Genomic DNA, 57,671 nt, shown 5'->3' with positions numbered 1-57,671 from the left:
TCACTCATAACAACCCTACCACCGGGTAGTTATAGTGATATACATCACATTTATTCCTTGTATAAAAAATACAAAACCAATGTAAGCTGACAAAACAGGCCAAAAATATGATCTTAATCACATATCAAGTTCTCAGCTTTGTTTGAAAAATGTGATATTTATCACAATTTATTTTACATACGGCCACCGGACCGTGGCGTGAAAGGCGGATATTCCCTGCGAGCACTCATCGAGCCGGGAAACCACCAATCACATTGCGATCGGTGAAAGAAAGCAACATTTTCATTCACAACCATTAAGGTTATTTACTGGAAGTGTAGTACAGAAGTATCAAGGAAGAGGGCAGGCCAGCGGCTGAAAATTCCGCCTTAATCCGCAAAGCGACGGTGGATAGAACCGAGCCGCTGCCGTTCGGCCCAAGGAAACCGTGGATCTCGCCCCAGCCTATTTGCAACGAGAAATCTTTCACTACGTGCCGTGTGCCAAAGTGCCTATTCAAGCCCCGTCACATCAATACAGAGCTTACTCATCGGCTACAACCTCGACATCCACCGGCTGACCAATTCGCAACCCCCCAGCACATAGCCAGAAAATGCACGCTCCTGCACATCATCGCAGTCGCCCAATCCAATGAAAAATAACAGAATAAAAAATTTATTTTTGATAAAGTCCATGGCAAAGACTTCCTGCCACCTCACGGGTCAATAGTTGCTGCAACCTGAAGCCAAAACCGCAATAACATGCCATTCACCCATGATTCGGCTCCGCCATCGCTTTAGCGATATAGTGCATGTAGTAGGCTTTTTTCAGGCTGGCTATCTCGCTGAGACTTAAGCCGACAACAGAGTTGAACGTATTATCATCCCTGAATCCAAGCAACGTGGAGCCGCCATAATTAAACCAGCGTGCCATCTGTTTATATGGCCACGGCAGTGCGCAACCCAGTTCGCGCAGCGAGTTATTAAGCTTTTTCCAGTCCTGTTCAAAATCATTACCGGCATAAAAGTCGCAGATCCGAGGGTCTTGCACCTGATAAGGTGCCAAAGAAACGTCTAACAACGAGGAACCGGAAAAATAAAGCTGATAAAAACTGACAATCAGCGCCTGCGCATAGGTTGGAAAAGAATTGGGAATGGTTAATACGCCCAGCAGATATTTATACTCAGGATATTTTATGACAAAACAGAAAATCCCTTTCCACAACGCATCGAGAGCATGGGTTTTCTGATACCGCTCCTGAATGAAGCCACGCCCTATTTCGAAACTCGCCTGAAGGGTGGCAAGGCAGCTTTCGTCAAAATGAAAAAGTTCATGGCTATACAGACCCTCAACCCCTTTTTTGGCGATTTGTTCCCCTGCCGGGGTAATGCGATACGCCCCCACGACTTCCAACTCGCAGGGATCCCAGAGGATCACATGGTGGTAATCATGATCGTAGCCGTCATTATCCCTTCTTTTCCCGCTGCCTGCGCCAATGGCACGGAAAGCAATTTCTCTCAGCCGCCCCAGTTCCTGAAGTATCGGCGCATAGGGCTCCCCCTGATAACGATAGTGAAATAACACCTTGCCATCACCGAGCGTTTTCAGGATCCGACATTGGCTGAATGCGTTGATGAGCAGACTCTTTTGCTCTGGTCTGGCTAACGGCAGTTCTGTCGCCACCCCCCCAGGTTTACCCTTGCCGACCCGTAACAGGTGGCGCTGTACTTCGTCCGCGATCTTATCGTCAGCGATACTCTGCTGGTGCAGTCTGGGCAGCGCAATCTGCGGGCAGATCCTCATACGCAACCGACCGCCCTGGTGCCCGGCAATTTCACGGAGAAACATCAAATTGGACAACGGGCGCCAGAGCGTGGCGGCCAGGTAATAATATGGACTGTTCACTCCGGAAATATGCACCGGCAACAGCGCCGCCTGATATTTGGTAGCCAACCGGATAAACCCCGGCTGCCAGCGTGACTCCCGTATGCCGGTCAAAGAGATGCTGGCAAGGCGCCCGGCCGGGCAGATGATTAACACTCCGCCCTGTCTTAGGTGGTCATTCATTTCCTTGAACTGGCGATGGCCCATTTTCCCATGCATATTACTAATGCCGATAGAAATGGCTTTGATCTGCGGAAAGATGGCAGTCAACACCTGGTTGGCGACAATTTTGACGTCCTTCCTCACCATGGCAATAGTGTTGATCAGCGCCAGACCATCAACTACGGTAGGATGATTGGCAATGACAATTACCGGGCCGTGACTGGGGATATTATCGTAGTCGCCACTATGTACCTCGCAACGCAGCTCGAGTGATTCAACAATAGACTCGACCCATTCCAGCCCCTGCTTGCCAGAAGCTGCCTGCAATAATGGCGCAATTTTATGTTCTGCAAACACCCACTCAATCAAGCGGCGTTTTCGATAAGAAACCTGCTTGCCCGGGTAAAACTCACCAATGACTTTATTTATCACGCCCACGCAAATCACCTTTTTTCTATTGCCGTGTTAATTCAATCAAAGATCGGCGAGGAAGCCCCGGATACCGTAATCAGACCATTCTCTGCACCGCAAAAAAATAACGCCCCGGAGATCCCCATAGTTATAAGCCCCCCAGCGTATTGCCGTATGCATTGTCAAATTCAGCGATCTTCGTTATTCGCATTCTGCACCTTGGCGTTGATCTATTTTTATATCGAAGTATCAATTAATGTGCCACACAAAAAAGAATAATGAGTATTTTCCGGAGTTGGTATACTCAAGAAATTAAATCTGGGAAACTTAATTCTTAATTACTTTAACGAAGCCCTGAAATAAATCAATATAAAAATAGATAAAATGGCATTATTTACTAACATCCTTACAGATAAATCAGAAAGTTCTCACCGCTTGGCCGGTTTTATATTTTCTCTTTTATTGAATTAATAGAAAGCATCATGATAAACAATCATGATTAATACCCAGGTATGCACGGAAACCTCCTGCAAATCTATTGCATTTGACTCTTTCATTATCACTCCTGCGTTACATAGATTGATAGGTGTATTAAACCATAAAAAAGGAAAAATTAAACACATAACCTATCCCTTTCGATGACCACTCTGACTGAGTGACAATAAAAAGCAATATAAAAAAAGCACCCCTGATTTTTACGATGACTATCAAAAATATCATAGGGGGATTTTAATATCATGATAAATTAGACAAGTCCGTTATTATAACAATAGAGAATGATTATATTGGTTAATTAATAAAAAATGCATTGCTATGAATTCAGCTTAAAATTCAGCACTTCATCAACTGAATAAATGAGTGGTCGAATGATTAAGCCAAGTGCGTGCTTACCGTACCTGAACTATCACTATCGTGCGAAAGGGAAGGCGGTACACCTGCCTCAGATTGATGACCAAGAGGCAATGTTGCTGGATAGGCAGGGGTCGGCCCTAACCAACCTATTGATTTACCGATGGGTTGGGTTGCAGCAGGCAGCGCCCCTGCGTAGTGGGCCAGGTGAAGGATTGTCAGCAGTCTCAGGGGGGGGACAACCCCCACCTGAATAAGGGTTACTGCATCACACTTTGCACCGTTTTCTGTGCGTTCAGCAAGTCCTGCTGCTTGGCCACCAGATTGGACATCATGGTGTTGTACTGCGTCGCCTGCTGCTGGGTGCGGAACTGCACGCCGCCGTTGTTGAAGCTGACCTGATTGCCCTGAGCCTGCAGGAAATCCCCTACCTGTACCAGGTCTTGGACAAAACCGGCGGTAGTTGGGATCGCTGGCATCAGCGCATTGGCCGGTGCGGTGACAATCTTGTCATACACCTGGTTGTATACCGCTTTCAGATCGTCCGGCTGTTTCAGCGCTGTACGAGCGGTATCCGCCTGTGCCTTGGCGGTCTGGATCTGCTGACCCAGCAGGTTTAACGCGCCGATCGACTGTTGCAGGCTATCGCGCTTGCTCATGTAGTCCTGCGCGGTGCGGATCTGATTAACCTGCTCCAGCGCCGGGGTCAGGCTGGCGTCCACCGACTTCGTCAACTGCTGGGAAAAGCCCACCAGAATGGCGTAATCGCCGGTATAAGCACCGAATTTCTGTTTCTGATCTTCGCTCAACGTCGGGATATGTACGCCACTGCGCATGACCGTATTCTGTAAGTAATCAACGAATGCCTTGCGCTGCTCCGGCTCTTTATCGCCGCAGGCGGTCAGTTGCATAACCACCAACAATGCCAACACCGGTGCCAGCCAACGCGCGAAACTTCTGCTCTGGATCCCTACCGCCATGTGACATAACTCCTGTTATAAACGTGTCTTGTATCAGATTCCATGCCGTCTGCCGCCCTCCGTGCGTCTACAAGAATAGATCAACTGCCAGCGATACGAAATGCGATTGTGCGAGGTTCGCAGAATAACGCACCGTTTCGCGGCCGCCATCAGAGATGAAAAAGCGCCCGCAGGCGCTTTTTCTTGGGCTTTACACCGTTATTGCAGCACGGAGATATCCGCCACCTGCAGGAACAGCTCACGCAGCTTGCTCAACAGCGTCAGGCGGTTCACGCGCACCGCTTCATCTTCTGCCATCACCATCACACCGTCGAAGAACGCATCCACGGTTTCACGCAGTGCGGCCAGTTCAACCAGCGCTTCCTGGTAGCGGCCTTCGGCGAAGAACGGCTCCAGCTTATCGCGCAGCACCACCAAGTGGGTTGCCAGCTTCAGCTCGGCCGGTTCTTTCAATACCGAAGCGTGGACGTGGTCCAGCAGCGTATCGTTGGATTTGGCCAGGATATTGGAAACACGCTTGTTGGCAGCGGCCAATGCGCCAGCGGCTTCCAGCGTACGGAAATGTGTCACCGCTTTTACCCGAGCGTCGAAATCGGCAGGCTTGGTTGGACGGCGTGCCAATACGGCCTGGATGGTATCTACCGCGTGGCCTTCTTCCTGATACCAGGCGCGGAAACGGCCCAGCATAAAGTCGACAACCTCGTCGACCACCTTGGCGTTGGTCAGCTTGTCACCATACAGGCGGACAGCCTCTTCGGTCAGGGTTTGCAGATCCAGCGGCAGGTTTTTCTCAACGATAATACGCAGCACGCCCAGCGCAGCACGGCGCAGTGCGAACGGGTCTTTATCGCCTTTTGGATGTTGCCCGATGCCGAAGATCCCGGCCAGGGTGTCCATCTTGTCGGCAATCGCCAACGAGCAGGCCACCAACGATTGCGGCAGTTCATCACCGGCAAAACGTGGTTGATACTGTTCGTTCAACGCCACCGCCACGTCTTCGGCTTCACCGTCGTGGCGCGCATAGTGCATGCCCATGACGCCTTGGGTGTCGGTGAATTCGAATACCATGTTGGTCATCAGATCGCACTTCGACAGCAGCCCCGCACGCGTTGCGTGGTTGACGTCGGCCCCGATCTGGCCGGCGATCCAGCCCGCCATGGCCTGGATACGGTCGGTCTTGGCGCGCAGGGTGCCCAGTTGCTGTTGGAACAGCACGGTTTCCAGACGCGGCAGGTTGTCTTCCAGGCGTTGTTTGCGATCGGTATTAAAGAAGAATTCGGCATCCGCCAGACGTGGGCGCACCACCTTCTCGTTACCGGAGATGATTTGCTGCGGATCTTTCGACTCGATATTGGCGACGAAGATAAAGTTCGGCAGCAGTTTGCCCGCGGCGTCATACACCGGGAAATACTTCTGATCGCCCTTCATGGTGTACACCAGCGCTTCCGCCGGCACCGCCAGGAATTTCTCTTCGAACTTGGCGGTCAGCACCACTGGCCATTCGACCAACGAAGTAACCTCTTCCAGCAGGCTCTCGCTCAGATCGGCTTTACCACCAATCTGTTGTGCAGCCAGCTCGGCATCGCGCTTGATCAAGGCCTTGCGGGTTTGATAATCCGCCACCACTTTGCCGCGCTCCAACAGGATCTGCGGGTATTGATCGGCGTTATCGATGGTGAACTCGGCTTCACCCATAAAGCGGTGGCCGCGAATAGTGCGTGCTGAGTCAATGCCCAGCACGGTGCCAGGGATCAGTTCTGCACCCAGCAGCATGGTCACGGTATGCACCGGACGGACGAACTGGGTTTCTTTATCACCCCAGCGCATCAGTTTCGGGATTGGCAGCTTGGACAGCGCGGTGCTCACCATTCCTGCCAGCAGTTGCTGGGCAGATTGGCCTGGCACATGAGCGCGATACAGCAGCCATTCGCCTTTATCGGTCACCAGACGCTCGGCCTGATCGACGGTAATACCGCAGCCACGCGCCCAACCTTCGGCCGCTTTGCTCGGTTTGCCTTCGGCGTCAAACGCCTGGGCAATCGCTGGACCGCGTTTTTCAACTTCACGATCGGCTTGCGCTGCACGCAGATCCGCCACTTTCAACGCCAGGCGGCGCGGAGCGGCAAACCACTTCACTTCGCCATGTTCCAGGCCAGCGTTGTCCAGTTCAGCGGTAAAGTTGGCGGCAAAGGCTTCTGCCAGTGAGCGAAGAGCCTTCGGCGGCAGCTCTTCCGTGCCGATTTCCACCAGGAAAGTCTGTTGTGTCATAGCTGCCTCTACTTCTTGTTACACATTGGGAAGCCCAGCGCTTCGCGGGAAGCGTAGTAGGCCTCGGCAACGGCTTTGGTCAGCGTGCGAATACGCAGAATATAGCGCTGACGCTCGGTAACCGAGATCGCCTTGCGTGCATCCAACAGGTTGAAGGTATGAGCAGCCTTGAGGATACGTTCATAAGCCGGCAGCGGCAGCGGTTTCTCCAGTGCCAGCAGCGTTTGTGCTTCCTTCTCATACTGCTCGAAGCAGGAGAACAGGAAATCGACATCGGCGTATTCGAAGTTATAGGTGGACTGCTCCACTTCGTTCTGATGGAACACGTCGCCGTAGGTGGTAACGCCCAACGGGCCGTTGCTCCACACCAGATCGTAGACGCTGTCCACGCCCTGGATGTACATCGCCAGGCGTTCCAGTCCGTAGGTGATCTCGCCGGTGACCGGTTTGCACTCCATACCGCCAACCTGCTGGAAATAGGTAAACTGCGTGACTTCCATGCCGTTTAACCACACTTCCCAACCCAGGCCCCAGGCACCGAGCGTCGGGTTTTCCCAGTTGTCTTCCACAAAGCGGATATCGTGGATGGTCGGATCCAGACCCAGCTCCTTCAAGGACCCCAGGTAGAGTTCCTGAATGTTTTCTGGCGATGGCTTAATCACCACCTGGAATTGGTAGTAATGCTGCAGGCGGTTCGGGTTTTCCCCGTAACGGCCATCGGTTGGGCGACGTGAAGGTTGCACATAGGCGGTGGCCATTGGCTCCGGGCCCAGTGCACGCAGGCAGGTCATAGGGTGGGATGTCCCCGCGCCAACTTCCATGTCCAGCGGTTGCACGATGGTGCAGCCCTGGCGCGCCCAATAGTCCTGTAGTGTCAGGATCAGACCCTGAAAGGTCTTGGTATCAAACTTTTGCATGTTGATTTCGCACGCGATACAAGTGGATTTAACAGAATGGGTCAGTATACCCGTTGACCGTAAGATATACAGCCAGAATCCCACAGCAAGTGTCAATCTTCGTGAAAAAAGCGTGCTTTGCGGCCACTTGAGGCAAGATCGGGTTGATAGACGCCTGCAGGCAACGTTGAGCTCTTGGCCACTCTCATTTCCGATCGGCAAACACCGGCCTGATGAGCTTCAGTTCGACGCCAAGCCTGATAGCATGTTTGGCATTGGTAACGCCTAATTTTTTGACCACGTTGCCGATATGATATTTTACTGTGGTGAGCTTGATCCCCAAAATCAGCGCGATTTCCTGATAGGACTTCCCCATGCTTGCCCAGTAGATAACCTCATTCTCGCGCTTGGAGAACAGCTCTTTTGGGTCGACCTTGTCATAATCGCTGGTGTTATTCAGTTCGTGATAGAGTGCGGTCAATTTATCATGCACGGTGATCAACAGCATTTGCAGTTTATGTTGGTTCTCTTTGATAATCTCTTCTATATTTTCGTCGCAGGTGTCATCCATAATAAGAGACAGTACCACCAGATTATTGTTATGATCGTGCAACACAAACGTATAGCCATTGATGACATTATAGTGTTTGGCCATATCAAAAATATTGGGGTAACTTAACCCAGTGCCAACCGTAATATTTTCATCCCAAGAGAAAGGAGTCACTCGGCGGGATGTGGTAATCAATACCGGATCGATAAACTGATAGTTATTTGCGGTATAAAACTCAAACCATTCTGTTTTATTGGATATTATAGCGAAATTGGCAGGATTTATTTTACTCATAATGGCATAAGCGTATTTTATGCTGTTATACTCTTGCAAGTTCATTTCCAAATAACTCTTTATGACTGAGTTAATAAATTCATTATTAAAGAATAAACTCGGCACGCAAAATCCCCTTATAGAAATCCCCATTACAAATTTCACAGCACAAGCACAGCATGGAAGTCATATTTTATCATAAAAAAACAGAAAACTAACAGTGAGTAAAAGAATCTGTGATCTATTTAATAAATAGCACCATGATAATTTTAATGCTTGATATATTTAATGAAATGACTGTGTGATTTTTAACCACCACAAGCCTAAGGCATCACCGTCTGACTTTTTCATTCCATTAATAAAGGGATTGCGAAAACCCACGTGGTAAATTTTTAGTTGCTGAGGTGTTTTTTGCTGGGTGTTTTTTTGCCAAAAAATGTTAACACTCTGCAAAAGAACACTACATAACACCTGCTACTCACTGACTTTATGATATTAATACCGGGTTAAAGCCAAAAAACTAATGATAGATGCAGCGATTGATACGTTTTTTATATATTTCAGGCACGCAAAAGCGCTCCCACTCGTTGATTAGCGAGCGAGAGAACAATTGACAGACAACTTATTATTTATAATAATGACAACAAAATTTCCCTGGTGTTGGCCAAATTGGCTCCTGATCCTTTAAACGGGATCAGTTTTTTTTTGTATTTAAATTCTTTTCTCTTATGCCGCAACAATAAAGTCTTTTAGGGGCAAATGATAGTTATACTAAAGTACAGTCAGGCACTGTACTTTTCGGTGAAGGGCTTGGGTAAAGCGATGGTAAACAGGGCTGACAGCCAGGTATATCGGGCTCTGTCCCGCAATTATAGTCAGCGCAGCCCCCCTATTTTTTCCCGGCACCAAACTGTCTGGCACCGGGCAATTAGGATTAAAGCCATCCTTCAAAACCGCGCGCTGACCCCCACGTTGTACATAAATTGCTCACCACTGCTCAAGCCGCTGGTTTGCGAAACCGTCGCAAACGCCGCCACCCGATCGCTCAATGGCATATTCGCTCCCAGGGTCACATCCATCCAGTTTTTGTCCTGGCTGGCGCTGTCGCGGGTGAATGAGGTCTGAGTCGATTTCAATCCACCGCCTGCCCGGTAAACACCATCACCGAACTGATGCTGATAACTCACCTCCGCATACGGATTCAGCACCCCGAGCTGGCTATCCAATCGCCACCCTATAGCGCCGATCTGCGAATGATAGGTCTGATCGTTGAAACGCATTGCCGTACTGTCGTCACCATTCTCGCTATAACCGGAGACGTTGCTGTAATCCCAGGCAAACTGGGCCATCGGCCCGGTGGTCAGGTACGAAGCGATCGGGAAGTCATACCCCGCAGTAACGCGTGCGCCCCACTGCTTACCATCGGTATCGCCGGTTTCTGTACGGGTTAGCGAACCCAACTGCATACTGCGGTTAATATCGTCGTAATTCACGCTGGCATAGTGCAAATCGGCATTGACCCATCCCTGCTCAAATAGCGTCACGGAGCTGAAGGCCGACAGCAGCACGCCCCGCGCCTTATAATCGTAACGGCTGGAAGGCTGTTGATTGTCGTTGGAAGCCGAGATCAGCGCACCTATCAGCCACTTATCAGTCAGTTGGTAATCCACACCCAGCGTTAGGTTATGCGTGGTGGCGTCGCCATCTCCGGCAACCGTATTGGCAGAATAATCATAACGTTGCCCGGCATAGCCGCCGAACACCCCCAACGCCCCCTGCGGATTGCTGCTGGTGCGTAACTGCTGAAAACGGCTGTCCAGGGTGGCACGGCTATCACGCGCGAAGGCGGCGGTTGCCTGATTGAGTGCCACCGCCTGCGTCGGGCCATCCAATACCGCCTGAATATAATCGGCGATCAGTTGGTGAGCCTGCGGGCTTGGGTGGAAATGATCGGCAAACAGATAAGCCTGCTCGCTGTTAAAGCCTGGCGTGGTTGAACGGCATACCGCCGAAGAAACGCCAGCTGGGCAGGCCATACCGGCAGTGTTGGTAAAACCAAACTGGCCCGGATTGGCGATCGCCTCACTGAACAGTTTGTTGACATCAACGCGCACGATATTACCGCCGCCCTGAGCCAACAGACGATCTTCGCTCTGGTTATAAAAATCGGTAAGTTGAGCGGCCTGGGCGCTGAAACTGTCAAACGCCGCGCTCAATTGGGCAGCAATGGCCTGCTGCACCTGTGGATTGCTGCTGGCCTGCTGTGCAGCGGCACCTAAAGCCTGGTGGATCGCCTGCTGGCGCGAAGCGTTATCCGGCGTGGCGATGGTATTAAGCTTGCCGTACGCCGCCAGTATGGCCGCCCCCTGCACCGGCCCCAGCGCCTGCTGGATAATCAGTTCCATCAATTGCGGGGTTGAGCCGATATTTGGTACCGTCGGCACAATCACCGTCCCGGCACCGGCGTTCAATAAAGCGTGCACCTGGGTCGCCGCGGCCAGGGCGCTGGTATAGGCCACCTCCGGTGCGGTTGCCACATTCATCGCCGCGGCGGCCAGATCGTTGCCGCCAATCCAGTGAATATACAGACCGTCACCGTCGGCCCTGCCGTTAACCCGGGCAAGGTAGCTTTGTAGCTGATCCTCGGTGTTGTCCAACGGGTTTAGCGCCGGTACGGCCACGCCACCACCGGCAGCGTAGTTGTAGCCACCGTTATCGGACGCCACCAGCGCGGCGCCGATACGTTGGCCCAGTAATTCGTCATACAGCTGATGTTGGTGGCTGTCATAGGTGAAACGGCCGTTATTGCCGGTATCACTCAGGCTGTCACCAAACACGTAAAGTTGATCATAAGCCTGTGCCGAAGCACTGAGGCAAAAAGCTAAAGTCACGGCAAGCACCGTTGGGGGGCGCTTACCTTGTATTTTCAGAGGCATAAATAGACTCCTGAGAGTCAGAAATAGAAGAAATCTGAGACTGCTGACAAACCACCACAGGCTTGCTAAACGGGCACATGCAGTGCACCTATGGTCGAACAGCTGCGAGCCCATACCCATTGAGCAATATCGCTACTTTGTCATCATCCTCAATCACTGTTCTTATCGTTGTCTAATCTCACCTTATTCCCTATGGATTTCAAGGGATTTCAAGCCTCAGCCTGAAAAAAGACGGGTATAGCCATGTAGTAAATATTGTGGGGATTCATCACATAACGTCAAGTTAACTGACGATAAATCGTGCAAAGGGTTGCCAAGAGGACAGCTTCCGGCGATGATTACCTGTAAATAAATACAGCATAAGGAATCCTAGTATGGCCAACGAACGTTGCGGTTGGGTTACCGCCGATCCGCTATATCTTGAGTATCATGACAAGGAATGGGGCGTACCCACCACCAACGCACGCGAGCTGTTCGAAATGCTGTGCCTGGAAGGCCAGCAGGCGGGTCTTTCCTGGATCACCGTGCTGAAAAAACGTGAAAACTATCGCCGCGCCTTCCACCATTTCGATCCGCAGCGCATCGCAGCCATGACCGAGCAAGACGTGGCAGCGCTAATGCAAGACAGCGGCATCATCCGCCATCGCGGCAAGATCGAGGCCATTATCAACAATGCCAAAGCCTATCTGGCAATGGAGACCGCCGGAGAAGATTTTGTCACCTTTATCTGGCAGTTCGTCACCGGCAAGCCGCTGCTCAATCACTGGCAGGCGCTAGGCGAAGTCCCCGCCAAAACCGAACAATCCGATGCCCTGTCCAAGGCATTGAAAAAGCGCGGCTTTAAATTTATCGGCTCAACCACCTGCTATGCCTTTATGCAGGCCAGTGGCCTGGTGAACGATCATCTTACCGGTTGCTTCTGCCACCCAAAGCAGCGCCAGGCATGATCCGCACCGCCAATCCGGCCGATATCGAGCCGCTGATGACACTGTGGCTGGCGAGCACCACCCAGGCCCATCCGTTTATCGCGGCCGATTATTGGCAGCAAACCGCCCAGTTGGTGCGTGAAAGCTATCTGCCGCGCGCCAAAACCTGGGTTTATCTGCACAACCAGCAGATCGTCGGTTTTATCAGCGTGCTGGACGAACGTTTCGTGGGTGCGCTGTTTGTCGATGAGCGCTTCCACGGCCAAGGCGTCGGTGTCGCGCTGATGGAGCACGTGCAACAACAGCACGGCTGGCTAAGCCTGGAGGTGTACGAGCAGAACCTGCGGGCCTGCGCCTTTTACCGCAAACTTGGGTTCAGTGAAGTACAACGCCAGCTCAATCAGGAGACCCTGGCCCATACGCTGATCATGAACTGGGCCACCGCCGAACTGCGCTACCCCTGAAGCAGCTGCGGGCGGGCTTTGTCATCCCAGCCCGCATCTGGCACTGTGGCTGCCAACGCGGAACGGATCATCTTTGTCGGCGCAGGAACATCCGTTGACCAAAGTATGATGAACGCGGATACCAACGGTGCTCGAAACATTTTAGCGGCAGGACATGCCGTGCTTGCCTGTGGAGGGATGGTGCAGTCAGGCCGCCCGTCGAAGCAGGAACCCGTCGAGGCGAGTCAGACTCTGGTCAGAACGCTGTAGGGATCTCCGCCCTTTAGGGCGGGGAGGATGTCAAATCGATGATCCTTATTCTCCAGCGATATGCATAGAAACACGGTCGCCATTATTTTATCGGTGTCTGGAGAAACGCCGGAAATTCTCAAGCTGACGAACCAATTTAGCCTGCATAACCGTAAGATCGCCAGCAATGGCGAAACGTTAGCTTAACCGCCTCTCCTCGGGGCGAAACTCTTCGCCCCTTTGTCCGAAAGATCCCTCATTCCGACATTAATTCAGTTTCTTCTGGTTCCCAAACGGCGATTTGGTGGCTACCTTCCTGCCTGGCTTACAGGTTCATAATTTGTCACGATTTTTCCCGGAACTGCTGGCCAAAAGGTACGTCATAGTTGCGCGGCCCGTTTGGGGTCCGCGGCTGAATGCCGATAATTTTGCGCCTCCAGCTTGGAGAAGCGCGCGCAGATATCCCTGCTATTAAAGGAACTAACAATGAAAAAACGCATTGCGATAATTGCTGGTGCGGTCGCCGTTGCCATGACGCTATCGGCTTGTACCACCAACCCTTACACTGGGGAGTCAGAAGCCGGAAAAGCCGGTATTGGCGCTGGCGTTGGCGCAGCCCTGGGGGCCGGTATCGGCATGATCTCTTCATCGAAAAAAGACCGTGGTAAAGGTGCGCTGATCGGCGCCGCAGCCGGTGCCGCATTGGGCGGTGGGGCCGGATACTACATGGACGTGCAGGAAGCCAAGCTGCGCGACAAAATGAGAGGCACCGGCGTTAGCGTCACCCGTCAGGGCGATAATATCGTGCTGAACATGCCGAACAACGTGACCTTCGATACCGACAGCAGCACGCTGAAACCGGCGGGTGCCAATACCCTGACCGGCGTGGCGATGGTGCTGAAAGAGTATGAAAAAACCGCCGTCAACGTGGTGGGGTACACCGACAGCACCGGGGCTCGTGCGCATAATATGACGCTGTCTCAGCAACGTGCGGACGGTGTGGCCAGCGCGCTGATCACCCAAGGGGTCGCCGCCAACCGCATCCGCTCAACCGGTGCCGGCCCGGATAACCCGATTGCCTCCAACGGCACCACCGCAGGCAAGGCGCAAAACCGCCGCGTTGAGATCACCCTCAGCCCGCTACAGTAATCCCGTGCGGGGCCGAAATAGGCCCCGCCGGCGTACTTTTCCTGCCACAGCCCGCATCCTGACATGGGTCATTCCCGGCTTTAGGCTTGGTGTGTTAGTCTCCTTGGCATTGAACCGCAGGGGAGATTGGCTGTGAGCAGTGATAAAGCAACGCGTGCCTCAGGGCGCGCCACCATCAGTGATGTGGCAAAACACGCCCAAACCGGCAAAACCAGCGTGTCGCGCTACCTCAATGGTGAACAGCACCTGCTCTCCAACGCCCTCAAACAACGGATCGACACCGCGATCCAGCAGCTCGACTATCGCCCAAGCCAGATGGCACGTAGCCTGAAGGGCGGGCAAACGCGGCTGATCGGCCTGATCATCGCTGATATCACCAATCCTTATTCCGTCGACGTGATGCGCGGTATCGAAGCCGCCTGCCGCCAGCATGGCTTTACCCTGCTGGTCTGTAACACCAATAACGAGATCAATCAGGAACAGCACTATCTCCAGTTGCTGAGCAGCTACCGGGTGGAAGGGATCGTGGTGAACGCCGTCGGGATGCGTGAAGACGCCCTCTCCATGCTGCAACAGTCGATGCTGCCAATGGTACTGATCGACCGTAAAATCCCCGATTTCGCCTGCGATGTGGTGGGCCTGAATAACCACGAGGCCACCGCCACCGCAACGGAACACCTGTTGCAACAGGGTTTCGAGGCGATCCTGTTCCTCAGTGAGCCGATTGGCACCGTGAATACCCGGCTTGAGCGTCTACACGCCTTTCGCCAGACCATGGCCAAACACCCCGATTTGTCCGCCGAACAGGCTGAAATCCCACTAAACGATGCCGAAAAGCTGACCACGGTATTACAAACCTTCAACACCCGCCATCGCGGCATGCGCAAAGCGGTGATCTCCGCCAACGGTGCCTTAACGCTGCAAGTTGCGCGCGCTATGCGCCACCTTGGCATGCAATGGGGCAACGACATCGGCCTGCTGGGGTTTGACGAACTGGATTGGGCCGAACTGGCCGGGGTGGGGATCACCACCCTGAAACAGCCCACCTACCAGATAGGACATGCCGCGTTGGAGCTGCTGGTGCAGCGTATCCAGGGCCTTGATGCTCCCGTTAGCGAGCAGCTATTCTCCGGTGAGCTGATCGTTCGTGGTTCCACCCAGCGCTGACCCCTCACCCTAACCCTCTCCCACAGGGAGAGGGAACCGATCGAGTTCATTGATTGCTTTGCGCATACCTTGCTTTCTTGTTTTTCCTCCCTACTTTCCGGAGTTGCACGGGCTAACGACTTACTCTGGACAGCTCCTACAGGGAACCGATCGAGTTCGTTGATTGCTTTGCGAATACCTTGCCTTTCTTGTTTTTCCTCCCTACTTTCCGGAGCTGTACGGGCTAACGACTTACTCTGGACAGCTCCTACGGACCGATCGAGTTCGTTGATTGCTTTGCGCATACCTTGCTTTCTTGTTTTTCCTCCCTACTTTCCGGAGCTGCACGGGCTAACGACTTACTCTGGACAGCTCCTACAGGGGACCGATCGAGTTCGTTGATTGCTTTGCGCATACCTTGCCTCTCTAGTGCTTACTCCCTACTTTTCGCAGTTGTACGGGCTAACGACTTACTCTGGACAGCTCCTACGGACCGATCGAGTTGGCCTGAAAGTACGGTGACTCATCATATGCATGTGTTGACTCTCCCTGGATAAATGGAAGCTCAAACTTTGCTGAGATTATCTCCGTTCCTTCATCAGAGCAGAGACTATCAGCTCCCTCTCCCTGTGGGAGAGGGTTGGGGTGAGGGGCCGTTTTTTAACCAACTCCGTGATTGCGATCATAGTTCTGCATGCTGCTACTTTTCAATGGAACCGGTTCCATTTACCGTTGCGACAACAGTAGCGGTGGTGATACGTCACCTCAGGAGCCAAAGATGAAGCAACAGATTATGGTAGTAACCAGCGCCTACGGCAACGACAGGGTGCAGCAGCTAGGTGGTCAGGCGGCGCTGTTACCCCTGATCGCACAAGCAGGTGCAGACGGCGTGGAAATCCGCCGTGAACTGCTTTCCCCGCAGGAGCTGGACGCTTTGCCAACCCTGGCACAGGCCCTGCAGCAACACCAACTGGCCACCGTGTATTCCGCTCCTGAATCACTGTTCACGCCACAGCATACCCTGAATCCGAACCTGCCCGCCTTTTTGGCGGAGGCGAAAATCCTGCAAGCCAGTCGTCTCAAGCTGGCTTTGGGTCACTACCAGCCGGGCTTTGATTTTACCGAGTTAAAAATCGCGCTGGGGCAATCCGCAACCCAACTGGTGGTCGAGAACGATCAAACGCCAGACTGCGGCATCCTGTCACTGATGAATGCCTTTTTCCAGGCGGTGGAAGCGAGCCAGTTGCCGGTCGGCATGACGTTCGACATGGCCAACTGGCATTGGGTAGGGCAGGACGCCCTGGCCGCCGCCACTCTGCTGACCGCACACGTCGGCTATATTCACGTTAAAGCCGCAACCCCAGGCCCACGTGGCTGGCGCGCCATTGCGCTGGATGACACCGACGGTAGCTGGCGCGAGGTGCTGGCCCGCTTGCCGCAAGATGTGCCACGCGGCATCGAGTTCCCGCTACAGGGCAGCGATCTGGAGGCGGTAACTCGCCATTACGTGGATGTATTACGTAGGGAGCAGGCATGATGAGCACGCAAAATCCTTTAGACGTCGTGACGCTGGGTGAAGCCATGGCGATGTTTGTCGCAGCGCAAACCGGCGATCTGGCCGAGGTTGAAAGCTTTACCAAACGCATCGCCGGTGCCGAGCTGAACGTAGCGATCGGGCTGGCCCGCCTGGGTCTGAACGTTGGCTGGGTCAGCCGGATAGGTAACGACTCCTTTGGCCGTTTTACCCTGCAACAGTTGGCGAAAGAAGGGGTTAACGCCCAGCGGGTCACCGTCGATGGTCGCTATCCAACCGGTTTTCAGTTGAAATCTAAAAATACCGATGGAACCGATCCCAACGTGGAGTATTTCCGCAAAGGCTCCGCCGCCAACCATCTGTCCAGCGCCGATTTTGATCGCGACTATTTCGCCGGGGCGCGCCACCTGCACCTGAGCGGGGTGGCCGCCGCCCTTTCTACCGAGTCGCTGGAGCTGTGCCATTTCGCCGCTGCCGAGATGCGTGCCCTGGGCAAAACCATCTCCTTCGACCCCAACCTGCGCCCGGTGCTGTGGTCTAGCCGGGAGTTGATGATCGAACAGCTCAACAAACTGGCCTGCGCAGCCGACTGGGTGCTACCAGGGTTAAAAGAGGGCCAGATCCTGACCGGGCAATCCACCGCAGAAGGCATCGCCGATTTCTATCTGGAACGCGGCGTACAGGCCGTCATCATCAAAACCGGGCCAGAGGGCGCCTGGTTTAAAACCGCCGCGGGTGATAAGGCTGCGGTACCAGCGATCAAAGTCACCAACGTGGTAGATACCGTCGGTGCCGGAGACGGCTTCGCGGTCGGGACGCTGAGCGCCCTGCTGGAAGGCAAAACGCTGCTACAGGCGGTGCAACGCGGCAACAAGATCGGTTCGCTGGCCATCCAGGCCATCGGCGACAGCGAAGGGCTGCCAACCCGCGCCGCACTGGCAGAATAATCATTTGCTCCAATAAGCGCCCACCTCTGTCCCTACAACCGAGGCACGCCGGGAGAGCACAAGCCCCAGCGGATGGCTGCAAGCCACCGCTGGTGAGAAGACTCCACTGAAGGGTTCTGCACATGACTAAAGCAACTATTGCGGCCAAACGCTGGTGGTACATCATGCCCATCGTGTTTATCACCTACAGCCTGGCCTATCTGGATCGCGCCAACTTTAGCTTTGCCTCTGCCGCCGGGATTAATGACGATCTTGGCATTACCAAAGGAATGTCATCCCTGCTGGGTGCCCTGTTTTTCCTCGGCTATTTCTTCTTCCAAATTCCCGGCGCCATCTACGCCGAACGCCGCAGCGTCAAGAAGCTGATTTTCTGGTGTTTGATCCTGTGGGGTGGCTGTGCCTCGCTGACCGGTATGGTCAGCAATATCCCGATGCTGGCGGCGATCCGCTTTATCCTCGGCGTGGTAGAAGCGGCGGTGATGCCCGCGATGCTGATTTACATCAGCAACTGGTTTACCAAGTCTGAACGCTCCCGCGCCAACACCTTCCTGATCCTCGGCAACCCGGTCACGGTGCTGTGGATGTCGGTGGTTTCCGGCTACCTGATCCACGCCTTTGGCTGGCGTGAGATGTTTATCATCGAAGGGGTTCCTGCGGTGATCTGGGCATTTTTCTGGTGGGTGCTGGTCAAAGACAAGCCATCACAGGTCGGCTGGCTGAGCGATCAGGAAAAGCAGGCGTTGCAACAGCAACTGGCCGAAGAGCAGAAAGGCATCAAGGCGGTGCGTAACTACGGCGAAGCCTTCCGCTCACGCAACGTGATCCTGCTGTGCATGCAATATTTTGCCTGGAGCATCGGCGTATATGGCTTCGTGCTGTGGCTACCTTCGATCCTGCGCAGCGGTATGCAGATGGGGATGGTTGAAGCGGGCTGGCTGTCATCGGTACCTTATCTGGCCGCCACCATTGCGATGATCGTGGTTTCCTGGGCGTCGGACAAGATGCAGAACCGTAAGCTGTTTGTCTGGCCGCTGCTGCTGATCGGCGCGCTGGCCTTCTTTGCCTCCTACGCCATTGGCCCGAACCACTTCTGGATCTCCTATGGCCTGCTGGTGGTCGCCGGTGCGGCCATGTATGCGCCTTACGGTCCGTTTTTCGCCATCATTCCGGAGATGCTGCCAAGAAACGTCGCCGGGGGTGCCATGGCGCTGATTAACAGTATGGGCGCGCTGGGCTCCTTCTTCGGCTCGTGGTTTGTCGGCTACCTCAACGGGGCGACTGGCAGCCCGGCAGCCTCCTATATGTTTATGGCTATCGCGCTGCTGGCCTCGGTGGGGCTGACGCTGATCGTCAAGCCGGCACGTAACGAAGCTCAGCCACAGATGGCCTAATCTTGCGAGTGAGGGGCTCAGCCCTTCACTCTCCTGCAATATGTTATGTTGAACATCTCGTTCGCCAGATGGAGATTTTTTGATGAAGCCTGCAATCTTGTTGTACAAAAGTATCCCTGCCGACCTGCGTGCCAAGCTGGACCAGCACTTTACCGTTCATGCCTTTGATGGTCTGCAACTGGACAACGCCGCCTTCGATCGGGCACTGCAACAGGCCGAAGGCATCCTCGGTTCCGGCGGTAAGATTGACGAAGCTTTTTTGCAACGCGCCCCCAAACTGCGTGCGGCATCCACCGTCTCCGTCGGTTACGACAACTTTGACGTCGCAGCGCTCAACGCCCACCGGGTGCTATTGATGCATACCCCAACCGTCCTGACCGAAACCGTGGCCGATACCATCATGAGCCTGGTGTTGGCCACCGCACGCCGGGTGGTCGAGGTGGCCGAACGGGTCAAGGCAGGGGAATGGCAGGGCAGCATCGGGCCTGACTGGTACGGCGTTGACGTGCATCATAAAACCATCGGCATCCTCGGCATGGGCCGCATCGGCCTGGCGCTGGCGCAGCGTGCGCACTTCGGCTTTGGTATGCCGGTGCTGTACAACGCGCGCCGTACACATGAAGAAGCAGAACAACGCTTCAATGCCCGCCGCTGCGATCTTGATACGCTGCTGGCCGAGTCGGACTTCCTGTGCATTACGCTGCCGCTCACCGAGCAAACCTTCCATCTGATTGGCCGCGAACAGCTGGCAAAGATGAAGCAGAGCGGGATTCTGATCAACGCGGGGCGTGGCCCGGTGGTGGATGAGCAAGCGCTGATTGAAGCCTTACGAGAGGGCACCATTCACGCCGCTGGGTTGGATGTGTTCGAGCAAGAGCCGGTCGCGGTCGATTCGCCGCTGCTGAAAATGGCCAACGTGGTCGCTTTGCCGCATATCGGTTCCGCCACCCATGAGACTCGCTACGGCATGGCCGAGTGCGCCGTGGATAACCTGATTGCTGCCTTGACCGGTACGGTCACAGAAAACTGCGTTAACCCGCAGTTGCTAGATGCCCCACATAAACCCGATGCTGGCTGATGACCCAACTGCACTGGCGGTGGCGTATGCCCCACCGCCGCATGCATTGATACACTCGCATAAAATAAGCACGTCTACGATGGGCTCAACCGGCCTCTTTCCTGGCCAACGTCACGCTAAACATGCCCCATGGATCCATTCTCTGCGTTATTTTCACAAAACCAGCCTGGTTTACCAACTGGTCAATTTCAAGCTGAGTCCGGCGGCGTAACAACCAGTACTCACCTTGCTTGTGACTCATTAACACACGGGCCATATAGTCTAGTTTGGGATTCCATAGTTTGGTCGTATAAATCAGATAGCCACCGTCCTGCGTCGCGTTAGCAATGCCTTCTAGCGATATCAACACTAAACTATTATCACTAAACAGTTCATAGAAACCGGATACAATGGTTAGCGTTCGATTCCGTGGAAGCGTAGCCATATCGCTTGAAGAAAAAGCATCGCCTTGCTCAAAAGTCACCGTCTGGGCTAATTTATGTTGCTGAATTAATGCATTTCCATCGTGGACATTTGACTCTACAAAGTCCCTCATCAGAACATGCTCTATAGGGTGAGCTATTTTCCCTATCGTATTAATTATATAGCTGCCATGACCGGCAGCGACATCAAGGATCCTGATTTTCTGCCGTTCTTCTGCTAACCGCTCGGTGGCAAGTAAAATCAACTCCTCTACGTGTACCTTCCTCATTCGGGTACAGTGCCAACCAATATTGGCTAAATAACATCGGTCAAGGTTTTTCCCTATCAGATTATCACCAGAAGGCTCATTTTTGTAGATGTAATCCAGAGAGATACCGGAGTCGAAACCTGTTGTCAGCCCGAGCTTAATTCCCGTAGACAGCCTACCCACATGTCTTAGGGCAAATTTATTGACGGCCCAATAAATCCTTCTGAACACATTGCTTTCCGGGAGTCGTAGTTTTTCATACTCATCTTTAGTAACACCTTTAATATGTGAGTCAAATAAGGAAGGTGTCAAATGCGTTTTTTGAAAGTGACCAGAAATAAAATCCCTTTCCCTACGCAATAGAACATTACTGGCATCTTTATGATATAAATCCGGCGGAATAAAAAGCTCTTTATCATCACTGCCAATATTGGCATAGAAAATCAACAGTGACCTGATAGCACCCATTTTCTTTCTGCTGGAGAGAATGATTTGAGTAGGCACGTGGTATGAGAATGAACTTCTAAAAATACGTTCACCAGTATATAAAAGATCGCGTCGTTGCTGTCGAGAAAGAGAGTCAGTAAATAACCCCTCATCTTTTAACGGGTGGTTATTATTCTGTCCAGACGACACCCTCACTGCCGTGCCAACTTGTTTAGGGAAATACTTGTTAATATTTTTATAAAGCCAATTTTTAAACGAAAAATATAATCCATCATACTTCTTTGATAGAAATAGCGGGGAGTAAAAAACAGCAGAACTTATGTTGGCAGCATAATCCACTATCCAGGTAGTGATAGTAATAGCACGATCGCTGTGCGAGATAATAGCAATATCGCTATCCCTGATACCATACTCCAATTTGACATGTTCAATGAACTGTTGAAAGTAGTCAGCCTGACGTGAAATATCCGATCCTTTTTGTCCTTTATCTACACGGATATCGCTGTCATCCATGTCTAACGATAAAATATTATAATCTGGAAAATCGAGTTTCTCAACGTAGCTTGCCGTCTCACAGGAGAAATCACTTTCCCGGTGAAACAGGATAACAAAGGGACGCGCTGAAACTTCGACAGCGGATCCAACGGGGAAACAACGGTACGCGATATTGTAACCATCACGGCTGATAAACGTTTTCTTCTGTTCTGTACGAGGCATGATTTTTCTGATTTAAGCTAGTTGATACCTAACGAAATGCTCGCTTAGGAGCAGCGTTGACGGACAACTCTGGTACACATTTAACGGATGCCGATGGATCTGTACCTAATAATGATACCGGAGGAAGTCATGCAGAACGCCGATACGCCGTGAACCCGCCCTGAAGCTAGTATCCCAGCGGTCGGCTAACCTGCAATGACAACCTCCTGCCTCAGGCTTGGGAAGTAGCGGCCCAAGTTATCCCTGGTTGATTTTTTGCTTTATCTTCTCAAGCAGTTTTGGTTCCCACTCATTATCCCAGCGGTTAACCAGATACTCTCTCTTCGCCAATACTTCGGGTTCACGTGCGTTAAACCCTTCTTTTATATATTTTTTACTAACCTGTGATTTATATTGAACACCAATACTATCGGTAATTTGCTTGATTGTAATATCGTGCCCCAACATTCTTGCCACATGTAGCGTTGCTGTTATAATTCGCCTGGCTGTTAGGCTGTTGTTGTTGGTGTTGTTTATATTCGAATCAACAAGCTCTTTCGTCCATAGTGTCTCTTGGTAAATGGTTTCAAACGCTTCGATTGAAATACTGCAGTGTTCCATCTCTTCAGCATAGTGATAGCCTAATAAATAAAGCACACCTAAATTACCTGACATGTTGGATATAATATCAAACCGACCATTATCAAACAGGTTATCGAAGAATGAAAAGCCAGTCATGCAGAGTTCACTTTCAAAAAGACCGATACTACGTATAGACTCTTTAAAAAACTGGCCGTCCGCCTTTTTACCGACAGCCTTATCTTGTTCAATACCAGCCAATATTGGCTCGGCAAATTCTTTATAAAGTCCGTACATAAAATCATAAACGCGTGGATGATATTTCTCCCTGGCAGGAGCAACTCTATCCTTGGTTATAAAGTTGTTAAGTTTTCGATGAGCGGCAGCATGGCGTTTCTCTTGATCGACAAAGACATGGAATCTTTCATCTTTCTGAACGGGATCGTCAATAAATTCATCATAATAATCCCCGATTTTCTGGCCATAAAACTCAAAAAACTCCAGGACGTAAGAACTCCCTAATCCAACCAGCGAGGATACCGGATCTGGATTCCAAAGATAATTGAAGTTTTCATTCAATTCCATTACGCTATAAACTTCACTTGGCACGGTTCTAAACTGCATTTCCATAATATCTTCCTTAATAGTTAAACTTCATGGTCAAATTGACAATCCGCCATCCACAACCAAGGTCTGCCCGGTAATGTGGCGCCCACCAGCCCCCAATAGGAATGCCGTCATCATGGCAATATCTTCAGGCTCACCTATTTTTCTTAGCGGCGTTAGCTTTATCAGTTGATCCATCGTTTTCTTGGGTATCGACGAAATCATGTCTGTCGCAACGGGACCAGGAGCAATACAGTTAACCCTAATGTTAAAGTTGCCTACTTCTCTGGCCAAACTCTTTGTCAAACCATACTGAGCAGATTTTGATGCCGAATAGTTGGTTTGGCCCACATTCCCTCTTAATCCTGCTATTGAGTTAATGTTGATAATACAGCCATCATTTTTGAGCAGCATAGCATTTAACAAATAGTGGTTTAAATAAAAGATAGAGTTCAAATTAGTGTTAATAACATCAATCCAGTCGTCAAGCTTCATATCAAAATGAAGAGTATCTTTTATTTTTCCCGCGTTATTTATAATTCCGTAGGGGACTCCATGCTGAGCAAGTAAAATTTCGCAAAGATCTTTTACCTCATTCACATTACCAGCGTCGCATGGGTAGCACCAGCAGACTTCACCATTAAGATTTAGAGAGATTGCCAACTTCTCGGCAATCTCTCTATTTTCCCTATAGGTAAATACCACGCGGTAGCCTTGTTGAACCAAATGTTTCACGATAGCCGCGCCTATACCGCGGCTACCTGCAGTTATTAATACTAATTTATTACCACCCACGCTACTACTCCTTATAGACGATCAGACAGTAAATGCCTTTGTCATGCATCCAATGGAGGATTGATAAATGATATTTTCACCTTCATTGGCATTAATAATGAAGGTGCTATAGGCTGAGTCATCATTGATGTAAATATCCTTCTCTTCAAACGAGTAAGAGAAACTGGAGAAATCGATCTCATCCTGAGTTAAAAGCCGTTCTGAAACAAATATGTTGTGCGCTACATGGTAAGTTGCAATGCTGCCAGCATGATCGCCTATTTTTTCAGCTTGCCGACGAAAGTAATCATCCTTACGAAGATTAAAACAGATACAAAACAACAAGGTATCCATTAATATCCAATTATCTACTATATGAGGATAATTTATTTTTAATAAATCAATATGAGTATCGACACTATCTTTGATAAATTCGGGGGTAAACGTGAACCGAGTGAGATCCTCTTTAATGTTAGATGTTTTTTGCGGTAACATGGTCGCAGTGATACAGGGCTCAGAGGGATTACCTAGCTCCGATACAGTTAAAAAACCCTTGCTACCACTCTCTTTAACACTGAACTCAATATCAGAATTAACTAAAATGGGACTTTTAAGATAAAAATTGATACTGGAGTCAGTCAAGATATAGGGAGAGATCATTAACTTGGCATCAAGTAAGACCAACATGCCTTGTACTATGATATCCTTTAGCCCATTCTCAAGCGCGATTTTTTTATCAAAATGAACGCTATTGCGATCTCCCGAGCACTCCGCCCACTTTTCTATATCATGAGGTGAATACTGCCTAATCAATTGGCGAACCTCTTTAATACCAAGCAGCTGTTTGCCCCACCAAAGCCATAGTTTATATTAAGAACATGGTTAAGGTTTTGCTCGTAGCGATGCTCATTTGGTACATAGTCAAGATCGCACTTCGGATCCGGGTTATTTAAATTAATCGTTGCAGGGATAAGCTGGTTTTCCATTCCTTTTAAACAAAAAATCGTTTCCATTCCGCCTGCTGCGGCAATGAGATGACCTGTATACGATTTGGTGCTTGAAACGGGGATTTTGTAGGCTCGTTCGCCAAAAACCTCTTTCAGCACTAGCGTTTCATTATAGTCATTCATCGGCGTAGAAGTGCCATGTGCACTGATATAATCAATATCATCATGCGTCACTTCCGCATACTCCATGGCTTTTTCAATGGTCGTTACCCGGCCTAACAAGTCGGGTGCCGGTGCCGTTAAGTTGATGAAGGCATCACTGTGATTAGCGTATCCAACGATTTCACCATAAATAGTCGCATTTCTTGCAAGCGCATCATCAAGGCGCTCTAAACAGACAACGGCAGCCCCTTCTGAAAGTATGAAACCGCTTCTGTCAAGACTGAAAGGGCAACACGCCTTTCTAAGATCTTCCCTCTCTTTTGAGAGCGCCCCTAATACATCTACCGACCATATGGTGAACGGATACATCAAGCTCTCCCCGCCACCAGCTATCATCATTCTCGCCTTACCGCTTTTAACGATCTCATAGGCATCACCGATAGCAATGTTACCCGTCGCACAGGCCGCAACGGGAGTATTCTGATAGCCCCTGAGCTTCCAGTTGACCGAAATAACAGAGGTTGCAATGCTAGGCATTGAATTAAAACAGCTATGCGGCGTTGCTGATGCAACCTCTGGGTCATCATAGGCCATGAAGTTGCTGATGGAGATATCGTATCCTGCCCATCCGGTACCAAAAATGACGCCACAGTCGACGGGATCATAATGTTCTGAAATTTGCTGTTCCTCACCAAACGCCATGGTGATGGCTTCATCGGTAGCGACCAAGCCCAAATCTGCAAAACGTGGGGTGTTTTTCAGGATCCGTTTGGTGAATTTACTGAGTTTTAACGGAAAGTTAATTCTGCCGAACACTCTTGCAGAGATATTTTTTCCAGGCTCATCCCAAACGCCATACCCCATTTTCTTATCAATTACAGCTTGCCAAATTTCTTCGGTGTTTTCACCGAGCGAACAAATACCACCATAACCTGTAATAACCACCCGATGTGACTGGCCAGCCATTTATTGCGTCTCCTTTGAATAATGCTCAACCAGATAATCCATCAACTGGCCAAAAGTCTCTATGTCAGCCTCAGCCATAGAATTTAAATCTATTTCAATGCCAAACTCTTTTTTTGCCTCTACTTTAATGGTGACAAAATCCAGGCTAACAAGCTCAAGTTCCTCCAATTTTGTCTCATCAGTAATGGAGTCAACATCAACATCGGTCAACCTATCGATTATATTCTTCAGAAATATACTTAGTTCTTTCCTCATATCCTATATCTATCCTTTGAAGTTTTTCCATGTGCGAATCGAATCGATAGAACACTGCCCTCAAAAATATAGCCAACGAGTTACAGTGAAGTCAATAAATTTAATTATTTTAAGATTAATTAACCCCAGCAAAAATCAAGAAAAAAGATAAGACAAAACTGATCAACTAGTATGTCTTTTCTTTTATTGAGCAATTTTAAAAGTTAAAAGTGTGTTTGTTTTATATTTTTTCAATAAAACCAAAAACACCCTTACCCATTGAATACACTTACTTTTGTCCACTCAAAAGATCATGTTTTACACCATGATGATATTTATCGTAGCCGAGGTGATTTTGAATAAGATGAAGTTCACACTTTGCTGCCAGGATGATTCCAACTTTAGCGGGTGGGCCAAGTTTGTTAGCCCCATCAACGCGCGGCGAGATTACCCGCCAGATAGACTCTACCGGATTAAAAGTCTTAGGTGAGGGTGAATGGGAGGTGAAAAAGCACGACTCCAGATCTCATACCTAGGCATATAGCGTCATGATTTTACGTATTGGTAATCTACCGGACTCATGGAATGAACAGCATAAAATCCATTTATTCAACAAAGCCAGTAATCGGGGATAAACAAAAAAGGAGAAAAAGATGTGGAAATTTTGCGATAATCGGTTATATCATTCAGCGAGGAATCTACCGTGTCATTTTGCATAGAAAATCCTTTTGGAGAGGGTTCTTGTTTATTGCTTAACGTCCTGTCATTCATCTAATGAAACGAGGGTTTAAGCTGTGGGTTTAAAGCTGGATCCTTGAGTAAAATACAGAAAAAATCACAAGAATAATCTTGGTGACTCTTTTTTATAGCCCGGGAATTATATGATAAACCCTAGCGTTATCGATATGTATTTATATTATTCAGGCGAAAAATATGTTGAATAAAATCGCTTCAAGCGTCCTCACTATACTGGTGATCGGCGGTATTGCTGCGGGTAGTGTTTATTACTACCAAACTCAACAAAAACAAGCACTGACGCTGTATGGCAATGTCGATATTCGTACCGTCAATCTGAGCTTCCGTGTTGGGGGGCGCTTGGCATCATTGAACGTAGATGAAGGCGATAGTATTGAACCTGGAGATATCCTGGGTAAGCTAGATTATGTTCCTTATATCAACGCGCAGAATGAGGCCGATGCTAACGTCGCGGCAGCCCAGGCGCAATTAGACTTATTACTGGCGGGTTACCGAGAAGAAGAAATTGCACAAGCTCGCTCCGAAGTCACCCAACAGCAGGCGGCGTTTAACTATGCCGATAGTTTCTACAAACGTCAGCAACGCCTGTGGGCCTCACTGTCGATTTCCGTCAATGATCTCGAAAACGCGAAGACCGCACGTCAACAGGCCCAGGCCGCTCTTCAATCTGCCAAAGATAAACTGAGTCAGTATCTGAGTGGTCACCGCATACAGCAAATTGAACAGGCGAAAGCCAGCGTGGCACAAGCTCAGGCCCACGCCGATCAGGCTGCACTTAATCTAACGGATACCCAACTGTATGCTCCCACTGCAGGCATCATTCTGACCCGCGCCGTAGAACCGGGAACCATGTTGTCCTCGGGGTCAACCGTCTTCAGTGTCTCGTTGACTCGCCCGGTTTGGATCCGGGCGTATATCGATGGAATTAATCTGCATCATGCTATTCCCGGTACTGAGGTGCAGATTTATACCGATGGACAGCCCAATAAACCTTATCTCGGCAAGATCGGTTTTGTTGCTTCCACGGCTGAATTTACCCCTAAAAGTGTGGAAACCCCAGAGTTACGCACCGATCTGGTTTACCGCCTGAGAATTATTGTCACTGACCCTGACGAGTCATTACGCCAAGGTATGCCGGTGACTCTGCGCTTTGCCCCTGCCAAGGGAGAGTAAACATGCCGGAAGCATCCTGCCGATGTGAAGTCGTGATTGAAAACGTGGAGAAGTGCTTTCCTGGTATGTCGGTGCCTGCGGTGTCTGGCATAAATGCCACCATACGTAGCGGTTTCGTGACGGGTTTGGTTGGCCCTGACGGTGCCGGAAAAACCACCCTGCTGCGTATGTTGGCTGGCCTGTTAATACCAAGCGCTGGCACGCTGCGTGTTAACGGGCTGGATCCTATGTTACAGGCTCGCCAGTTACGCGAAATTTTGGGTTATATGCCGCAAAAATTCGGTCTTTACGAAGATCTGACCGTGATGGAAAACCTGACGCTCTATGCCGAACTGCGCGATGTGGCCAATGGGGAGCGGCAACAAATGTTCAAGCGATTACTGATGTTTACTGACCTGACGGGTTTCACCGATCGACTGGCTGGCAAACTATCGGGTGGCATGAAACAAAAACTGGGATTGGCCTGTACCCTGCTTGGTCGGCCAAAAGTATTGTTGCTTGATGAACCCAGCGTTGGTGTCGATCCCATATCCCGGCGTGAACTCTGGCAAATGGTCAATGTGCTGGCAGATGACGGAATGCTGATCCTGTGGAGCACTTCTTATCTGGAGGAGGCGGAACATTGCAGAGAAGTCCTGCTCATGAACGAAGGGAAATTGCTTTACAGCGGTATGCCACGTGAACTCACGCAACGTATGGTTGGTCGTTCTGTTTTTCTCCGCACTGCCGGAGATGACAACCGCCAGTTGTTTCAACGCGCAATCTCTCTATCACAGGTGAGTGATGGAGCACTTCAGGGTAAATACATCCGCCTTATTCTGACAAAGGGGACCGATCGCGCCGAGTTACGCAACGCATTAGCCCAACCACAGGCGGAAATACTCGACGTACAGCCGCGTTTCGAAGACGCCTTTATCGATTTACTGGGCGGTAGTCCAAGTCAGTCGGCATTGGCAAAAATCTTATCCCAGAGACCCGTAAACCCGAACGAAACCGTTATTGAGGCACGCCACCTCACCAAAAAATTTGGCGACTTTGTCGCGACCGATAACGTTAACTTTCAGGTAAAAAGAGGCGAAATCTTTGGACTTTTGGGGCCTAACGGCGCCGGGAAGTCTACGACCTTCAAAATGATGTGTGGCCTGTTGGTTCCATCCAACGGTAAGGCACTGGTATTGGGCATGGATCTGAAAACGGATCGTGGCCATGCACGCCAATGCCTGGGTTACATGGCGCAGAAATTTTCTCTCTACGGTAACCTGACCGTTTTGCAGAACCTGAAGTTCTTTTCCGGTATCTATGGCCTGAGGGGGGAAAATCAGCGTGAAAAGATCAATAACATGGTCACCACATTTAATTTCACCTCAATCCTGCACCAAGCCGCGGATGTTTTGCCGCTTGGCTTCAAACAACGCTTGGCTCTGGCATGTACGCTGATGCATGAGCCAGATATTTTATTCCTTGATGAACCTACCTCTGGCGTAGATCCCCTTACACGGCGTGAATTCTGGCTTCACATTAACGGCATGGTAAATAAGGGAGTCACCGTAATGGTCACCACGCATTTTATGGATGAAGCGGAATATTGTGATCGTATCGGGCTGGTATACCGTGGGAAAATCATTGCCTCCGGGACTCCGGACGAATTAAAACACCAGGTAGCCAATGCGGGGTCGTCCGAGCTGACCATGGAGCAGACCTTCGTCAAATTAGTGCAAGACTATGACCGCCAACTTGGGAGCGGCCAATGAAATCCTCCGGCACACCAAGTACCTTTTTCTCCTGGCGCCGATTGCGAGCATTGTGCCGTAAGGAAATGGCCCAAATCCTGCGGGACCCGAGCAATGGTTTGATCGCGTTAGTCATTCCGATCATGCTGTTATTCATTTTCGGTTATGGTGTCAACCTTGATACCAATAATCTACGGGTCGGCATTTTATTGGAGCAACAGAGCGAGGAAGCCCGCGAACTGGTACAGGCTTATATCGGTTCCCCCTATCTAGAACCGTTCGTCAGCAGCGACCGCCGGGCATTGATTGACATGCTGCAAGCAGGGAAGATCCGTGGCATGATCGTCATCCCCATGAACTTTGCTCAACAATTGACGCGTCAGGCAGACAAAGCGCCCATTCAGGTTATTACCGACGGTAGTGAACCCAACACCGCCAATTTCGTGCAACAGTATGCGCTGGGAGTCTGGCAAACCTGGATGCAGCAACGCGCGGAAGATCGGGGGGAAGGCTTTGAGTCGTTGATTGAAGTTCAGCCACGTTACTGGTTCAACCCTGCCGCTAGTAGTCAGCACTTTATCATTCCCGGTGCCATCAGCATCATTATGACGGTCATCGGTGCCATTCTCACCTCTTTGGTTGTTGCCCGTGAATGGGAGCGCGGAACCATGGAGGCCATGCTCTCCACTCAGGTTACGCGGGCAGAACTGTTGCTGTCCAAACTGATCCCCTATTACTTGCTTGGCATGTGCGCTATGGCCGTCTGCATGGCCGTAGCGGTATTTATCATGCAGATCCCCTACCGTGGCTCGTTGTGGGTCCTGTTGGCATTAAGCAGCCTGTTTCTTACCAGCACGTTAGGCATGGGGTTGCTCATTTCCACCGTGACTCGCAATCAGTTTAATGCCGCATTGGTTGCTCTCAATGCAGCCTTTCTGCCTGCCATCATGCTATCCGGTTTTATCTTCGAGATAGCCAGTATGCCGTCCGTAGTACGGGCCGTGACTTATATCATCCCGGCTCGCTATTTCGTCAGCACGCTGCAAACCCTGTTTCTGGCTGGCAATGTCGGCAGTATCTTTTTAATTAATACCCTTTTTTTAGTGGTGGCGAGTATTTTCTTTATTGGGCTCACCGCCTGGAAAACCCGCATGCACCTTGAATAAGCAGGAGCTGGACGTGTTTTATCGAGTGCTAACATTGATAATGAAAGAGCTGCGGGCCTTGTTACGCGATCCGCAAACCCGCATGATCCTGCTGATGCCCGTCATCTTTCAGGTATTGCTGTTCCCTTTTGCCGCTACCCTGGAAGTGACTAATGCAACCATCGCCGTTTACAGCGAGGACAGCGGCCCCGCTTCCGTCGAACTGACTCAACGGTTTGCCAGGGCCAATGCGTTTTCTCGCCTGCTGCAACTGCAAAATCCCCAGGAGATTAGCTCGGTTATTGAAAACCAGAAGGCACTGTTACTGATACGTTTTCCCGCTGATTTTTCACGCAACCTGCTCAGTGGGAAAAAAAGCTTCGTACAGGTGATCCTGGACGGGCGCAACTCCAATAGCGCCCAGATCGCCGCCAACTATATTGAACAGATAGCCAATGATTATCAGCGGGAGCTGTTACAACAACCTCCACTACGCAACCATAGCGAACTGGTAGTGCGTAATTGGTATAACACTAATCTGGATTATAAATGGTTCGTCATTCCGTCGCTGATTGCCATGATTGCCACTATTGGCGTGCTAACCGTTACCTCGTTGTCGGTCGTCCGTGAGCGTGAACAGGGAACTCTGGATCAACTGCTGGTTTCACCGCTCAACACTTGGCCTATCTTTATTGGTAAAGCGGTGCCAGCATTGATTGTGGCGATATTTCAGGCCTCTTTAGTGCTATTAATTGGCATCTTCGGCTATCAGATCCCCTTTGCTGGCTCTCTGTTACTGTTTTACTTTGCCATGCTGATCTACGGGATGTCATTGGTGGGCATCGGTCTGCTGATTTCCTCGTTCTGTATGACTCAGCAGCAAGCCTTTATCGGCGTATTCGCTTTTCTGATGCCCGCTGTTTTGCTTTCCGGCTATGTCTCTCCGGTGGAAAACATGCCGGAATGGCTGCAGAAACTGACTTGGATTAACCCGATCAGGCATTTCACCGATATTTCTAAACAGCTCTACCTCAAAGATGCCGGATTTTTAACGGTCTGGGGCAGCCTATGGCCACAACTGCTGGTTACTGTGATAACGGGCGGAATGGCGTATTGGATGTTCAAGAAGAAGGTGGCTTGACGCTTTACATTGTGAACCTGCGTAGTTATCAGCCGTCTCCCCCTTCCCCCTCCACCTCGAAATTCCTGCCCTGGGATGAGGCGATTTTTTCTGCATAAAGCACACTAGGCTACCCTACGATAAAAACGCTTCCTGCCACGAGTAAGGAGAGCCATGAAACGCCTGACCCTTCCCCTGCTGATGCTGCTTTCACCCACAGCGCTGGCCAACTGGACGCTGCAAAGCTTCCCGGCCTTCAGCGAATCCACCAGCGGTTTATTTACCAGCCAGGCACCCCTGGCCAAAGGCCAACTGCCGCTGCGGTTGTATCAGAACCAACAGTGCTGGCAGCCCAGCGACACGGTTAAGCTGAACCAGACGTTGTCGCTGCAACCCTGTAGCGATAGCGAGCCGGTCAGTTGGCGGCTATTTCGCGATGGCGATTATCAGGTGCGGATCGACACCCGCAGCGGCACACCGACCTTACAGCTCAGCCTGAAGGCCGAACCGGAAAAAACCGTGGCCGCCGTAGCCCGTACCTGCCAGCGCTGGGATGGTCAGCCGATCACGATCGTGGTGAAAGACACCTTTGCCGAAGGCGAAACGGTGCGCGATTTTTACTCCAGCCAGACCGCCACGGTGGTTCAGGGCCAGGTCACCCTGCAACCGGCGGCCAACAGCGGGGGTCTGCTATTGCTGGAATCAGCCAATACGCCGCCACAGGCGGCTTTCAGCTGGCACAACGCCACGGTCTATTTTGTGCTGACCGATCGCTTTGAAAATGGCAACCCGGCCAACGATCACAGCTATGGTCGCCACGGCGACGGCATGCAGGAGATCGGCACCTTCCACGGCGGCGACCTCGCCGGGTTGACGCAAAAGCTGGATTATCTGCAACAGCTGGGGGTCAACGCCCTGTGGATCAGTTCCCCGCTGGAGCAGATCCACGGCTGGGTCGGCGGCGGTACCAAAGGGGATTTTCCACATTATGCCTATCACGGTTACTACCATCAGGACTGGACCAAACTCGATGCCAATATGGGCAACGAGCAGGATCTGCGTAATCTGGTAGAACAGGCGCATCAACGCGGGATCCGCATCCTGTTTGACGTGGTGGTCAATCACGTCGGCTATGCCACGCTGGCCGATATGCAGCAGTTTCAGTTCGGCTCGCTGTACCTGAAGGGTGATGAAGCCGCAAAAACCCTCGGCAAAAACTGGGGCGATTGGCAACCGGGGCCAGGCCAGAGCTGGCACAGCTTTAATGACTACATCAACTTCAGCGATAAAGCAGGCTGGAGCCAATGGTGGGGGAAAAACTGGATCCGCACCGATATCGGCGATTACGACTCACCGGGTTTTGACGATCTGACCATGTCACTGGCTTTCCTTCCGGACATCAAAACTGAAGCGCCCGGAGCCAGCGGCCTACCGCTGTTCTTCCGCCATAAACCTGATACCGCCGCGCGCGACATCCCAGGAGCCACCACCCGCGATTATCTGACGATCTGGCTCAGCCAATGGGTGCGCGACTACGGCATTGACGGTTTCCGCGTTGATACCGCCAAGCACGTTGATAAACCCACGCTGGACCTGCTAAAGCAGCGTGCCACCGAGGCGCTGGCAGAGTGGAAAGCGGCTAATCCCAGACAGACGCTGGATAACGCACCATTCTGGATGACCGGTGAAGCCTGGGGCCACGGGGTGATGAAAAGCGATTATTACCAGCACGGCTTCGATGCGATGATCAACTTCGATTTTCAGGATCAGGCCGCACAGGCGCTGGGCTGCTTCTCCAATATCGATGCCACCTATCAGCAGATGGCGGACAAGCTGCAGGGCTTCAACGTGCTGAGCTATATTTCCTCGCACGACACTCGCCTGTTCTTCGCCAGCGATGCCAAAGGTTCGCTGCCTCTGCAACAGCGAGCGGCGGATCTGCTGCTGCTGGCTCCGGGCGCGGTACAGATTTATTACGGTGATGAGAGCGGCCGGCCGTTTGGCCCTACCGGTTCCGATCCTTTACAAGGCACGCGCTCGGATATGAACTGGGGTGAACTGCAAGGAGCCAAAGCGCCGTTGTTGACACATTGGCAGCGGCTAGGCCAGTTCCGTGAGCGCCACCCGGCAATCGGTTCCGGTACGCAGCAATCCCAGCAAGCGCCTCATTACTATGCCTTTAGTCGCCAGCATGGGGGCGATAAGGTGATGGTGGTGTGGGCTGGCGATCGGTCACAATAATTTAGCGCGTTATGCTGTAAAAAACCCGCTGGGCGACATCTATGCCCGGCGGGTGAGATATCAGCCGCATTGCACCCGCGTTTATCTGGCGGTATGGTGGGCATCTACCCGCTTACAACCCTATTGCAGCAGCTATGAATTTTTCACTTTTTGGCGACAAATTTACCCGTTACGCGGGCATCACCCGCTTAATGGACGATCTGAACGAAGGCCTGCGCACGCCAGGTGCCATCATGCTCGGCGGCGGTAACCCGGCGCAAATCCCAGAGATGGCCAGTTACTTCAAACAGCTGTGCCAGGAGATGCTCGATCAGGGCAAGCTGACCGAGGCACTATGCAACTACGATGGCCCACAAGGCAAAGACGCCCTGCTGAAAGCGCTGGCCACCATGCTGCAAGAGGAGCTTGGCTGGCAGATCGAACCACAGAATATTGCACTGACAAATGGCAGCCAGAGCGCGTTTTTCTACTTGTTTAACCTGTTCGCTGGCCGCTACGCCGATGGCAGCCGCCGCCGCGTGCTGTTCCCGCTGGCGCCAGAATATATTGGCTATGCCGATGCCGGACTGGATGAAGGGCTGTTTGTCTCCGCCAAGCCCAACATCGAACTGTTGCCAGACGGCCAGTTCAAGTATCACGTCGATTTTGAGCATCTGAACATCAGTGACGACATCGGCATGATCTGCGTATCGCGCCCCACCAACCCGACCGGCAACGTGATCACCGACGAAGAGCTGATGAAGCTCGATCTGTTGGCGCAGCAGCGTGATATCCCACTGGTGATCGATAACGCTTACGGCGTGCCGTTCCCCGGCATTATCTTCAGCGAAGCCACACCGCTGTGGAACCCGAACATCATCCTGTGCATGAGCCTGTCCAAGCTGGGCCTGCCTGGCTCACGCTGTGGCATCGTGATTGCCGACGAGAAGGTCATCACCGCGCTGACCAATATGAACGGCATCATCAGCCTGTCCCCGGGTAGCATTGGCCCGGCGCTGGCCACGGAGATGATTGAGCGTGGCGATCTGCTGCGTCTATCCAACGAGGTGATCCGCCCGTTCTACAAGCAGCGGGTCGAACAGACCATCGGCATTATTCGCCGTTACCTGTCGCCGGAGCGCTGCCTGATCCATAAACCGGAAGGGGCCATCTTCCTCTGGCTGTGGTTCAAGGACCTGCCCATCACCACCGAGCTGCTGTATCAACGGCTGAAAAAGCGTGGCGTTTTGATGGTGCCAGGCCACTATTTCTTCCCGGGGCTGGAGCATGAATGGCCGCATACGCACCAATGTATGCGCATGAACTATGTGCCGAATCCGGAAGATATTGAGCGTGGCGTGATGATCCTGGCCGAAGAAGTTGAGCGCGCGCACCAGGAAGCGTAACCGATCGAGATTTTGTCAGCAGTATCTTGGGGCTCCGCAAGCGGAGCCCCTTTTGCTGGCTACATCGCCCAGAACAGCACCGCCAGCAGCTGCGGTGACATGATGCGCAGGAACATTGCCAACGGGTAGACCGTGGCATAAGAGAGCGCCGCGGCGCCGCTGGTAGGGTGCAAGCCGTTGGCAAAGGCCAGCGCCGGTGGATCGGTCATTGAGCCAGCCAGCATGCCGGAGAGCGTCAGGTAGTTCATCTTACCCACCACCCTCGCCAAAATACCTACGCTGATCAGCGGGATAGAGGTGATTAACGCACCGTAACCGACCCACGCCAGCCCATCGCCATGCAGCAGGGTATCAATAAAGTTCCCACCAGACTTCAGGCCAACCACGGCCAGGAACAGTACGATCCCCAGCTCACGCAGTGCCAGGTTGGCACTGGGCGGCATAAACCAGTACAGCTTGCCGATGCTGCCGATACGCCCCAGGATCAGGGCCACCACCAGCGGGCCCCCGGCCAACCCCAACCGCAACGCCGCCGGGAAGCCGGGGATAAACAGCGGGATAGACCCCAGCAACACCCCAAGGCCAATACCAATAAACACCGGCAGCATCTGCACCTGTTGCAGCTTCTGCTGGGCGTTACCGACAATCGCCGCCACCGCCTCGATCGATTCTGGCCGCCCCACCAGGTTGAGGATATCCCCGAACTGCAGCGTAACATTGCTGCCCGCCACCAGCTCGACCCCGGCACGGTTGAGGCGCGAGACCACCACTTCATATTTTTGCTTCAGCTCCAGATCGCGGATTTTTTTACCCAACACTTTTTCGTTGGTTACTACCGCACGAACCACTTGTAGTGAGGTTCCTCTGGTGGAGAGTGAAACGTCCACCTCCTCGCCAATCACCAACCTGGCGTTTTCCAGCTTTTCGCGCTTGCCGACCAGGTGCAGAAAATCCCCCAGTTCCAGCGTCTCATGCGGGGCAGGCACCATCAGTAAGTCGCCCCGCTTGAGGCGCGAACAGATGATGTCATCACTGTTGAGCAGCGGTACATTCTTGATGGCCATGCCTTGCAGATTGGGGTTACGCACCGCCACGTTCATGGTCTGCAACAGTTCGCGGTTACTCCCCAGGCTATCCTCAAACTCCTGCGCTTCCTTATCGATATTGATGCGGAAGAACAGCCTGATCAGCCACATCACTAGCAGAATGCCGCAGATACCGAACGGGTAGGCCATCGCATAACCCATCCCCATGCGATCAACCAGCGCCGGATCGGAACCCAGATCGGTGAGTATCTGCTGCCCGGCACCGAGCGCCGGGGTGTTGGTAACCGCGCCGGAGAACACGCCGAGGATGATCGGCAACGGCACGGCAAACAGCTTATGGACAATCGCCGCTACCACGCCGCCCACCAGCACCAGCAGAATGGCGAAGCCATTGAGCTTGAGGCCGGAAACGCGCAGGGACGAGAAGAAACCAGGGCCTACCTGAATACCGATGGTGTAAACAAACAGGATCAGACCGAACTCCTGAATAAAGTGCAGCATGTCGCCGTTGAGAGTGATCTGGTAAGTCTGTGCAAAGTGCCCGACGATGATGCCACCGAACAAGACGCCGCCTATCCCTAAACCCACGCCATACACTTTCCAGTTGCCGATCCATAACCCGAGAATAGCCACCAACGCCAACATGCTGACGGTCAGGGCGATATCACTCATACATCACATCCTTACCAAAATTTAACAATCGGTATGCAATTTTACCCGTCGCCTTTCAAGCTGCGGCTTGAAATTCATAGGGTATATACCTGCAATTAATAGGGATTCTGACATAAGGCGCGGGGGGGTAATGTGGGGTATGCCACAGAATGCAACGGGGGAGGCCCGAATGGACCTCCCCCGCAAGTTTTTGTGCTTTTTCAGCCGGTTATTTGGCTTCCAGCCCCGGAGTGCTACCGATGCTGATGCGTTGTGGCTGCAAGGCTTCCGGTACGTGACGTACCAGATCGATGTGCAGCAGGCCGTTTTCAAATTTGGCTTCGGCTACCTGCAGGTGTTCTGCCAGGGTAAAGGTCAGGGTGAACTCTTTGCACACCAGCCCCTGATGCAGATACTCCACCTGTTTTTCCGGCGGTGTGGGGTTGCCACGCACGGTCAGGCGCGGGCCTTCCACTTCAATATCCAGTTCGCTCTGTTTGAACCCGGCCAGCGCCAGGGAAATGCGATAGTGGTTGTCGTCGCTTTTCTCAATGTTGTAGGGCGGAAACCCTTGTGGCTCCTGGCCTCCCATTGAGCTGGCCAGTTTGTCGAAACCGATCCATTGACGCAGAAGTGGGGATAAATCGTAGTTACGCATAGTATAAACTCCTTCCAAGAAGCGAGATTCAAAGTTTGCCCCCTAACGGCAGGCACGGTGATAAAACAAAATTACTTAATTTCGATCCGACGCGGCTTTAATGTTTCCGGCACGATACGTTCCAGATCGATATACAGCAGGCCGTTTTCCAGTTTGGCGCCTCTAATTTGAATATGCTCGGCCAGCTGGAATTTGCGTTCAAAGTTACGCTCGGCAATGCCTTGATATAAATAGGTTCTCTCGGCAGGTTCGTGGGTATGAGCCCCGCGCACAATCAACAGATTGTCTTGCGTGGTGATCTCCAGTTCCTGCTCGGCAAACCCGGCCACCGCGATGGCAATGCGGTAATGATTTTCATCAACCAGCTCAACGTTGTACGGCGGATAGCCACCATTACCCTGGCTTTGGCCAGCCTCAAGGGCGTTGAACAGGCGATCAAAACCGATCGCGGAACGGTACAGCGGGGAAAGATCAAAATTGCGCATAAAACAGCCTCCTAAGGCACTTCAGCGAGGTTGATAATGAAGCCTTCCATCATGGACAGGCTATAAGGCTTGAATTTCCTTACGGCAAACTCTTAATTTGGCCTTGTAGAGAAGATGGGGTTTGCTTTCCACATTTCAACTGGCGATGATTAAATAATTGCCAACGGAAACGGCGAGAATTTGTTTATCACATACACTCAAAGTGAGATGGCCGCCACAGTGCGGAATGTTGCATCTTTCAATGCTTTGGCTGGATGTTATACACCCTATGGATTTCAAGTTGCAGTTAGGCGACAAGCTTGAAAAACGGCGGGTATAAATCAGCAAATTTCAGGGGATGTCCCCCTCAGGATGGACGAATGACACCAATCAAAACAATGATAGCAACCGGCTGCCTGCTCCTAACCACTAACGGCTGCTCCAGCGTAGCCAGCCACACCGGGGCCGACCAGGGTTATTACTCCGGTACGCGCGCCAATGTCGACATGATGAAGAGCGAAGAGACCAGTTGGGCCATGATGCCCCTGCTGGCGATCGACCTGCCCCTGTCGGCGGCGATGGACACCATTTTGCTGCCTTACGACTACCTGCGCTCAGGCAGCGATAAAGCGGCAGCCTCACCCAAAGCCCGTATCCAGCATGATGAAGAGCAAAATCTGGCTGCCAGCGGCAATCCAGGCCAGGGCATGGCAACCTCGCCAGCTCCCAAGAGCGGGCTGTAGTTAAACCGCCACCACAAAAATCTGGTTAAATCCGGCGACCTCACGCATAAAGGCTACCCGTTTGCCATCCGGTGAAAACACCACAGCGTCCCCTAGTGGTGGCTGCGCAGTCCGCTTGGTCAGGCGCTGCAGATTGCCATTGGCAATATCGCACAGCATCACGCTGTTATCACACACCAGCGCAATCTTGCCCCCCTGCGGATGCCAACTGAAGGCCGACTGGATGCTGTGATCCGCTTGTGTCACCTGATTCGCCTCCCCGCCATTTGGGGAAATAGTCCACAGTTGCACAATGCCCCGATCGTCCTGCATCAGGAAAGCGATGGCGCTGCCATCTGGCGAACTCCGCAACCAATGGCGTGGCGTGGTGGCGACCCCAGGATATTTGCGTTGGCCGGTATAGGTTAACCGCCGTTGTTGAACCCCCAACGGGGGTGCAGGTAAAGTAGTTGCCGTTCCCTGCAAGGGCGCATCCCCGGCTTTGGCATAATCGGCATCGTTTTCCGGCAAATCCACCACAAACACTTCCGGCAGTTTTTCCCCCTGCTGCGAGAGGGTATCGCCGATAAACGCCAACGCCCAACGCTGGCGGCTGCCATCGGGTTTGCTATAGCCTTGCAGACCAACCCAACCTTCTTCGTAAGCCCGATTGATTTGATCGCTACCCGGCTGTGGGGTTGGCGTCGTTGCGCTGACCAATACGCAATAGTGGCTACCGTCGTATTCACGCGGATGCTGCTTGGGTGGATTCACGCCTTGCAGCGGCACCGCTACGCCGACATTGCGCAAATCCAGTGCCGGATCGAGTTCGTGCATCACATGGTCGTTATAGGTGAAGCTCAGGCGGCTGGCATCTGGGCTGAATACATGCACGTGGGTGCCACCGCGCAGCGCGCCTGGGGTATAGGGGGCAGTAATGTCCAAGGCGTCGAGGGTGATCGCCAATTCACGATCCGGCTCACTGACGATCACGCCACGGCGATGGTGGAAGTCATAATGCCAGAGGCTGTCTGGGTGTTCCGGCCCATGGATAAACGCATAGCGCGCTGGCGCATCCGGGCTCACCGTCACCACGCCGACATGGGCTCCATGCTGCGCCCGATAAACCACTTCCACCAGACCGGTGGCAACGTTCACCCGCTCAATGCTCAGGCCGGTAAAGGACGCGCCGCTTGGCCGTACATCATACGCCAGCCATTGGCTGCACGGCGTCCAGACGTTAATGTTGGTGAGCTGATGACCTCGCGGATCAAAAGTCAGTTGTCGTTCCTGATGGCTCATGGCGGCTCCTGTATACCGGCTGGCATAGAACCGCCATAGTACCCGATCGACCCACCCGTTTCACACCACCCAGGTTTAGGGGCCTGGCTTTTTGTTGTTGTTGCCAAGGTTGTTTTTTAACTCGTTGTCATTTACAACGATCCTGGGCATTGGCCGTGCTACGGCTAAAAACTGGCTGAAAATCTTAAGGAATCGCTATGAGTAACCTGTTCGATGAGATCGCTGCCGCGCACCAGCAGCTGCGCCCGCAAGTGCGCGTCACCCCCTTGGAACTCAGCGTATTGCTTTCGCAGCAATTAGGCTGCGAACTGTATCTAAAATGCGACCATCTGCAGCATACCGGCTCGTTCAAGTTCCGCGGCGCAAGCAACAAGCTGCGCCTGTTGAGCGATGAGCAACGCCAGCAAGGGGTGATAGCGGCCTCTACCGGCAACCACGGTCAGGCCGTTGCGCTGGCAGGCAAACTTATGGGAGTTAACGTTACCGTCTATGCTCCAGAAAGCGCCGCCACTATCAAGCTCGATACCATCCGCGCGCTAGGAGGCCGGGTTGAATTAGTACCTGGTGATGCGCTGAATGCCGAATTGGCCGGTGAAAAAGCCGCTCGCGAACAGCATAAAACCTATATATCCCCCTATAACGATGCACAGGTGGTGGCAGGCCAAGGCACCTGCGGCATGGAAATGGTCGAGCAACAGCCCGATCTGGATGCGGTATTTATTGCCGTGGGTGGCGGCGGTTATATTGCCGGTATTGGTACTGTCTTAAAGAAATTGTCGCCAAAAACGCAGGTTATTGCCTGCTGGCCACAAAATGCCACCAGCATGTACAGCGCCTTGGAAGCTGGGCATATCCACCCGGTGGAAGAGCAGGATACCCTGTCCGACGGCACCGCTGGCGGCGTTGAACCTGGCGCTATTACCTTCCCGATTTGCCAGCAGGTGATCGACCGGAAGGTGCTGGTCAGCGAAGAGGAAATCAAGCGCGCCATGCGTATGATAGCCGCCAGCGACCGATGGATTATCGAAGGCGCTGCCGGTGTGGCGTTGGCCGCCGCCTGCAAGCTGGCTCCCGAGTTCCTGGGTAAGAAAGTGGCGGTGGTACTGTGTGGGAAAAATATCGTGCTGGAAAAATACCTGCAGGCTATCGGTGATATCTGAATAGAATGCCGCTAGACGGGCGCAGCATGTGCAGCGCCGCGTTGTGAGTGCGGTGGAGTCTCAACGGCTCCACCCCCGTTGCTGGTTTTCTATCCCCCTGGTTTAAGGCGCTTTTGCTAATCGCAGATATTCAGCCTTGGCTTTTTGTAACTGGTCGACAAACGCTGGCTCGGCGTGTAAACGTGCCACAATGGCGGCCCCTACCAGGCGCCCGGCGGTAACATCACTCTGCCAATGATAGCCGCAGATCACGCGGCTTTGCCCCATCTCATAACCCCGCTTGAGGATCGCCCCCTGGCGAGCAGGATTGATCTCCGCCAGCACGAGTGCGGTAGCCCAACCGATACTCGTATGGCCAGAAGGGTAGGAGCCATTGGTTGATAGCACACTTTCTTCTTCCGGGCGGCAGGTCGCCTGATGATAAAAAGCAAAGGGCCGGGTCCGCATATAATGATCCTTGGCGCTGCGGGTCGCCAAATCACCGGTATCCTCACGCATTTTCGTTACCAGGCGATATAACTCTGGCGTTTTCTTCTGTGTTATTTCCATACCGAAGGCACTGAAAAATGCCAGTGGTATGCCATCGCCGTAAATCTGCGCATCGTTATAAGCTTGCTTGCCTCTTGGCGTACTCCTCAGCAACTTACCGAGGTCATACTGAGCCTTGTCATTGAGAAAGTCGATGCTGTCAACGGCTGGTGGTGGTGGCAATAAAGAGAGGCTATCTATAGACTGCGCTTCCTTAAGAAAGTAGAAATCCGGTGTCGTCGTCACGTCTCTGGCAGCAAAGGATAATTGCGTTAATGCGATATAACCCAATAATGAAATTAGCGTTTTTTTCATGTTATCTCCTAACAATCGTTATTAGCTGTTTTACAATATCGTGAATAACCCAAAAATACATGTGGAATATTAAATAACCACAACGCCATTTGAAATACAATAAAAAAATACAGATCGCAAAAATAAACTTTATTTATACCGTTTTATTTAATTTGATTAATTAACGAAAATGATTATATTCCCGGACATACCATTTCAATAAAAATAGTCTTCCAGAAAAGAGTTAGTTATTTCGGTACAGAAAAAGTATCTGCAGGCCGTCGGCCAGCCATAAGGGCGTTAATAAACGCCGCTATTTATGCGCCAGCAACTTAGTTAACGCCGTTAGTTTCCTTAGCCCCCAGGGAAGGGGGCCGGCAAGCACTAAACGTTCAACACCCACTTCTCGATCGCCAGCGCGACGCCGTCTTCGGTATTGGTGCCGGTCACGTGCTGGGCAATTTCCTTTAATTCTGGAATCGCATTGCCCATCGCCACGCCCAGTCCGGCATACTCGATCATCGCAATATCATTAGCCTGATCGCCTAACGCCATCACGTTTTCCTGCTTGAGACCCAAATGTTCGGCCAGCATTCTGACGCCCGCGCCCTTATCAACATTCTTATGCAGGATCTCCAGGAAGTAAGGGGCGCTTTTCATTATGGTGTAGCGATCCCAAGCCTCTGCCGGTAAGCGAGCAATAGCGCGATCCAGCAATTCTGGCTCATCAATCATCATTACTTTCGGGAAGCGCATGGTGCGATCCATCTCTTCCACGCTGCGGTATTTCAGCGGGATACCGGTCATTTGCGATTCATGGACGGTATATTTGCCAATGTCTTTATTCGGCGTGTAGAGGGTATCGAAATCAAACGCTTGGTAATGTACACCACACTCCCGTGCCAACTGCTCAAAATAGAGATAATCGTCAAAACCGAGCGTTTCTTGCAGTACGCAGGCCCCATCCACCGCTTTCAACACCAAGGCACCGTTATAGGTGATACAGAAGTCGCCCTCGCCCTGAATATCCAACTGACGCAGATAGTCCTGCACGCCAACATAAGGCCGCCCGGTAGCCAGCACCACATGCACGCCTTTAGCGCGCGCGGCGGTCAGCGCCTGCTTTACCGCTGGCGTAATCTGGTGCTGCGGATTGAGCAGCGTGCCGTCCATATCAATTGCAATCAGTTCAATAGCCATTCGAGCGTCTCCCAGTGGTTTTTTCTCATGCTAACGCGTTTCAGCTTGCCATGTTAGTGCTAAAAACGGCATAAAAAAATCCGCGCGGGCGAACCGGCGCGGATTGTTAATCACCCAATAAAGCGTCAGATATCGATATTCGCCGCTTTCAGGGCGTTTTCTTCGATAAAGGCACGGCGTGGTTCAACCGCATCGCCCATCAGGGTGGTGAACAGCTGGTCTGCCGCAATAGCGTCTTTCACCGCTACGCGCAGCATACGCCGCTGATCGGGATCCATGGTAGTTTCCCACAGTTGCTCCGGGTTCATTTCGCCCAGCCCTTTATAGCGCTGGATCGACAGGCCACGGCGCGACTCTTTCACCAGCCACTCCAACGCCTGTTCGAAGCTGTCTACCGGCTGGCGACGTTCGCCACGTTCGATATAGGCATCTTCTTCCAGCAGGCCGCGCAGTTTTTCACCCAGCGCGCAGAGCCTGCGGTATTCACCACCGCGGATAAACTCAAAGTCCAGCGGGTAGTCAGTATCTACACCATGTGTACGGATACGCAGCACCGGTTCGAACATCTGGCGCTCACGGTTTTCAACCAGCACAGAGCTGTAGCTGCTACCGTGCTGCTCGTTATCGTTGAGCAATTTCACCAGCGATTCGATCCAGCTTTCCACCTTGGCACGGTCGCCCAGATCGCCTTCGTTCAAGGTTGGCTGGTAGATCAGGTTGTTCAGCAACGCACGCGGGTAGCGGCGTTCCATCCGGCCAATCTGTTTCTGTACGGCGTAATGCTCGGCCACCAGCTTCTCTAACGGCTCACCCGCCAAGGCTGGTGCAGAACCGTTGGTGTGCAGGGTCGCACCGTCGAGGGCGATGGAGATCTGATACTGATCCATCGCTTCGTCGTCTTTGATGTACTGCTCCTGCTTGCCTTTCTTCACCTTGTACAGCGGCGGCTGGGCAATATACACATGGCCACGCTCGATGATTTCCGGCATCTGACGATAGAAGAAGGTCAACAGCAGCGTACGGATGTGCGAGCCGTCGACGTCGGCATCGGTCATGATAATGATGCTGTGATAACGCAGTTTGTCCGGGTTGTATTCGTCACGGCCAATGCCGCAGCCCAGCGCGGTGATCAGCGTGGCAACTTCCTGTGAGGACAGCATCTTGTCGAAGCGGGCTTTCTCAACGTTGAGGATTTTCCCTTTCAGCGGCAAGATCGCCTGGTTCTTACGGTTACGGCCCTGCTTGGCTGAGCCGCCCGCGGAGTCCCCTTCCACCAGGTAGAGTTCGGACAACGCCGGGTCACGTTCCTGGCAGTCCGCCAGTTTGCCTGGCAGGCCAGCCAAATCCAGCGCGCCTTTACGGCGGGTCATTTCACGCGCTTTACGCGCCGCTTCACGAGCACGGGCCGCATCGATGATTTTACCGACCACGATCTTGGCGTCCGCTGGGTTTTCCATCAGGTAATCCACCAGCTTCTCGTTCATCAGCGATTCGACCGCCGTTTTCACTTCCGAAGACACCAGCTTGTCTTTGGTCTGGGAAGAGAATTTAGGATCGGGCACTTTCACCGAAACCACGGCAATCAGACCTTCACGCGCATCGTCGCCGGTAGCGCTGATCTTGGACTTTTTGCTGTAACCTTCTTTATCCATGTAGGTGTTCAGGGTACGGGTCATCGCGGCACGGAAACCGGCCAGGTGAGTCCCCCCATCACGCTGCGGGATGTTGTTGGTGAAGCAGTAGATGTTTTCCTGGAAACCATCGTTCCACTGCAGCGCCACTTCCACACCGATATCGTCTTTCACGGTTGAAAAGTAGAACACCGTTGGGTGGATCGGGGTTTTGTTCTTGTTCAGATATTCAACAAACGCCTTGATACCGCCTTCGTAATGGAAGTGGTCTTCTCTGTCGTTGCGCTTGTCTTTCAGACGAATCGAAACGCCCGAGTTAAGGAACGACAGTTCACGCAGGCGCTTGGCCAGAATGTCGTACTCAAACTCGGTGTTATTGGTAAAGGTCTGGAAGCTCGGCCAGAAACGCAGGGTGGTACCGGTCTGGTCGGTTTCACCGACGACTTTCAGCGGAGCCTGTGGTTCGCCATGCTTGTAGGTTTGCTCATGGACCTTGCCTTCGCGGCGGATCACCAGCTCCAGCTTTTCTGACAGGGCGTTAACAACCGAAACGCCTACGCCGTGCAGACCGCCGGAAACCTTATAGGAGTTATCGTCGAACTTACCGCCGGCGTGCAGTACGGTCATGATGACCTGTGCCGCAGACACCCCTTCCTCTTCGTGGATACCGGTTGGGATACCACGGCCATCATCCTGCACCGAGACGGAGTTGTCGGCGTGGATCGTCACCTGAATGTCGCTACAGTGGCCAGCGAGTGCTTCGTCGATAGCGTTGTCCACGACCTCGAATACCATGTGGTGCAGACCGGTGCCGTCATCAGTATCACCGATATACATGCCCGGACGCTTACGTACCGCATCCAGCCCTTTTAATACCTTGATACTTGAGGAGTCATAAGAATTCGACATCAACGTTTCTCGCTCATTTTAGTCCTGTGGTTGAACCTCTATTTTACCTTGTTCCACGCGGAACATCTTGCCCTTTTCACCCATCATGTCGGTTACCTGTTCAGCGCTTACCGCACTGACAAAAACCTGAGCCTGGGTGGCTTTCAGGCGATCGGCCAGCAACCGGCGACGGCCGGTGTCCAGCTCGGAGGCAAAATCATCAATCAGATACAGGCAACGCCGCCCGCTCTGGCGGGTGAGAAACTCACCCTGCGCCAAGCGCAATGCGCACATCAGCAGCTTAAGCTGACCGCGCGATAACAAATCCTCTACCGGCGTGCCTTCGGCACGAATGCGGAAATCCGCTTTATGCGGCCCCACCGCGGTATAGGTTAACGCCCTGTCGCGCTCAAACTGGCGCTCCAGCAGCTCTCCGTAGTCGCTCTCTTTGTCCCAGCCACGCTGGAAAGAGAAACTCAGGGCAAATTCGGGCAAAAACTGCGCGCAGGTCGCGGTGATATCCGCGGCAATTGCGTCGCTGTAAGCTGCCCGCCACTCACTGATACGCTCGGCCAACGGGATCAGTTCCTGATCCCAGGCGCGGATCTGCGCATAGCGATTGACCTGGCGCAGCGCGGCATTGCGCTGCTTCAGTAACCTTTTCAGGTTACTCCAGGCGGTGAAAAAACCGGGTTCGTTGTGAAAACAGCCCCAGTCCAGGAAAGCACGCCGATACTTCGGCCCACCATTAAGCAGGGTAAAACCTTCGGGAGTGATCAACTGCATGGGCAGTAGCTGTGCCAGCTCTGCCACCTTATGGCCATCGCTGCCATCGATACGCACTTTGCTGTCACCCTGGCGGCTTTTACTCAGTCCTACCGATAATTCGCGTCCGCTGCCCTCGATCCGGCCATGCAACACAAACTCCGGCTGATCGTGGCGGATCACTCGCCCAGCCTGCAGGCTGCGAAACGCGCGCCCATGACCAAGGGTATAAACCGCCTCCAGCACGCTGGTCTTGCCACTGCCGTTGGCCCCCACCAGGAAGTTAAACCCCGGCGCAGGTGCCAGATCGGCAGCTTCGATATTGCGGAAATCTTTAATCAGTAAGCGTGTCAGAGCCATACTGTAGTTGTCTTAATCATCTAACAATCCAGGGCGTTATCGTCGCAGGTCATTTGCGTGCGGCCAGCGCACAGCAACCGCAGCGTACTTAAAGTACGTGAGGATTGCGAGCACTGCCCAATCGCAAAGGGGCAAGTAAGATAGCCCGATAATTTCTACAGTCGCATTGGCATGACGACGTAGGCGGCGGACTTACTGGCGCCGTCCTCGATCTGCACGCTGGAGACGGAATCGGTCAGCAGCAGGCGCACATCTTCACACTTGAGCGCGTTCAGCACGTCCAGCACATAGCTGACGTTGAAACCAATTTCCATCTCGGTGCCATCATAGCTGACATCGAGGATCTCTTCCGCCTCTTCCTGTTCCGGGTTGTTGGCAGTAATCTTGAGCTGGTTCTGGCTGACGTACAGGCGCACGCCACGGAACTTTTCGTTCGACAGAATGGCTGCACGAGCAAACGCCTGCTTGAGCAGATCGCAGCCCGCTTCCAGCGTTTTGTCCGGGTTCTTCGGCAATACGCGGCGATAATCAGGGAAACGGCCATCAACCAGCTTGGAAGTGAAGATAAAGTCACCGACGTGAGCGCGGATGTTATTGCTGCCAATCTGCACCCGTAGCGGCGTATCACCACCGTCCAACAAGCGAACCAGTTCCATCACCCCTTTACGCGGCACGATCACCGAATGCGTAGGCAACTGCTGGCCAATCGGCATCGAACACACCGCCAGGCGGTGGCCATCGGTAGCCACGGTGCGCAGCTCTTCCCCTTCGGTTTCAAACAGCATACCGTTCAGGTAATAGCGCACATCCTGATGAGCCATCGAAAACTGGGTGGCCTCTATCAGGCGCTTTAACGTCGCCTGTGGCAAGGTGAACTCCACCTCGCTCTGCCAATCATCCAGGTTCGGGAAGTCTATCGCCGGCAGCGTGGACAGCGAGAAACGGCTGCGACCAGAACGTACCAGCATACGGTCGCCTTCGAGGATCACCGTAATCTCCGCCCCTTCCGGCAGGCCACGGCAGATATCAAAGAATTTACGCGCGGGGACGGTCGTCGCGCCCGCTTCATGGGGCTGAGACAGGGCAACACGGGCCACCATCTCCATCTCCAGATCGGTACCTGTCAGCAACAGGGAACCTTCCGTCACCTGCAGCAGCAGGTTACCCAGAATTGGCAGCGTCGGGCGGCCACCCAGTGGGCTGCTCACCTGTTGCAGCGGTTTTAGCAGATGCTCACGTTCAACGATAAATTTCATATGGGCTATGACGACAATGTTCTGATTAAATTGGAGAAATCTTCTTTGATGTCGTGACTTTCCTCACGCAGCTGCTCGATCTTCCGGCAGGCGTGCAACACCGTAGTATGATCGCGGCCACCAAACGCATCGCCGATTTCTGGCAGGCTGTGGTTGGTGAGCTCTTTTGCCAATGCCATCGCCATCTGGCGCGGGCGGGCAACCGAGCGCGAACGCCGTTTAGACAGCAGGTCCGCGATTTTGATTTTGTAGTACTCGGCCACCGTCTTCTGGATATTGTCGATGGTGACCAGCTTTTCCTGCAACGCCAGCAGATCCCGCAGCGCTTCACGCACGAAATCGATAGTGATGGCACGGCCAGTAAAGTTGGCGTTGGCGATCACCCGGTTCAGCGCCCCTTCGAGCTCACGCACGTTGGAACGCAGGCGTTTGGCGATAAAGAACGCCACTTCGCCTGGCAGACGGATATCGTTCTCATCGGCCTTTTTCATCAGGATCGCCACGCGGGTTTCCAGCTCCGGCGGCTCGATCGCCACCGTCAGGCCCCAGCCGAAGCGGGATTTCAAACGATCTTCCACCCCGTTGATCTCTTTTGGATAGCGGTCCGAGGTCAGGATGATCTGTTGATTACCTTCCAACAGGGCGTTAAAGGTATGGAAGAACTCTTCCTGTGAACGCTCTTTGTTGGCAAAGAATTGAATATCATCGATCAGCAACGCATCCACCGAGCGGTAGTAGCGTTTGAATTCTTCAATGGCGTTATTTTGCAGTGCCTTGACCATGTCCTGCACAAAGCGTTCCGAGTGCATATAGACCACTTTGGCATTGGCCTTACGCGCTATGATGCCGTTGCCTACCGCATGCAACAGGTGCGTTTTACCCAGGCCGGTACCGCCATACAGGAACAGTGGGTTATAAGCGCCCCCCGGATTGTCTGCCACCTGCCGCGCCGCAGCACGAGCCAGCTGGTTAGACTTACCCTCAACGAAGTTATCGAAGGTGTGCTTGGGGTTGACGTTGGAACGATAGGAAAGCTCAGGCGGCGGTGCCGCGTTGTCCCAGCTTGGGCGGGACGGTGCAGCCGTGCGCACCACCGGGGCTACCGGAGCGCTGTTGACGCTGGCCATCACGGGCTGGCTGAGGGTTTGTGTCAGTGGCTTGCTGCCCACCTCAAAACGCAACAGCGGCGCATCCGTACCGCAGAAATCATTCAACAGGCCATTGATATTGTTTAAGTACTTATCGCGAACCCAATCCAGCACAAAACGATTGGGCGCATACAGCGCCAGGGTATTGTCACTCAGTTCCGCCTGCAATGGGCGTATCCACATACTAAATTCTGTGGCAGGTAACTCATCCTGCAATCGGGCAAGACACTGCTGCCAAAGCGAAAGTGACACGGCGGACTCCACTCGAACAAGATCAATAAAAAGAAAAGAATCAGGCTACTTTTTTATAACTCATGATTTTTGACACACGCCCGGTATTGGCTGAAAAACCTGTAGGGTATGCGAACCGCCTTTCACGGCTTATGCCCTTTAACGATCCTGATTTGGGATCGCGATCGGAATGACGGATCATAGCGCAATCTGCGCAAGAGATCCTCCCCTTCATCACAGATTAGATCCATTTTATCCACAGCCCGCGAGGAGTGGCCAGTTTTTAACCAATCCAGGATCGATACCGATGAGATCTGAGCCTGTAGGGTCGGGTTTTAGCGCCTTTCACAGGTTATACCTGGTTATCCACGAGGATCCTTGCAGAAAACTCGCAGGATCGTACGGAGATCCTTGTGATTTACCCCTGAGTCCGTATAATCTTCGCCCACGTGTGATACCTGGTTCCTTGAATGGTGAGTCATTTAGCCAGACAGGATTCTGCGGTGACCACGGGCCAACACCGGATTTTACTCCGAATTGGCAGACAACCAGGTAGGCTAGCGCGATGTGAATTGACTCAGGACTGTACAATTATTACAATCCCGCCTCTTTATGTATTGCGATTGAGGCGTCGGTCATCTTCACGCCGAGTAGCCAAACGCATTTGACTTATCAGTATTTCATTTAAGTTTAGGTAGAAATCGCTATGAAACGCACTTTCCAACCGTCCGTACTGAAGCGTAACCGTAGCCACGGTTTCCGTGCTCGTATGGCCACCAAGAATGGTCGTCAAGTTCTGGCCCGCCGTCGTGCGAAAGGCCGTACTCGTCTGACTGTTTCTAAGTAATAAAAGCTAACCCGCTGAGTGGTTAAGCTCGCTTTTCCTAGGGAGTTACGTTTGTTAACTCCCACTCATTTCACTTTCGTCTTCCAGCAGCCACAACGGGCTGGCACGCCGCAAATCACCATCCTCGGCCGCCTGAACCAGCTGGGGCATCCCCGCATCGGTCTTACCGTCGCCAAAAAACACGTCAAACGCGCGCATGAACGCAACCGGATCAAACGCCTCACCCGCGAAAGCTTCCGTTTACTTCAGCACGAGCTACCGGCGATGGATTTTGTGGTGGTGGCCAAAAAAGGGATAGCGGATTTGGATAATCGTGCACTGACGGAAGCTTTGGAAAAATTATGGCGTCGCCACTGTCGCCAGGCTCCCGCATCCTGATCGGGCTGGTTCGGGCGTATCAGCTCGTGCTCAGCCCGCTGCTTGGGCCACGTTGTCGCTTCCAGCCGACATGTTCTCATTACGCAATTGAGGCATTACGCAGGTTTGGCATGTTAAAAGGCAGTTGGTTGACATTGAAACGCGTATTAAAATGCCACCCTTTGAACCCAGGTGGCGATGATCCCGTGCCGCCGAAAACCGACGATAACAGAGAACACTAACGATGGATTCGCAACGCAATCTTCTCCTCATCGCTTTGCTGTTCGTGTCTTTCATGATCTGGCAGGCCTGGCAAGTGGACAACGCTCCGCAACCAGCAGCCACCCAGACCACGCAACAGACTGCGAACCCAGCAACCGGTGATGCCGCAAGCTCAGCTGTACCAGGCAGTGGCCAGGGTAAACTGATCACCGTTAACACTGACGTGCTGTCGCTGACCATTAATACCCGTGGTGGCGATATCGAGCAGGCTAAACTGTTGACCTACCCGGATACCCTAGGTTCATCGACTCCATTTACGCTGCTGGAATCCACCCCGTCATTCGTCTACCAGGCACAAAGCGGCCTGACCGGCAGAGACGGCCCGGATAATCCGGCAAACGGCGAGCGTCCTCTGTTTGAGGCAGCACAGGATAGCTTCACGCTGGCTGATGGCCAGGATGAACTGCGTATTCCGCTGACCTTTACCGGCAAAGACGGTTCGGTCTTCACCAAGACCTTTGTGCTCAAGCGTAACCATTATGCCGTTGGCGTGGACTACTCCATCGTCAACAAAAGCGCGACTCCGCTGGAACTGACCCTGTTTGGCCAGTTGAAGCAGACCACCGAATTGCCTAAGCATCGTGATACCGGCAGCAACAACTTTGCACTACACACCTTCCGTGGTGCGGCTTACTCTTCCAGCGAAGACAAATACCAAAAGTATGCGTTCGACAAGGACGAGAATCTGAACGTCACCACCCAAGGCGGCTGGGTTGCCATGTTGCAACAGTACTTCGCTACCGCGTGGGTGCCGCAGACTCAGGGCAACAACACCTTCTATACCGCCAAGCCAGGTACCAACCTGTCTGCCATCGGCTTTAAAGCTGAGCCAGTGATTGTACAGCCAGGCGCCGAGAAGCAGCTGAATGCCACCCTGTGGGTCGGCCCGGAGCTGCAAGATCAGATGGCCCAACTGGCACCGCATCTGGATCTGACCGTCGATTACGGCTGGCTGTGGTTCATCTCCCAACCGCTGTTCAAACTGCTGAAGTTCATTCACAGTTTCATCGGCAACTGGGGCTTCTCGATCATCATCATCACCTTCATCGTGCGCGGCATCATGTACCCGCTGACCAAAGCGCAGTACACCTCGATGGCCAAAATGCGCATGCTGCAGCCAAAACTGCAGGCGATGCGTGAACGTATCGGTGATGACAAGCAGCGTATGAGCCAGGAAATGATGGCGCTGTACAAAGCTGAGAAAGTGAACCCGTTAGGGGGTTGCTTGCCGCTGATTATCCAGATGCCTATCTTCCTGGCCTTGTACTACATGCTGATGGGCTCGGTTGAGCTGCGTCATGCGCCGTTCATCTGGTGGATCCATGACCTGTCGGCGCAAGACCCGTACTACATCCTGCCAGTGCTGATGGGTGTAACCATGTACTTCATCCAGAAGATGTCACCAACCACCGTGACTGACCCGATGCAGCAGAAAATCATGACCTTTATGCCGGTGATCTTCACAGTGTTCTTCCTGTGGTTCCCGTCTGGTCTGGTGCTGTACTATATCGTCAGTAACCTGGTGACTATCGTCCAACAGCAGCTGATTTACCGCGGGCTGGAAAAGCGTGGTCTGCACAGCCGCGACAAGAAGAAAGTCTAGTCTTGTTTTAGGCAACACCCGTAGGGGCTTATGCCCCTACGACACCAAACACGTTGCCAGTAGAGGCGGTCATTAGACCGCCTTTTTGCATATTGTCGGAGAGATAAACCGCTATGAATACCACCGATACCATCGCTGCTCTTGCTACTCCGCCCGGACGCGGCGGTGTCGGCATCCTGCGCATTTCAGGCCGCGGAGCCAAGGACGTCGCCCTGGCGGTACTCGGTAAACTGCCTAAGCCGCGTTATGCCGATTATCTGCCGTTTCGTGATGCCGAAGGCTGCACGCTGGATCAGGGGATCGCACTGTGGTTCCCCGGCCCCAATTCCTTTACCGGTGAGGACGTGCTGGAACTACAGGGCCACGGTGGGCCGGTGATCCTCGATCTGCTTCTCAAACGCGTGCTGGCGCTGCCAGACGTGCGGATTGCCCGCCCAGGGGAGTTTTCGGAGCGCGCTTTCCTCAATGACAAGCTGGATTTGGCCCAGGCCGAAGCCATTGCCGATCTGATCGACGCCAGCTCCGAACAGGCCGCCCGTTCAGCCATGAACTCGCTGCAGGGCGCTTTTTCCCTCCGTATCCATCAGCTTGTGGAAGCGCTCACTCACCTGCGCATCTATGTAGAAGCGGCGATCGACTTCCCGGATGAGGAGATCGACTTCCTTTCGGACGGCAAAATCGAAGCCCAGCTGAACGGCGTGATGGCCGATCTGGACGGCGTGCGGGCCGAGGCACGCCAGGGCAGCCTGCTGCGTGAAGGGATGAAGGTGGTGATCGCCGGGCGACCCAACGCCGGGAAATCCAGCCTGCTCAATGAGCTGGCAGGACGCGAAGCGGCCATTGTCACCGACATTGCAGGCACCACGCGCGATGTGCTGCGCGAACATATTCATATTGATGGCATGCCACTACACATTATCGATACCGCCGGGCTGCGGGAAGCCAGCGACGAAGTAGAGCGTATCGGCATCGAACGTGCCTGGAACGAGATCGAACAGGCGGATCGCGTGCTGTTTATGGTGGATGGCACCACCACCGCCGCCACCGAACCCGCCGAGATCTGGCCGGAATTTATGGCACGGTTGCCAAGCTCCCTGCCGATCACCGTGGTACGCAACAAGGCTGACATTACCGGCGAAGCATTGGGCCTGAGCGAAGTAAATGGCCACTCACTTATTCGTCTATCGGCACGTACCGGTGAGGGGATCGACCTGCTGCGCGACCATCTGAAGCAGAGCATGGGCTTCACCAGCAATATGGAAGGCGGCTTCCTGGCCCGTCGCCGTCACTTGCAGGCACTGGAGCAGGCGGCACAGCATCTGGTGCAGGGCAAAGAACAGTTAGTGAGCGCTTACGCAGGAGAGCTGCTGGCCGAAGAACTACGATTGGCCCAGCAGGCCTTGAGCGAAATCACCGGGGAGTTTACCTCCGATGACCTGCTCGGGCGCATCTTCTCCAGTTTCTGTATTGGCAAATAACCCAGCGTTCAAACAAACCGATAAGTGTCCTGGACCCCGCGCTAACACACGGTTAATGCGGGGTTTTATTCTTAACGCATCACAGGCCGCAACAACGCTCAACGGGAGCAAGCTGGCTGAGACAACCCTTTTGCAGTAACCTGCTGGCACCGCTGGTGCATCAATTAGCGCTGTTCGGCTTTATGCCTTTGTTGCTCACCGCAGGCGTTCATCCCATTTTTCACTCACCCGACTCCTGGCCGATAAATGGCCTGTAATCTCCAACTAAGAGTTAATTAAGATATTACATATTTTCATGTGCACCCCCCATAAATAATAAGCATGCTATTTGTTGTATCACTTATCAACAACCGGCATAAGTTATCCAAGGTGGCGAGCAGTGAGTTAATTTCTTAAAGGTTGTTAACGATGACAACATAACCTTGAGAAATATAAGATGCCAAATATTACCAAATCTAAATCGATTTATACTTTGTCAAGACCTGTATGGTTGGATGCTGCCGGGATGAGCAAAGGTATCAACCACGACCGCCAACATCTGGGTATTATTCTCGCTGCCGGACAAGCGGTAAGAATTCGCCAGACCAATGCAGCGTTCAATCAAAAACTCACCATGCGCCTGCTAAATGACGATCGCAAAACAGAGGCAGAATACCTTATCGGCAGCACCTGGGTTGAGGCCAGCCTCAGTGCTGCATCGGTTCCATTTATCGATACACCGTACGTGGATGGTACGCCTGTGGTGGAGTTTGAGTATCCGAACACGGCGAAAACCTTGCCTGTATACCGCAAAGGTGAGAACGAAGTGGCGTTTTTCAGCCGTTGGGATAATCAAGACGCAGAATTCGGTTTTATTGAATCTGAATACGCGACTCTGCTGGTACCAAAAATCAGTAAAAAAACGCTAAAGGCGCTTGGGGAGGCCAAAAATATTGATGGGCTGATCGCCTATTACGATCGAATTTTTACCTTCTATAATGCGCTGGCAGGTATTTCATTTGAGCCAGAGCGCGATTCAGATCGCAATATTAAAAACCGCTACTTTATGAAGGCTGATAAAAATGGCGCCGGAGCTGCTTATTATGGTGCCTGGTGGACGGCGGAAACCAGCAGCTCGATCAACAGCTTCTGGCTGACGCCGCAAGACAACAATTGGGGCAGCCTGCATGAAATTGCTCACGGCTATCAAGGGCACTTTATGGGGGATAAATATTTCTCCGCCGGAGAGATGTGGAACAACATTTACGCAGCCTGCTACCAGGACGTGATGCTGGGTGATCGCAAATACAAAGAAGGCTGGCTGTATGACTACGGCAATATGGCGAAAGTCGAGAATAAAATCGTCGATCTGCTCACCAAGGCTACGCCGCTTAACCAGTGGGACTTGCGCTCAAAGCTGTACTTCGCCGTATTGATGGTGGACAAGGCGGGCAAAAACGCCTTCACACATTTCAATCAGCAGTACCGTAAAAACTGTAATACGCCGGGATTTATTCCTTCCGAACACGCACTACTGGATATGCTGTCTGAAAGCTTTGCGGCGGCCGGCGAACAGGTGGACGTTACGCCTTTCATCCAACTGGCCGGCGGCCATGTGACCCAAACACAGCGCAATCGCAACGTGTTCAGCAATGCCAAGGCTGTATACCCGCTGTATCAATTGGTCAATGCACCGCAACTGGAAGCGGTGAAAACCCAGCTGAAGCTGGACTCCCCCCTCCGGCTGGTTGATGCAACTCAGCTGAAAGCCACCGGCTTGAAAGGCAACGTCAGTCTGCGTTTTAACATCGATGACTTTGCGCAGATCTACGGTGAAGATCTGATCCTGATGGAGGGGGCGCGCTACGCATATAAAACGCGCATCAATAGCCCTACTATGGAGTTGAGTGCACTGCCGATTGGTGTGTACAGTCTGCGTTTACCTACCGGTAAAGACTACAAGTACCAGCCTACGGCGGGCTATCTGGTGGTGAAGCAGGGGGATAGTGCGGCGGAGATTAACTTTGTCAAAAAAGTCTCTTCCCCGATCGTCTCGCAGGAAATCAATCTGCTGGGTCTAGGAGACGATATTTTCGCCACGCTGTTGGTTGATCGCGCTCAGGGCAAACTGGTGATTGACGTCACCACCACTACGCCGCATTCGTATTTCCCGGGAGTGACCTACGCCAAGGTTATCATGCGCGATCCGCAAGGGAAACTCACCTTCAGCAAGGATATTCACGGCACTAATGCGAGTCTCAGCCATGATGAACTGGCATTCGGTGTGGGCGACCAGATTGAGATCTATCATGAGGAACCGGGGCGCGTACGAGTGAACCCTGCCTATTCAGGGATAATTGATAACAAAAACAAAACCAACGTATTGACGATCGATAATCGCGGGTTGAAAAATGCTGCCTTGCAGGGCGATCCTGAACAGGCATTGTTGGTGCGGCTAGAGAGTGCGGCGGCGCATTTGCGTGGCTATCCTCAGGCCTATCATGCCGCGTTCTCGCCTTTCAAAGACGACATTTACCTGGCGATCAATACCTTCGGCAGCCCACTGCGTGAGCAACTACTGGCAAGCTATAAGGACTGCATTCCCACTGACAATACCCCTCCGAGCGACAACACTGGCAATGTGTTCACTTTGGCCTGCAGAGGGATCAGCGATCGTCAGTTCCTGACGGGTACCCTCAACCTGGTGAAAAAAACGCTGACGGTAAAGATAGCAGCCGGAATTGCGCACCATTATTTCCCCGGCGTTTACGCTTCCCTCGTTTATGAAGATGCGGACGGTAATCGTCTGTATCACGATAAGGTGATCGGCAGCCAGACGCAGCAGAAGCGTTCGGTTGAGTTGCCTCTATCCGGCTATGGTGGTGAGGTGATCCGTTTGCATCACGAAGAACCGAACAACCGTTTAATCATCACTAACGATATGCGAGAGGTGAGGTTGGCCGAAAAGGGCAAGCAGCAGACTTACCGTATTACGGCCGTGGGACTGGAGCGAATTGCTGATTAATCAGTAGATTGTGCGGTGGCAAATGTTGCCGCACCTTCCCCTCAAGCAGACGACCTCAGACTGTTGAAGCTGTGCCCACGTTCACCTTCACTCCAACGGATAGGCGGCACCATT

Annotated in this window: 44 protein-coding genes and 5 pseudogenes; 26 read left to right on the top strand and 23 right to left on the bottom strand. The window is 52.5% G+C overall.

What is annotated here, in order from left to right; genetic code table 11:
• Nucleotides 1-388 precede the first annotated feature (388 nt).
• The 7 genes and pseudogenes from ABIE29_RS18500 to ABIE29_RS18470 all read right to left on the bottom strand — a co-directional run.
• Nucleotides 389-530, bottom strand: a pseudogene (locus tag ABIE29_RS18500) (ABC transporter ATP-binding protein); the annotation flags it as partial.
• 217 nt (nt 531-747) lie between these two features.
• Nucleotides 748-2,463: a lysophospholipid acyltransferase family protein gene (locus tag ABIE29_RS18495; protein WP_429620133.1), complete on the bottom strand. Its 1,716-nt coding sequence runs from the start codon at nt 2,461-2,463 to the stop codon at nt 748-750.
• 1,082 nt (nt 2,464-3,545) lie between these two features.
• Nucleotides 3,546-4,265 carry a DUF3053 domain-containing protein gene (locus tag ABIE29_RS18490; RefSeq protein ID WP_429620131.1) on the bottom strand — a complete coding sequence of 240 codons (720 nt, stop codon included), beginning with the start codon at nt 4,263-4,265 and terminating at the stop codon, nt 3,546-3,548.
• Nucleotides 4,266-4,463: 198 nt separating this feature from the next.
• Nucleotides 4,464-6,533: a glycine--tRNA ligase subunit beta gene (gene glyS / locus ABIE29_RS18485; RefSeq protein WP_429620129.1), complete on the bottom strand. Its 2,070-nt coding sequence runs from the start codon at nt 6,531-6,533 to the stop codon at nt 4,464-4,466.
• Nucleotides 6,534-6,541: 8 nt separating this feature from the next.
• Nucleotides 6,542-7,450: a glycine--tRNA ligase subunit alpha gene (gene glyQ / locus ABIE29_RS18480; RefSeq protein WP_024483285.1), complete on the bottom strand. Its 909-nt coding sequence runs from the start codon at nt 7,448-7,450 to the stop codon at nt 6,542-6,544.
• Nucleotides 7,451-7,634: 184 nt separating this feature from the next.
• Nucleotides 7,635-8,378 carry a helix-turn-helix transcriptional regulator gene (locus ABIE29_RS18475; RefSeq protein ID WP_429620126.1) on the bottom strand — a complete coding sequence of 248 codons (744 nt, stop codon included), beginning with the start codon at nt 8,376-8,378 and terminating at the stop codon, nt 7,635-7,637.
• 821 nt (nt 8,379-9,199) lie between these two features.
• The gene (locus tag ABIE29_RS18470) at nt 9,200-11,188 is read right to left on the bottom strand and encodes an autotransporter outer membrane beta-barrel domain-containing protein (protein ID WP_429620124.1); all 1,989 of its coding nucleotides are present in this window, start codon (nt 11,186-11,188) and stop codon (nt 9,200-9,202) included.
• Nucleotides 11,189-11,562: 374 nt separating this feature from the next.
• On the opposite strand from ABIE29_RS18470, the gene ABIE29_RS18465 reads away from it, so the two are divergent.
• The 10 genes and pseudogenes from ABIE29_RS18465 to ghrB all read left to right on the top strand — a co-directional run bounded on the left by ABIE29_RS18465 (nt 11,563) and on the right by ghrB (nt 20,051).
• Entirely contained in the window at nt 11,563-12,135 is a 573-nt protein-coding gene (locus tag ABIE29_RS18465) for a DNA-3-methyladenine glycosylase I (RefSeq protein WP_429620121.1), read from the top strand.
• Nucleotides 12,132-12,578 (top strand): N-acetyltransferase, encoded by a 447-nt coding sequence (locus ABIE29_RS18460; protein ID WP_429620119.1) that lies wholly within the window; start codon nt 12,132-12,134, stop codon nt 12,576-12,578. Before ABIE29_RS18465 ends, ABIE29_RS18460 begins: the two co-directional genes overlap by 4 nt.
• 111 nt (nt 12,579-12,689) lie before the next feature.
• Nucleotides 12,690-12,827 (top strand): annotated as a pseudogene (locus tag ABIE29_RS18455) (RNA-guided endonuclease InsQ/TnpB family protein); the annotation flags it as partial.
• Nucleotides 12,828-12,878: 51 nt separating this feature from the next.
• A pseudogene (locus ABIE29_RS18450) lies at nt 12,879-13,004 on the top strand (MurR/RpiR family transcriptional regulator); the annotation flags it as partial.
• A gap of 288 nt (nt 13,005-13,292) precedes the next feature.
• Complete coding sequence (locus ABIE29_RS18445; RefSeq protein WP_429620117.1) at nt 13,293-13,955, top strand: OmpA family lipoprotein; 663 nt, start codon at nt 13,293-13,295, stop codon at nt 13,953-13,955.
• Nucleotides 13,956-14,087: 132 nt separating this feature from the next.
• Nucleotides 14,088-15,122, top strand: a complete 1,035-nt coding sequence (locus ABIE29_RS18440; protein WP_429620115.1) for a LacI family DNA-binding transcriptional regulator — start codon at nt 14,088-14,090, stop codon at nt 15,120-15,122.
• A gap of 757 nt (nt 15,123-15,879) precedes the next feature.
• Nucleotides 15,880-16,638, top strand: coding sequence for a sugar phosphate isomerase/epimerase family protein (locus ABIE29_RS18435; protein ID WP_429620113.1), 759 nt, complete (start codon nt 15,880-15,882; stop codon nt 16,636-16,638).
• The gene (locus ABIE29_RS18430; RefSeq protein ID WP_429620111.1) at nt 16,635-17,582 is read left to right on the top strand and encodes a sugar kinase; all 948 of its coding nucleotides are present in this window, start codon (nt 16,635-16,637) and stop codon (nt 17,580-17,582) included. Before ABIE29_RS18435 ends, ABIE29_RS18430 begins: the two co-directional genes overlap by 4 nt.
• Before the next feature lie 122 nt (nt 17,583-17,704).
• The gene (locus ABIE29_RS18425; RefSeq protein ID WP_429620109.1) at nt 17,705-18,973 is read left to right on the top strand and encodes an MFS transporter; all 1,269 of its coding nucleotides are present in this window, start codon (nt 17,705-17,707) and stop codon (nt 18,971-18,973) included.
• An 82-nt stretch (nt 18,974-19,055) separates the two neighbouring features.
• Entirely contained in the window at nt 19,056-20,051 is a 996-nt protein-coding gene (ghrB, locus tag ABIE29_RS18420; RefSeq protein ID WP_429620107.1) for a glyoxylate/hydroxypyruvate reductase GhrB, read from the top strand.
• Between the two features lie 85 nt (nt 20,052-20,136).
• Here ghrB and ABIE29_RS18415 read toward each other — a convergent pair whose 3' ends face one another.
• The 6 genes from ABIE29_RS18415 to ABIE29_RS18390 form a co-directional block, all read right to left on the bottom strand.
• Nucleotides 20,137-21,885, bottom strand: coding sequence for a class I SAM-dependent methyltransferase family protein (locus ABIE29_RS18415; RefSeq protein ID WP_429620105.1), 1,749 nt, complete (start codon nt 21,883-21,885; stop codon nt 20,137-20,139).
• 237 nt (nt 21,886-22,122) lie between these two features.
• A complete protein-coding gene (locus tag ABIE29_RS18410; protein ID WP_429620103.1) occupies nt 22,123-23,073 on the bottom strand; it encodes a hypothetical protein in 951 nt (316 codons plus the stop codon).
• Between the two features lie 30 nt (nt 23,074-23,103).
• A complete protein-coding gene (locus tag ABIE29_RS18405; protein WP_429620101.1) occupies nt 23,104-23,844 on the bottom strand; it encodes an SDR family NAD(P)-dependent oxidoreductase in 741 nt (246 codons plus the stop codon).
• Between the two features lie 21 nt (nt 23,845-23,865).
• Nucleotides 23,866-24,636: a MaoC/PaaZ C-terminal domain-containing protein gene (locus tag ABIE29_RS18400; RefSeq protein ID WP_429620099.1), complete on the bottom strand. Its 771-nt coding sequence runs from the start codon at nt 24,634-24,636 to the stop codon at nt 23,866-23,868.
• On the bottom strand, nt 24,633-25,898 hold the full coding sequence (locus ABIE29_RS18395; protein ID WP_429620097.1) for a beta-ketoacyl-[acyl-carrier-protein] synthase family protein: 1,266 nt from the start codon (nt 25,896-25,898) through the stop codon (nt 24,633-24,635). Before ABIE29_RS18395 ends, ABIE29_RS18400 begins: the two co-directional genes overlap by 4 nt.
• Nucleotides 25,899-26,153 (bottom strand): acyl carrier protein, encoded by a 255-nt coding sequence (locus ABIE29_RS18390; protein ID WP_429620095.1) that lies wholly within the window; start codon nt 26,151-26,153, stop codon nt 25,899-25,901.
• A 413-nt stretch (nt 26,154-26,566) separates the two neighbouring features.
• On the opposite strand from ABIE29_RS18390, the pseudogene ABIE29_RS18385 reads away from it, so the two are divergent.
• The 7 genes and pseudogenes from ABIE29_RS18385 to ABIE29_RS18355 form a co-directional block, all read left to right on the top strand.
• Nucleotides 26,567-26,647, top strand: a pseudogene (locus tag ABIE29_RS18385) (hypothetical protein); the annotation flags it as partial.
• A gap of 421 nt (nt 26,648-27,068) precedes the next feature.
• Entirely contained in the window at nt 27,069-28,061 is a 993-nt protein-coding gene (gene hlyD, locus ABIE29_RS18380) for a secretion protein HlyD (RefSeq protein ID WP_429620201.1), read from the top strand.
• A 2-nt stretch (nt 28,062-28,063) separates the two neighbouring features.
• Nucleotides 28,064-29,812 (top strand): ATP-binding cassette domain-containing protein, encoded by a 1,749-nt coding sequence (locus ABIE29_RS18375; protein WP_429620093.1) that lies wholly within the window; start codon nt 28,064-28,066, stop codon nt 29,810-29,812.
• Entirely contained in the window at nt 29,809-30,957 is a 1,149-nt protein-coding gene (locus ABIE29_RS18370; protein ID WP_429620091.1) for an ABC transporter permease, read from the top strand. The genes ABIE29_RS18375 and ABIE29_RS18370 overlap by 4 nt, the downstream gene beginning before the upstream one ends.
• 13 nt (nt 30,958-30,970) lie before the next feature.
• Nucleotides 30,971-32,077, top strand: coding sequence for an ABC transporter permease (locus ABIE29_RS18365; protein WP_429620089.1), 1,107 nt, complete (start codon nt 30,971-30,973; stop codon nt 32,075-32,077).
• A 153-nt stretch (nt 32,078-32,230) separates the two neighbouring features.
• On the top strand, nt 32,231-34,297 hold the full coding sequence (locus ABIE29_RS18360; RefSeq protein ID WP_429620087.1) for an alpha-amylase: 2,067 nt from the start codon (nt 32,231-32,233) through the stop codon (nt 34,295-34,297).
• 134 nt (nt 34,298-34,431) lie between these two features.
• Nucleotides 34,432-35,682: a valine--pyruvate transaminase gene (locus ABIE29_RS18355; protein ID WP_429620085.1), complete on the top strand. Its 1,251-nt coding sequence runs from the start codon at nt 34,432-34,434 to the stop codon at nt 35,680-35,682.
• Between the two features lie 59 nt (nt 35,683-35,741).
• Here the strand turns inward: ABIE29_RS18355 and ABIE29_RS18350 are convergent, their stop codons facing one another.
• The 3 genes from ABIE29_RS18350 to ibpA all read right to left on the bottom strand — a co-directional run bounded on the left by ABIE29_RS18350 (nt 35,742) and on the right by ibpA (nt 38,522).
• Nucleotides 35,742-37,400 (bottom strand): putative transporter, encoded by a 1,659-nt coding sequence (locus ABIE29_RS18350; RefSeq protein ID WP_021181372.1) that lies wholly within the window; start codon nt 37,398-37,400, stop codon nt 35,742-35,744.
• 208 nt (nt 37,401-37,608) lie between these two features.
• Complete coding sequence (ibpB, locus tag ABIE29_RS18345; RefSeq protein ID WP_024527352.1) at nt 37,609-38,037, bottom strand: small heat shock chaperone IbpB; 429 nt, start codon at nt 38,035-38,037, stop codon at nt 37,609-37,611.
• A 71-nt stretch (nt 38,038-38,108) separates the two neighbouring features.
• Nucleotides 38,109-38,522, bottom strand: coding sequence for a small heat shock chaperone IbpA (ibpA, locus tag ABIE29_RS18340; protein WP_024483306.1), 414 nt, complete (start codon nt 38,520-38,522; stop codon nt 38,109-38,111).
• 359 nt (nt 38,523-38,881) lie between these two features.
• Here ibpA and ABIE29_RS18335 point away from each other — a divergent pair, with 359 nt between their 5' ends.
• Nucleotides 38,882-39,244, top strand: coding sequence for a YceK/YidQ family lipoprotein (locus tag ABIE29_RS18335; protein ID WP_429620082.1), 363 nt, complete (start codon nt 38,882-38,884; stop codon nt 39,242-39,244).
• On the opposite strand, the gene ABIE29_RS18330 is transcribed toward ABIE29_RS18335, so the two are convergent.
• Nucleotides 39,245-40,525 (bottom strand): DUF3748 domain-containing protein, encoded by a 1,281-nt coding sequence (locus tag ABIE29_RS18330; RefSeq protein WP_429620080.1) that lies wholly within the window; start codon nt 40,523-40,525, stop codon nt 39,245-39,247.
• 197 nt (nt 40,526-40,722) lie between these two features.
• Between ABIE29_RS18330 and ABIE29_RS18325 the strand changes: the two genes are divergently transcribed.
• Nucleotides 40,723-41,685: a threonine/serine dehydratase gene (locus ABIE29_RS18325; protein WP_429620078.1), complete on the top strand. Its 963-nt coding sequence runs from the start codon at nt 40,723-40,725 to the stop codon at nt 41,683-41,685.
• A gap of 102 nt (nt 41,686-41,787) precedes the next feature.
• Here the strand turns inward: ABIE29_RS18325 and ABIE29_RS18320 are convergent, their stop codons facing one another.
• From ABIE29_RS18320 to dnaA, 6 genes are all read right to left on the bottom strand, one after another.
• Nucleotides 41,788-42,528, bottom strand: coding sequence for an acid phosphatase (locus ABIE29_RS18320; RefSeq protein WP_429620075.1), 741 nt, complete (start codon nt 42,526-42,528; stop codon nt 41,788-41,790).
• 363 nt (nt 42,529-42,891) lie between these two features.
• Nucleotides 42,892-43,707: a sugar-phosphatase gene (yidA, locus tag ABIE29_RS18315; protein WP_429620073.1), complete on the bottom strand. Its 816-nt coding sequence runs from the start codon at nt 43,705-43,707 to the stop codon at nt 42,892-42,894.
• Nucleotides 43,708-43,832: 125 nt separating this feature from the next.
• Nucleotides 43,833-46,247: a DNA topoisomerase (ATP-hydrolyzing) subunit B gene (gene gyrB, locus ABIE29_RS18310; RefSeq protein ID WP_429620070.1), complete on the bottom strand. Its 2,415-nt coding sequence runs from the start codon at nt 46,245-46,247 to the stop codon at nt 43,833-43,835.
• Nucleotides 46,248-46,265: 18 nt separating this feature from the next.
• Nucleotides 46,266-47,351 (bottom strand): DNA replication/repair protein RecF, encoded by a 1,086-nt coding sequence (gene recF, locus ABIE29_RS18305; RefSeq protein ID WP_021181392.1) that lies wholly within the window; start codon nt 47,349-47,351, stop codon nt 46,266-46,268.
• Between the two features lie 155 nt (nt 47,352-47,506).
• On the bottom strand, nt 47,507-48,607 hold the full coding sequence (gene dnaN / locus ABIE29_RS18300; RefSeq protein WP_021181393.1) for a DNA polymerase III subunit beta: 1,101 nt from the start codon (nt 48,605-48,607) through the stop codon (nt 47,507-47,509).
• 5 nt (nt 48,608-48,612) lie between these two features.
• Nucleotides 48,613-50,007, bottom strand: a complete 1,395-nt coding sequence (gene dnaA, locus ABIE29_RS18295) for a chromosomal replication initiator protein DnaA (RefSeq protein WP_429620067.1) — start codon at nt 50,005-50,007, stop codon at nt 48,613-48,615.
• A 685-nt stretch (nt 50,008-50,692) separates the two neighbouring features.
• Between dnaA and rpmH the strand changes: the two genes are divergently transcribed.
• The 7 genes and pseudogenes from rpmH to ABIE29_RS18260 all read left to right on the top strand — a co-directional run bounded on the left by rpmH (nt 50,693) and on the right by ABIE29_RS18260 (nt 57,557).
• Nucleotides 50,693-50,833 (top strand): 50S ribosomal protein L34, encoded by a 141-nt coding sequence (gene rpmH / locus ABIE29_RS18290; protein WP_004093983.1) that lies wholly within the window; start codon nt 50,693-50,695, stop codon nt 50,831-50,833.
• Between the two features lie 18 nt (nt 50,834-50,851).
• The gene (rnpA, locus tag ABIE29_RS18285; RefSeq protein WP_025123954.1) at nt 50,852-51,211 is read left to right on the top strand and encodes a ribonuclease P protein component; all 360 of its coding nucleotides are present in this window, start codon (nt 50,852-50,854) and stop codon (nt 51,209-51,211) included.
• Nucleotides 51,175-51,432, top strand: a complete 258-nt coding sequence (gene yidD / locus ABIE29_RS18280) for a membrane protein insertion efficiency factor YidD (protein ID WP_025120915.1) — start codon at nt 51,175-51,177, stop codon at nt 51,430-51,432. Before rnpA ends, yidD begins: the two co-directional genes overlap by 37 nt.
• A gap of 2 nt (nt 51,433-51,434) precedes the next feature.
• Nucleotides 51,435-53,075: a membrane protein insertase YidC gene (gene yidC / locus ABIE29_RS18275; protein ID WP_429620063.1), complete on the top strand. Its 1,641-nt coding sequence runs from the start codon at nt 51,435-51,437 to the stop codon at nt 53,073-53,075.
• Between the two features lie 113 nt (nt 53,076-53,188).
• Nucleotides 53,189-54,553, top strand: a complete 1,365-nt coding sequence (mnmE, locus tag ABIE29_RS18270; protein WP_429620061.1) for a tRNA uridine-5-carboxymethylaminomethyl(34) synthesis GTPase MnmE — start codon at nt 53,189-53,191, stop codon at nt 54,551-54,553.
• Between the two features lie 125 nt (nt 54,554-54,678).
• Nucleotides 54,679-54,756 (top strand): annotated as a pseudogene (locus ABIE29_RS18265) (hypothetical protein); the annotation flags it as partial.
• Between the two features lie 233 nt (nt 54,757-54,989).
• Entirely contained in the window at nt 54,990-57,557 is a 2,568-nt protein-coding gene (locus ABIE29_RS18260) for a putative mucin/carbohydrate-binding domain-containing protein (protein ID WP_429620060.1), read from the top strand.
• The last annotated feature ends 114 nt before the right edge of the window (nt 57,558-57,671 follow it).

Origin of the sequence: Serratia sp. 2723 (assembly GCF_050434425.1) — a bacterium.
Lineage (GTDB): Bacteria > Pseudomonadota > Gammaproteobacteria > Enterobacterales > Enterobacteriaceae > Chania.
The sequence above is the reverse complement of the archived record's forward strand: the minus strand, read 5'-3'. Positions and strand labels throughout refer to the sequence as shown.

Excerpts from the sequence above, each read along its gene's own strand:
- mnmE (WP_429620061.1), top strand. The coding sequence starts at position 53,189 with ATGAATACCACCGATACCATCGCTGCTCTTGCTACTCCGCCCGGACGC.
- dnaN (WP_021181393.1), bottom strand. The coding sequence starts at position 48,607 with ATGAAATTTATCGTTGAACGTGAGCATCTGCTAAAACCGCTGCAACAG.
- ABIE29_RS18260 (WP_429620060.1), top strand. The coding sequence starts at position 54,990 with ATGCCAAATATTACCAAATCTAAATCGATTTATACTTTGTCAAGACCT.
- glyS (WP_429620129.1), bottom strand. The coding sequence starts at position 6,533 with ATGACACAACAGACTTTCCTGGTGGAAATCGGCACGGAAGAGCTGCCG.
- ABIE29_RS18360 (WP_429620087.1), top strand. The coding sequence starts at position 32,231 with ATGAAACGCCTGACCCTTCCCCTGCTGATGCTGCTTTCACCCACAGCG.
- rpmH (WP_004093983.1), top strand. The coding sequence starts at position 50,693 with ATGAAACGCACTTTCCAACCGTCCGTACTGAAGCGTAACCGTAGCCAC.
- glyQ (WP_024483285.1), bottom strand. The coding sequence starts at position 7,450 with ATGCAAAAGTTTGATACCAAGACCTTTCAGGGTCTGATCCTGACACTA.
- ABIE29_RS18325 (WP_429620078.1), top strand. The coding sequence starts at position 40,723 with ATGAGTAACCTGTTCGATGAGATCGCTGCCGCGCACCAGCAGCTGCGC.
- ABIE29_RS18355 (WP_429620085.1), top strand. The coding sequence starts at position 34,432 with ATGAATTTTTCACTTTTTGGCGACAAATTTACCCGTTACGCGGGCATC.
- yidA (WP_429620073.1), bottom strand. The coding sequence starts at position 43,707 with ATGGCTATTGAACTGATTGCAATTGATATGGACGGCACGCTGCTCAAT.
- ABIE29_RS18415 (WP_429620105.1), bottom strand. The coding sequence starts at position 21,885 with ATGCCTCGTACAGAACAGAAGAAAACGTTTATCAGCCGTGATGGTTAC.
- ibpA (WP_024483306.1), bottom strand. The coding sequence starts at position 38,522 with ATGCGCAATTTTGATCTTTCCCCGCTGTACCGTTCCGCGATCGGTTTT.
- gyrB (WP_429620070.1), bottom strand. The coding sequence starts at position 46,247 with ATGTCGAATTCTTATGACTCCTCAAGTATCAAGGTATTAAAAGGGCTG.
- ABIE29_RS18330 (WP_429620080.1), bottom strand. The coding sequence starts at position 40,525 with ATGAGCCATCAGGAACGACAACTGACTTTTGATCCGCGAGGTCATCAG.
- ABIE29_RS18410 (WP_429620103.1), bottom strand. The coding sequence starts at position 23,073 with ATGGAAATGCAGTTTAGAACCGTGCCAAGTGAAGTTTATAGCGTAATG.
- ABIE29_RS18320 (WP_429620075.1), bottom strand. The coding sequence starts at position 42,528 with ATGAAAAAAACGCTAATTTCATTATTGGGTTATATCGCATTAACGCAA.
- ABIE29_RS18390 (WP_429620095.1), bottom strand. The coding sequence starts at position 26,153 with ATGAGGAAAGAACTAAGTATATTTCTGAAGAATATAATCGATAGGTTG.
- ABIE29_RS18465 (WP_429620121.1), top strand. The coding sequence starts at position 11,563 with ATGGCCAACGAACGTTGCGGTTGGGTTACCGCCGATCCGCTATATCTT.
- ABIE29_RS18370 (WP_429620091.1), top strand. The coding sequence starts at position 29,809 with ATGAAATCCTCCGGCACACCAAGTACCTTTTTCTCCTGGCGCCGATTG.
- ABIE29_RS18435 (WP_429620113.1), top strand. The coding sequence starts at position 15,880 with ATGAAGCAACAGATTATGGTAGTAACCAGCGCCTACGGCAACGACAGG.
- ABIE29_RS18445 (WP_429620117.1), top strand. The coding sequence starts at position 13,293 with ATGAAAAAACGCATTGCGATAATTGCTGGTGCGGTCGCCGTTGCCATG.
- ABIE29_RS18335 (WP_429620082.1), top strand. The coding sequence starts at position 38,882 with ATGACACCAATCAAAACAATGATAGCAACCGGCTGCCTGCTCCTAACC.
- ABIE29_RS18490 (WP_429620131.1), bottom strand. The coding sequence starts at position 4,265 with ATGGCGGTAGGGATCCAGAGCAGAAGTTTCGCGCGTTGGCTGGCACCG.
- ghrB (WP_429620107.1), top strand. The coding sequence starts at position 19,056 with ATGAAGCCTGCAATCTTGTTGTACAAAAGTATCCCTGCCGACCTGCGT.
- ABIE29_RS18460 (WP_429620119.1), top strand. The coding sequence starts at position 12,132 with ATGATCCGCACCGCCAATCCGGCCGATATCGAGCCGCTGATGACACTG.
- yidD (WP_025120915.1), top strand. The coding sequence starts at position 51,175 with ATGGCGTCGCCACTGTCGCCAGGCTCCCGCATCCTGATCGGGCTGGTT.
- ABIE29_RS18430 (WP_429620111.1), top strand. The coding sequence starts at position 16,635 with ATGATGAGCACGCAAAATCCTTTAGACGTCGTGACGCTGGGTGAAGCC.
- ABIE29_RS18350 (WP_021181372.1), bottom strand. The coding sequence starts at position 37,400 with ATGAGTGATATCGCCCTGACCGTCAGCATGTTGGCGTTGGTGGCTATT.
- ABIE29_RS18375 (WP_429620093.1), top strand. The coding sequence starts at position 28,064 with ATGCCGGAAGCATCCTGCCGATGTGAAGTCGTGATTGAAAACGTGGAG.
- ABIE29_RS18425 (WP_429620109.1), top strand. The coding sequence starts at position 17,705 with ATGACTAAAGCAACTATTGCGGCCAAACGCTGGTGGTACATCATGCCC.
- ABIE29_RS18395 (WP_429620097.1), bottom strand. The coding sequence starts at position 25,898 with ATGGCTGGCCAGTCACATCGGGTGGTTATTACAGGTTATGGTGGTATT.
- recF (WP_021181392.1), bottom strand. The coding sequence starts at position 47,351 with ATGGCTCTGACACGCTTACTGATTAAAGATTTCCGCAATATCGAAGCT.
- yidC (WP_429620063.1), top strand. The coding sequence starts at position 51,435 with ATGGATTCGCAACGCAATCTTCTCCTCATCGCTTTGCTGTTCGTGTCT.
- ABIE29_RS18470 (WP_429620124.1), bottom strand. The coding sequence starts at position 11,188 with ATGCCTCTGAAAATACAAGGTAAGCGCCCCCCAACGGTGCTTGCCGTG.
- ibpB (WP_024527352.1), bottom strand. The coding sequence starts at position 38,037 with ATGCGTAACTACGATTTATCCCCACTTCTGCGTCAATGGATCGGTTTC.